The organism is Streptomyces sp. NPDC045968 (assembly GCF_056430475.1).
On record NZ_JBWKLF010000001.1, the window covers coordinates 1 to 44,775 of the forward strand.

Annotated in this window: 29 protein-coding genes and 2 rRNA genes; 20 read left to right on the forward strand and 11 right to left on the reverse strand. The window is 70.7% G+C overall.

The features are described 5' to 3' along the window. Together AC07FA_RS00005 and rrf are read left to right on the forward strand one after the other, a co-directional pair. Window positions 1-73: ribosomal RNA gene (locus AC07FA_RS00005) — 23S ribosomal RNA — on the forward strand; the annotation flags it as partial. Between the two features lie 76 nt (window positions 74-149). Further along, window positions 150-266, forward strand: a 5S ribosomal RNA gene (rrf, locus tag AC07FA_RS00010). Between the two features lie 124 nt (window positions 267-390). Here the strand turns inward: rrf and AC07FA_RS00015 are convergent. The 5 genes from AC07FA_RS00015 to AC07FA_RS00035 are packed head-to-tail and all read right to left on the reverse strand — an operon-like array spanning window position 391 to window position 5,868. Further along, window positions 391-1,704 carry a DUF58 domain-containing protein gene (locus tag AC07FA_RS00015; RefSeq protein WP_479072388.1) on the reverse strand — a complete coding sequence of 438 codons (1,314 nt, stop codon included), beginning with the start codon at window positions 1,702-1,704 and terminating at the stop codon, window positions 391-393. Window positions 1,705-1,714: 10 nt separating this feature from the next. Further along, window positions 1,715-2,743 carry an AAA family ATPase gene (locus AC07FA_RS00020; protein ID WP_479072389.1) on the reverse strand — a complete coding sequence of 343 codons (1,029 nt, stop codon included), beginning with the start codon at window positions 2,741-2,743 and terminating at the stop codon, window positions 1,715-1,717. Continuing rightward, complete coding sequence (locus tag AC07FA_RS00025) at window positions 2,740-3,975, reverse strand: DUF4350 domain-containing protein (RefSeq protein WP_479072390.1); 1,236 nt, start codon at window positions 3,973-3,975, stop codon at window positions 2,740-2,742. Before AC07FA_RS00025 ends, AC07FA_RS00020 begins: the two co-directional genes overlap by 4 nt. Next, window positions 3,972-4,658, reverse strand: a complete 687-nt coding sequence (locus AC07FA_RS00030; protein ID WP_479072391.1) for a DUF4129 domain-containing protein — start codon at window positions 4,656-4,658, stop codon at window positions 3,972-3,974. The genes AC07FA_RS00025 and AC07FA_RS00030 overlap by 4 nt, the downstream gene beginning before the upstream one ends. 4 nt (window positions 4,659-4,662) lie before the next feature. Then, window positions 4,663-5,868 (reverse strand): DUF7847 domain-containing protein, encoded by a 1,206-nt coding sequence (locus AC07FA_RS00035; protein ID WP_479072392.1) that lies wholly within the window; start codon window positions 5,866-5,868, stop codon window positions 4,663-4,665. A 140-nt stretch (window positions 5,869-6,008) separates the two neighbouring features. On the opposite strand from AC07FA_RS00035, the gene mtnA reads away from it, so the two are divergent. The 7 genes from mtnA (at window position 6,009) to AC07FA_RS00070 (ending at window position 14,488) form a co-directional block, all read left to right on the forward strand. Then, window positions 6,009-7,154, forward strand: coding sequence for an S-methyl-5-thioribose-1-phosphate isomerase (gene mtnA / locus AC07FA_RS00040; protein ID WP_479072393.1), 1,146 nt, complete (start codon window positions 6,009-6,011; stop codon window positions 7,152-7,154). Between the two features lie 4 nt (window positions 7,155-7,158). Further along, window positions 7,159-7,848, forward strand: a complete 690-nt coding sequence (gene mtrA, locus AC07FA_RS00045) for a two-component system response regulator MtrA (protein WP_187281934.1) — start codon at window positions 7,159-7,161, stop codon at window positions 7,846-7,848. Between the two features lies 1 nt (window position 7,849). Next, the gene (gene mtrB, locus AC07FA_RS00050; protein WP_479072394.1) at window positions 7,850-9,859 is read left to right on the forward strand and encodes an MtrAB system histidine kinase MtrB; all 2,010 of its coding nucleotides are present in this window, start codon (window positions 7,850-7,852) and stop codon (window positions 9,857-9,859) included. A gap of 34 nt (window positions 9,860-9,893) precedes the next feature. Then, window positions 9,894-11,717, forward strand: coding sequence for an LpqB family beta-propeller domain-containing protein (locus tag AC07FA_RS00055; protein ID WP_479073399.1), 1,824 nt, complete (start codon window positions 9,894-9,896; stop codon window positions 11,715-11,717). A 60-nt stretch (window positions 11,718-11,777) separates the two neighbouring features. After that, a complete protein-coding gene (locus tag AC07FA_RS00060) occupies window positions 11,778-12,518 on the forward strand; it encodes a ComF family protein (protein WP_479072395.1) in 741 nt (246 codons plus the stop codon). Between the two features lie 330 nt (window positions 12,519-12,848). Next, the gene (gene hpf / locus AC07FA_RS00065) at window positions 12,849-13,541 is read left to right on the forward strand and encodes a ribosome hibernation-promoting factor, HPF/YfiA family (protein ID WP_479072396.1); all 693 of its coding nucleotides are present in this window, start codon (window positions 12,849-12,851) and stop codon (window positions 13,539-13,541) included. Between the two features lie 188 nt (window positions 13,542-13,729). Further along, entirely contained in the window at window positions 13,730-14,488 is a 759-nt protein-coding gene (locus AC07FA_RS00070; RefSeq protein ID WP_479072397.1) for a response regulator, read from the forward strand. A gap of 25 nt (window positions 14,489-14,513) precedes the next feature. Here AC07FA_RS00070 and AC07FA_RS00075 read toward each other — a convergent pair whose 3' ends face one another. Both AC07FA_RS00075 and AC07FA_RS00080 read right to left on the reverse strand, forming a co-directional pair. Next, the gene (locus tag AC07FA_RS00075; RefSeq protein ID WP_479072398.1) at window positions 14,514-15,689 is read right to left on the reverse strand and encodes a winged helix-turn-helix domain-containing protein; all 1,176 of its coding nucleotides are present in this window, start codon (window positions 15,687-15,689) and stop codon (window positions 14,514-14,516) included. Between the two features lie 94 nt (window positions 15,690-15,783). Next, window positions 15,784-16,359, reverse strand: a complete 576-nt coding sequence (locus AC07FA_RS00080; RefSeq protein ID WP_479072399.1) for a GNAT family N-acetyltransferase — start codon at window positions 16,357-16,359, stop codon at window positions 15,784-15,786. Between the two features lie 240 nt (window positions 16,360-16,599). On the opposite strand from AC07FA_RS00080, the gene secA reads away from it, so the two are divergent. Continuing rightward, window positions 16,600-19,434 (forward strand): preprotein translocase subunit SecA, encoded by a 2,835-nt coding sequence (gene secA / locus AC07FA_RS00085; RefSeq protein ID WP_479072400.1) that lies wholly within the window; start codon window positions 16,600-16,602, stop codon window positions 19,432-19,434. Window positions 19,435-19,646: 212 nt separating this feature from the next. On the opposite strand, the gene AC07FA_RS00090 is transcribed toward secA, so the two are convergent. Further along, window positions 19,647-20,093 (reverse strand): Rv3235 family protein, encoded by a 447-nt coding sequence (locus tag AC07FA_RS00090; protein WP_479072401.1) that lies wholly within the window; start codon window positions 20,091-20,093, stop codon window positions 19,647-19,649. Window positions 20,094-20,369: 276 nt separating this feature from the next. Between AC07FA_RS00090 and AC07FA_RS00095 the strand changes: the two genes are divergently transcribed. From AC07FA_RS00095 to AC07FA_RS00105, 3 genes are all read left to right on the forward strand, one after another. After that, the gene (locus AC07FA_RS00095; RefSeq protein ID WP_479072402.1) at window positions 20,370-20,876 is read left to right on the forward strand and encodes a DUF6912 family protein; all 507 of its coding nucleotides are present in this window, start codon (window positions 20,370-20,372) and stop codon (window positions 20,874-20,876) included. A 29-nt stretch (window positions 20,877-20,905) separates the two neighbouring features. Then, window positions 20,906-21,577: an HAD family hydrolase gene (locus AC07FA_RS00100; protein ID WP_479072403.1), complete on the forward strand. Its 672-nt coding sequence runs from the start codon at window positions 20,906-20,908 to the stop codon at window positions 21,575-21,577. A gap of 357 nt (window positions 21,578-21,934) precedes the next feature. Next, window positions 21,935-26,956 (forward strand): NAD-glutamate dehydrogenase, encoded by a 5,022-nt coding sequence (locus AC07FA_RS00105; protein ID WP_479072404.1) that lies wholly within the window; start codon window positions 21,935-21,937, stop codon window positions 26,954-26,956. Between the two features lie 190 nt (window positions 26,957-27,146). Here AC07FA_RS00105 and AC07FA_RS00110 read toward each other — a convergent pair whose 3' ends face one another. Both AC07FA_RS00110 and AC07FA_RS00115 read right to left on the reverse strand, forming a co-directional pair. Beyond that, window positions 27,147-27,935 carry an ABC transporter ATP-binding protein gene (locus AC07FA_RS00110; protein WP_479072405.1) on the reverse strand — a complete coding sequence of 263 codons (789 nt, stop codon included), beginning with the start codon at window positions 27,933-27,935 and terminating at the stop codon, window positions 27,147-27,149. Beyond that, window positions 27,928-28,869, reverse strand: a complete 942-nt coding sequence (locus AC07FA_RS00115) for an ABC transporter permease (RefSeq protein ID WP_479072406.1) — start codon at window positions 28,867-28,869, stop codon at window positions 27,928-27,930. Before AC07FA_RS00115 ends, AC07FA_RS00110 begins: the two co-directional genes overlap by 8 nt. 127 nt (window positions 28,870-28,996) lie before the next feature. Here AC07FA_RS00115 and AC07FA_RS00120 point away from each other — a divergent pair, with 127 nt between their 5' ends. Continuing rightward, window positions 28,997-29,605, forward strand: a complete 609-nt coding sequence (locus AC07FA_RS00120) for a TetR/AcrR family transcriptional regulator (protein ID WP_479072407.1) — start codon at window positions 28,997-28,999, stop codon at window positions 29,603-29,605. Window positions 29,606-29,621: 16 nt separating this feature from the next. On the opposite strand, the gene AC07FA_RS00125 is transcribed toward AC07FA_RS00120, so the two are convergent. Next, window positions 29,622-33,014, reverse strand: coding sequence for a bifunctional glycosyltransferase/CDP-glycerol:glycerophosphate glycerophosphotransferase (locus AC07FA_RS00125; protein WP_479072408.1), 3,393 nt, complete (start codon window positions 33,012-33,014; stop codon window positions 29,622-29,624). A gap of 102 nt (window positions 33,015-33,116) precedes the next feature. Between AC07FA_RS00125 and AC07FA_RS00130 the strand changes: the two genes are divergently transcribed. The 6 genes from AC07FA_RS00130 (at window position 33,117) to AC07FA_RS00155 (ending at window position 44,645) form a co-directional block, all read left to right on the forward strand. Beyond that, entirely contained in the window at window positions 33,117-35,201 is a 2,085-nt protein-coding gene (locus tag AC07FA_RS00130; RefSeq protein WP_479072409.1) for a bifunctional glycosyltransferase/CDP-glycerol:glycerophosphate glycerophosphotransferase, read from the forward strand. Window positions 35,202-35,309: 108 nt separating this feature from the next. Beyond that, a complete protein-coding gene (locus tag AC07FA_RS00135) occupies window positions 35,310-36,032 on the forward strand; it encodes a methyltransferase domain-containing protein (protein WP_479072410.1) in 723 nt (240 codons plus the stop codon). A gap of 49 nt (window positions 36,033-36,081) precedes the next feature. Beyond that, window positions 36,082-36,951, forward strand: coding sequence for a TylF/MycF/NovP-related O-methyltransferase (locus AC07FA_RS00140; RefSeq protein WP_479072411.1), 870 nt, complete (start codon window positions 36,082-36,084; stop codon window positions 36,949-36,951). 211 nt (window positions 36,952-37,162) lie between these two features. After that, a complete protein-coding gene (locus tag AC07FA_RS00145) occupies window positions 37,163-40,633 on the forward strand; it encodes a bifunctional glycosyltransferase/CDP-glycerol:glycerophosphate glycerophosphotransferase (protein WP_479072412.1) in 3,471 nt (1,156 codons plus the stop codon). Further along, window positions 40,630-43,500 (forward strand): bifunctional glycosyltransferase/CDP-glycerol:glycerophosphate glycerophosphotransferase, encoded by a 2,871-nt coding sequence (locus AC07FA_RS00150; RefSeq protein ID WP_479072413.1) that lies wholly within the window; start codon window positions 40,630-40,632, stop codon window positions 43,498-43,500. The genes AC07FA_RS00145 and AC07FA_RS00150 overlap by 4 nt, the downstream gene beginning before the upstream one ends. Then, window positions 43,497-44,645 (forward strand): glycosyltransferase, encoded by a 1,149-nt coding sequence (locus AC07FA_RS00155; RefSeq protein WP_479072414.1) that lies wholly within the window; start codon window positions 43,497-43,499, stop codon window positions 44,643-44,645. The genes AC07FA_RS00150 and AC07FA_RS00155 overlap by 4 nt, the downstream gene beginning before the upstream one ends. Window positions 44,646-44,775 lie beyond the last annotated feature (130 nt).

The following is a 44,775-nucleotide window of genomic DNA, read 5'->3' on the forward strand; positions in this document are numbered from 1 at the left end:
GTTGATAGGCCAGATGTGGAAGCCCGGTAACGGGTGGAGCTGACTGGTACTAATAGGCCGAGGGCTTGTCCTCAGTTGCTCGCGTCCACTGTGTTAGTTCTGAAATAACGAACAGCTGTGTTTATGCCAGCGTTCAAATTTCATAGTGTTTCGGTGGTCATTGCGTTAGGGAAACGCCCGGTTACATTCCGAACCCGGAAGCTAAGCCTTTCAGCGCCGATGGTACTGCAGGGGGGACCCTGTGGGAGAGTAGGACGCCGCCGAACAATTATTCCGGGAAAGCCCCGTACCGCAAGGTACGGGGCTTTTCTGCGTTTACCCCGCCTTTTGGCAGGCGGTTCCTTTCTACTTGCTCGCTCGCTTGCTGCTGAGATACGCCATGCGTCGGATTTAGAGCCGGCCCGCAGCCTTGAGAGCCAAGTAGGCATCGGCCAGCGCGGGCGCGAGCTTCTCGGGGGTGGCATCGACGACCACCACACCGTGGCGCTTGAGTTGATCCGCTGTGCGGCGCCGCTGGGACTGGGCTTGAGTGCCGGCCGCTGCCTCGTAGATCGCGTCCACTGTGCCCCGTGACCGAGTCATCGTCTCGATCCGGGGGTCGGCCACCGAGGCCAGCAGCACTGTGTGGCGCTTGGTGAGCTGAGGCAGGACCGGGAGCAGACCGTCTTCGATGGGGGCTGCGTCCAGACTGGTGAGAAGGACGATCAAGGAGCGGCGGGGCGCGCTCGCTAGTACGGCCGTGCTCAGACCACGTGCGTCCGTCTCGACGAGCTCGGCTTCCAGCGGAGCCATGGCTTGGACGATGGTCGACAGGATGTCGCTCGCTGACGTGCTGCCCTGGACCTGGGCGCGAACTCGACGGTCGTAGGCGAGGAAGTTGACGCGGTCACCGGCACGCGTCGCCAGGGCGGTGAGGAGCAGGGTGGCGTCCATCGCCGAGTCGAGACGAGGAACATCACCTACTCGGCCCGCCGATGTACGGCCGGTGTCCAGCACGATCAGAATGTGACGGTCACGCTCGGGGCGCCAGGTGCGCACAGCAACGGCGGACTGCCGGGCGGTGGCCCGCCAGTCGATGGAGCGGGTGTCATCACCGGGCACGTAGGCACGAAGGCTGTCGAACTCGGTGCCCTCCCCACGCGTGAGCACGCTGGTTCGTCCGTCGAGCTCGCGCAGCCTTGCCAGTCGGGAAGGCAGATGCTTGCGGCTGGTGAACGGCGGGAGGACCCGGACCGTCCACGGGACCTGATGGTTTCCCTGCCGGGCCGCCAGGCCGAGGGGGCCGTAGGAACGGACAGTCACCCGCTCGGCTTGGCGGTCTCCTCGCCGGGTCGGGCGGAGGAATGTGGTGAGGCGTCGCCGTTCGCCGGCCGGCACCGTCAGTTCGTGCCGGGACGCGGTGTGGTCGGCCCCGGTGGGCCAGCTGCTGGGTGGCCAGGCGTCGCGCAGGTGGGCCCGGAGGCGACGACGCGAGGGGTTGATTACGGTCAGTTGCACTTCTGCCGCGTCACCCAGTCGAACAGACGTGTCGCCGGATCGGGTGAACTGGAGCGTTCGCACTGGCGCGGCCAGGGCGTAGTCGCACAGAATTGCTAGAGAAAGCGGGGCGTTGACCGCGAGCATGCCTGTCCAGCTCGGGGCCAGGATGCCTACGGGGAGTGACCCCAGCGCAGCCAGTAGCGCCGTTCGTCCGGTGAGGGCCATGGTCACCTCCTCATCGGGGCACGGGGACGTGAGCGAGCACCGCGGTGATGACGGAGTCGGGGGTGACTCCTTCCATCTCCGCTTCGGGCCGCAGTTGGATGCGATGACGGAGTGTGGGAAGCGCCAAAGCCTTTACGTCGTCCGGTATGACGTAGTCCCGGCCGGTGAGCCAGGCCCAGGCGCGTGCGGTGGAAAGCAGAGCTGTGGCGCCTCGGGGAGAGGCGCCGAGGGCGAGTGAGGGGGACTCACGGGTGGCGCGACAGATATCCACGACGTAGCCGGCGATCTCCGGGGAGACCTTGGTCCTGGAGACGGCCGAGCGGGCGGCCTCCAGGTCGGCGGGTGTGGCCACGGGGCGGATACCCGCTGCCTTCAAGTCACGGGGGTTGAAGCCGTCGGCATGACGGGTCAGGACGCTGATCTCGTCCTCGCGCGACGGAAGGGGAACCGTCAGTTTGAGGAGGAAGCGGTCCAGTTGGGCTTCCGGGAGGGGGTAGGTGCCCTCGTATTCGACCGGGTTCTGGGTCGCGGCCACCAGGAACGGGTCGGGCAACGGGCGGGGGGTTCCGTCCACCGTGACTTGGCGTTCCTCCATGGCTTCCAGGAGGGATGACTGTGTCTTGGGAGGCGTGCGGTTGATCTCATCGGCGAGCAGGAGATTCGTGAATACCGGGCCGGGCTGGAAGGAGAACTCCGCCGTGCGGGCGTCGTAGACGAGAGAGCCTGTGACGTCGCTCGGCATGAGGTCCGGGGTGAACTGGACACGCTTGGTGTCGAGTTCCAATGAGGCGGCGAGGGCTCGGACCAGGAGGGTCTTGGCCACGCCAGGGACTCCTTCGAGCAGGACGTGACCCCGGCAGAGCAGCGCGACGACGAGTCCGGTGACGGCCGGGTCCTGACCGACCACGGCCTTGGCGATCTCGGAGCGCAGGGCTTCCAAGGATGCTCGGGCGCTGTCGGAGTCCGCGGAGTCCGAGTGGACCGCGGGGGCCCAGGCGGCCTCCTTTGGCTCCGTGGACTCGGGGGTCGGGGCGCTCATGAAGTGCGTACCTCTCTTTCGAGGGCGTCGAGTTGGTCGGTCAGGAGGACAAGAGCAGCGTCGTCGGCGGGCACCGGACCGAAGAGCAGGGCGTGGAGACCGCCGCCGCTGTCGGTGACGCGGGCCGAGATCGCGGGGAGGAGGACTTCGGGTGAATGCGCATCGCGGGGGGAGACCCCGGCGAGCGGCGCGATGCGCGCCCGGGCGGCGGAGCGCAGGGAGGTGGCGGCTCGGTCGCGGGCATTGGCCTTGCGGTACAGGCGGGCGCGGCCCTCTGTGGTTTCGGAGGCCTGGATGACGACGGGAAGCCGTTCGGTGACGAGTGGGCCGAGGCGCCGTGCGCGCCAGATGGCGGCGAGTACGGCGGCGGCGGCGAGTTGCAGGGTGCCCCACAGCCAGCCGGAGGGGATCAGGTCGATGAAGCTCGCCGAGTCGCTTTCGGCGCTGTCGTCGTCGGTGGCCCGGTCTCCGCGCTCCTTGTCGGCTGCGGTGGCGGAGGGATCAGCGAGTGAAGGGAGGTACCAGACGAGATGCGGGCGGGAACCGAGGAGTTGCAGGGCCAGGGAGGCGTTGCCCTGCTGGTCGAGCCGGTTGTTGTGGAGCAGGTGGGACGAGCCGAGCAGGACGGTGTCACCTGCTCGCTCTTCCGGGACGACAAGGACAGTGGGGAGGCCGTCGCTCAGGTAACAGGAGGCGGTGGTGAGGGCGTGCGCCGTGTAGCGGATACCGCCTGTCTCGGCCGTGCCCGCGTTGCGGGCGGCGGGGAGTTCGCAGCGGGGGGCCCTCGGCTTCACGGGGCTGGAGGACTCGGCTCGTACACCCGGGACCAGGTGGGGCAGGGACAGAGGGCCGGGAGCGAGCAGGACGGTGCGGCCGGTGGAGTCGGCTGTCGCCGTGTGGAGCCGGCGTTGCTGGTACGTCGTGAGCAGGTTGGGCGCGGTGACGAGGAGGGTGGTGTCGGGGCCCGTCGCGGTGGTGGCCTCGTCGAGTGTGGTGACGACGTCGACGGAGACGCCGCTCCTCTTGAGGAGTTCCGCGACGGCGCGGCTGCCCTGCGGGTCGGCGGAGCGGGGATCGAGGCGGCCGTGGTGGTCGCCGGAGCGCATGGCCGCGAGGGTGATGCCCGCCACGACCAGGATGAGCAGGGCGAGCATCAGTCCGCGGGTGCGGTTCCAGACCTGGCGTGCGGTGGGGGACGCCGAGGTGGGGGAGGCGGTGAGGGTCTCGGTCATGCGTCGGCTCCCTGGACCGTGCTGGTCAGCAAGGGCTTGGCGTCCATGAGATCGAGGTCGAGGGCGCGCAGCGTGATGTACGCCTGCTCGTCCGCGGTGCGGCCGCCGTACGTGACGTCGTCGAAGACCCGGGCGGCGGCGCGGAGTCGGTCGGCGTGCCGGGGGAGCGGCCGGCCCGCTTCGGCGGCGGCCTCGTCCGCGGTGCGGCCGGGGCGCGGGTCGAGCAGGGCCCGTTCCTCAAGGGTGCGGACCACGGCGCGCATGCGTTCCTGGACCGCTTCGGTCCAGCGGCCGGCGGCGGCATGCGTCTCGGCCGCGGTGCGGTACGCGTCCGCGTTGCGGGTGCTGCTGCCGAACAGGGCGTCGGCTGCTCGGACAGTGCGTTGGGGGGTGCCCAGCCGCCACCAGAGGGCGGCGGCCAGGCCCACGACGATCAGTACGACCAGGATGATTCCGAGCGGTCCGCCCGGTGCGCCGCCTGCGACGGTGTCGAAGAGGCTGCCGAGCCAGTCCCAGAAGCTGTTGAGGCCGCGTTGGAGGAGGTTCGGATCATTCTCGTGGTACATCGGCTTGGACAGTTCGTCCTCGGCCGCCTCGCGGGCGGGGACGCGTGGGATGTCCACGGGTATGTCGTCCGCCCTGATGAATCGCCGTATCGATGTCGTGACCCCCGCCCCCGACACTGCATCAGCTCCTGGGGGTGTCGTAGCCCGGCACGTTCGCGGCCCGGGCCAGGTCGAGGTCGAGGGCTTCTCGGCGGATTCGCTGATCGACGTAGAGCAGCGCCATCACTCCTGCGGTGAAGGGGTAGGTCAGCGTCGAGACGATCACCTCGCCGATGCCCGAGACGATGAGGAACGGCCAGCCGAACTCGGCGGCGTTGCCGTTCATCAGGTCGCTGAGTCCGCCGCTGTCGACGGCGATGCCGATGACGGCGAAGGGGATGCCGATGATCAGCGCGACGACGATGACCAGAAGGTAGGTGAGCGCGAGGATGCCGAATGTGCGCCACCACGCGCCCCGGACCAGCTTGGCGGACCGGCGCATCGAGGTCAGGATCGACTGTCGTTCCAGCATCAGCGCCGGAGCGGCGAGTGTGAAGCGGACCATCAGCCAGAGGACGACGACAAGGGCGGCGCCAAAGCCGAACACGGCCAGGAGGACCCCGGCGGTGGAGCCCAGCAGCATGCCGGGGAGCAGACCGGCCGTCATGATCGCGGCGCTCATCAGGCTGAGCAGAAGCGTGAGTCCGAGCAGCTGAGGGAGCCTGGGACGGGCCTCGGTCCAGGCGTCGGAGAGCGTCGCGTTACGGCCCAGCACCGACCGGCTGATCACTACCGTGAGCACCGCTGTGGTGATCAGTGTGGCGATCATCGAGATGAGTGTGGACGGGGCGGTGGTGATCAGAGTCGACTGCATGGAGTCCGCGGCCTGGCGCAGGGCCTCGGCGCCGACGGCGTTCGGGTCGACCGATACCGGGTCCGGCAACAGATAGCGCTGGATGAGAATGATCGCGATCTGCGCGATCACGGCGACGGTGAGGCTGACACCCAGCACCGTGCGCCAGTGGGCGCGCATGGTGGACACCGCGCCGTCGAGGATCTCCCCGATGCTCAGCGGGCGGAGCGGGATGACACCGGGCTTCGCCGCCATGGGCGCTCGGCCCCATCCGGGTCCCTGGGGAGCGCCGCCCCAGCCGGGGGCGGGTGGGGGCACTCCGGGGCCGGTGCCGGACGTGTTCGGTGGGGACCACTGCCCGGGGGGCGGCTGCGCGGGAGACCACTGGGGTGCAGGGCTGCCTGCGTCCGCGGGCTGGGAGGGCCGGGGGATTCCCGTCTCCTGGCTGTCGGAGGGGGCAGATCCGGGCGAGGCCCAGCCCGGAGAGTCGTTCATTCTCGCTCCTTCACGATCCCGTCCGCTCATCGGGGCGGCAGGTTGGCAGCCATCGTGCCACGCGACGCTGCGGTGCGGGCCGGGCGCTCTATCTCCTTTGAGCCTTCATTTGTGGGCGCTTCACCGGGCAGACTGGGCGGATGGCTGATCAGGATGCGCAATCGGCGGCGGGCATCGAGCCCCCCGCGCTCTCCGTACTCCGCTGGGACGAGCTTCCGGAAGGTCCCGTGCTGGTCCTCCTCGACCAGACGCGACTGCCGGTCGAGGAAGTCGAACTGGTCTGTACCGACGTACCCGCGCTGGTGCGCGCCATCCAGACCCTCGCGGTCCGGGGGGCTCCGCTGCTGGGAATCGCCGGGGGCTACGGGGTGGCGCTCGCCGCGGCCCGTGGATATGACGTGGCCGAGGCGACGGGCCTGCTGGAGCAGGCGCGGCCCACCGCGGTGAATCTCGGGTACGGGGTCCGGCGGGTGGCCCGGGTGTACTGGGCTGCCGTCGAGAAGGGCCTGGACGCGGAGCAGGCGGCCGGGGCGGTGCTCGCCGAGGCGCGGGCTCTGCACCGGGAGGACGCGGCGGCCAGCGGGCGTATGGCACGGTTCGGTCTGACGCTCCTGGAGGAGCTTCTGCCCGGTGGGGGGCATCAGCTCCTGACCCACTGCAACACGGGGGCCCTCGTGTCGGGGGGTGAGGGCACGGCGTTCGCGGTGGTTCTCCAGGCGCACCGGGCCGGCCGGCTCAGGCGGCTGTGGGTGGACGAGACGCGTCCGCTGCTCCAGGGAGCCCGGCTCACCGCCTATGAAGCGGCGCGGAACGGGATGGCGTACAGCTTGCTCACGGACAACGCGGCGGGTTCGCTGTTTGCCGCGGGCGAGGTTGATGCCGTACTTATCGGGGCGGACCGTATCGCTGCGGACGGCTCGGTGGCGAACAAGGTGGGGAGCTATCCGTTGGCGGTGCTCGCCAAGTACCACCATGTTCCGTTCATCGTCGTCGCGCCGGTCTCGACCGTCGATCTGGACACGGCGGACGGGCAAGCGATCATTGTGGAGCAGCGGTCCGGTCGAGAAGTGACGGAGCTCACATCTCCGCACATGGTGTCACCCGACGGGGAAGCGGGCGGATTGCACGTGGCACCGCTGGGGACACCGGCGTACAACCCCGCATTCGACGTCACGCCGCCGGAGCTGGTCACGGCGATCGTCACGGAGGAGGGCGTAATTTCCCCGGTCACGGGGGTCGGACTGGCAGAGCTGTGTGCCAGGTCATCGCAGGTAACGATTAGCTAATGGGATGATGTCGTTTATGAAGGGACGCGTCCTTGTCGTCGACGACGACACCGCACTGGCCGAGATGCTCGGCATTGTGCTGCGTGGAGAAGGTTTCGAGCCGTCGTTCGTAGCGGACGGTGACAAGGCACTTGCTGCATTTCGTGAGGCGAAGCCGGACCTGGTTCTGCTCGATCTCATGCTGCCCGGTCGGGACGGCATCGAGGTCTGCAGGCTGATCAGGGCCGAGTCCGGTGTGCCGATCGTCATGCTCACTGCCAAGAGCGACACGGTCGATGTGGTGGTGGGCCTGGAATCCGGGGCCGACGACTACATCGTCAAGCCGTTCAAACCGAAGGAGTTGGTTGCCCGCATCAGGGCGCGTTTGCGGAGGTCCGAAGAGCCTGCGCCGGAGCAGCTGGCCATCGGTGACCTGGTCATCGACGTGGCCGGTCACTCGGTGAAGCGGGAGGGGCAGTCCATCGCGCTGACCCCGCTGGAGTTCGACCTGCTGGTCGCGCTCGCCCGTAAGCCGTGGCAGGTCTTCACCCGTGAGGTGCTGCTCGAGCAGGTGTGGGGCTACCGCCACGCCGCCGACACCCGTCTGGTGAACGTCCATGTCCAGCGGCTCCGCTCCAAGGTCGAGAAGGACCCGGAGCGGCCGGAGATCGTGGTGACCGTCCGAGGCGTCGGTTACAAGGCCGGACCGAGCTGACATGACCCTGGGCAGCGCTGCTCCGAAGCCCGGGGAGCCGGGAGTCCGTACGGAGCGGGCTGCCGGTCCGGGACAGAAGTCCTCTCGGCTGGGCCGTGTACTGCAGGGCGGCCCCGTGCCCCGTCTGCTGGTGCGCTGGGTGCGACGTCCGCTGTTGCCGGCTGTGCGGCTGTGGCGGCGCAATCTTCAGCTGCGCGTCGTCGCCGGCACCCTGCTGATGTCGATCGGCGTGGTGCTGCTGCTGGGCTTCGTCGTGATCGGGCAGGTCCGCAACGGCCTGCTCGAGGCGAAGGGCAAGGCTGCCCAGACCCAGGCCGCCGGCGGTTTCGCGGCTGCCCAGGAGAAGGCGAACGAACCGCTCGTCCCGGGTGGCAGGGGCCAGGACGGCGCGGACGGCGTCACAGCCAACACCTCCTGGCGTACGGAGCTCGTCGACCAGCTCGCCAGCGGCGGCAAGAACGCCTTCAACGTGGTCGCGCTCAGCGCCGACTCCGTCGACGGGGGCGCGACGAGCCGTGCGCCGCGTGGTTCGGGCAGTGTGGACGCCTCCAGCGTCCCGCAGAGCCTGCGGGACGACGTGGACAAGGGGCCCGGGGCCTTCCAGACCTACTCCCTGATCCGGTACTCGTACGGGAAGGAGTCGCAGCCCGGGCTGGTCGTGGGCAAGCGGCTCTACGACATCGACCACAATCCGTACGAGCTGTACTACCTCTTCCCGCTGACGCAGGAGGAGAAGTCCCTGAGCCTGGTCATGACGACCCTGGCGACGGCCGGGCTGTTCGTCGTGGTGCTGCTCGGGGCGATCGCCTGGTTCGTGGTGCGGCAGGTCGTCACGCCCGTACGGATGGCGGCCGGCATCGCCGAGCGGCTCTCCGCGGGCAGACTCCAGGAGCGTATGAAGGTCACCGGCGAGGACGACATCGCCAGGCTCGGTGAAGCCTTCAACAAGATGGCGCAGAACCTTCAGCTGAAGATCCAGCAGCTGGAGGAGCTCTCCCGTATGCAGCGGCGTTTCGTCTCGGACGTCTCGCACGAACTGCGGACCCCGCTGACCACCGTGCGGATGGCCGCCGATGTCATCCATGAGGCGCGCGCCGACTTCGACCCCGTGACGGCTCGCTCCGCCGAACTCCTCGGGGACCAGCTGGACCGTTTCGAGTCGCTGCTCTCCGATCTGCTGGAGATCAGCCGGTTCGACGCGGGCGCCGCGGCGCTGGAGGCCGAGCCGATAGATCTGCGTGCGGTCGTACGCCGGGTGATCGGCGGTGCCGAGCCGCTGGCCGAGCGCAAGGGCACCCGGATCCGGGTGGTCGGCGACGAGCAGCCGGTGATCGCGGAAGCCGACGCCCGCCGTGTCGAGCGAGTGCTGCGCAACCTCGTGGTCAACGCCGTCGAGCACGGTGAGGGCCGGGACGTCGTCGTGCGGCTCGGCGTGGCCCAGGGCGCGGTGGCCGTGGCGGTCCGTGACTACGGGGTCGGGCTCAAGCCCGGCGAGGCGACCCGGGTCTTCAACCGCTTCTGGCGGGCCGACCCCGCCCGGGCCCGTACGACCGGCGGTACCGGTCTCGGGCTCTCGATCGCCGTCGAGGACGCCCGGCTGCACGGTGGCTGGCTCCAGGCGTGGGGCGAGCCCGGGGGCGGTTCGCAGTTCCGGCTCACCCTGCCGCGTACGGCGGACGAACCGCTGCGCGGCTCACCGATACCGCTGGAGCCGGAGGACTCGCGGCGCAACCGGGAGAACCGGGAGCGCGCCGAGGCCGGTCCGGCGACCGTGAGTGATCACCGGCTGATGGCCGTGCCCAGCCAGGCCGGTTCAACGGAGCACGCGCAGTCGGCCGTGCCCGCACGCGCCCCCGTGGCGCCGCGCACGGCACCGGCATCCGTCCATCCGGCCGCGCTGCCGGGCAATGGTGCACGTGTGGTGGCGCGTCAGGCCGGGGACCGGCCGGGCGGCGGCGCCGGCCACGAAGCGCAGGACCCGGACCGGGAGGACACGACTCGTGGACACTGACCGTCTGCAGGGCGGCCATGGACGCGCGGTGCGGATGTCCGCGCTGCTCTGCTGCGGCGTCGTGGTGCTCGCCGGGTGTGCCTCCATGCCCGTCACCGGGGACGTGAAGCCGGTCGACGCCTCGCAGCCCGGTGACTCCCAGGTGCAGGTGTACGCGGTGGCGCCCCGGGAAGGCGCCACGCCCACCGAGGTGGTCGACGGCTTCCTGGAGTCGATGACCAGTGACGACCCCAAGTTCATGACGACCCGCAAGTACCTGACCGAGGAAGCGGCTCGCACCTGGAAGCCGAGTGCGGGCACCACGGTGCTGGCCAAGGCACCCAACAGGCAGGGCCCCTCGCTGCACGACAAGGACCGCAAGCGAACGGAGGGCGCCTACACGCTGACCGGTGAGCAGGTCGCCGCGGTGGACGCCCAGAGTTCCTACCAGCCGCTGGCGCCCACGGACTACTCCCAGACCCTTCATCTGGTGCAGGAGAAGGGGGCCGACGGCAAGCAGGAGTGGCGCATCGACATCGTGCCGGACGGCCTGGTGCTCGGGCAGTCCGACTTCAGGCGGCTCTACCGCTCCGTCAACAAGTACTACTTCGCCACGGGGCGCACCAACGGCCGTTCCGCCTTGGTGGCCGACCCCGTCTACGTACGGAACCGGACGGACCCGGTCACGCGGATGGACACCGCCACGCAGACGGTCCGGGCCCTTCTCGGTGGACCGACGAACTGGCTGCGGCCCGTGGCCGACTCCCGTTTCCCCACCGGTACGGCGCTGAAGAAGGGCGTCACCTCCCTGGCGCCCGACGATCAGAACGTGCTGAAGGTGCCGCTCAACAGGAACGCGGACAACGTCGGCCGGACGGCCTGCCGGATGATGGCCGCCCAGGTCTTCTTCACCCTGCGGGACCTGACCTCGGCGCGCGTCGAACAGGTGGAGCTGCGGAGCGACCGGGGCCGGCTCTGTTCGCTGGGGTCGGAAGAGGCGGTGGAATTCGCCCCCGACAACGGTTCCGGTGCGCCGGACAGCCAGTACTTCGTCGATGCCAAGGGGCATGTGGAACGGATACCGGGGAGCACCAAGGGCACCGGCGACCCCGAGGCCGTGACCGGCCCGCTCGGCAGCGGGGCCGTGCCGATGAGCACGGTCGGGGTGGCCCGCGACGAGCAGCTGGCGGCGGGTGTCTCCGCCGACCATCAGGACCTGTACGTCTCCTCCCTGGTCGCGGACGGCGAACTCGCCGAGCCGGTGGTGACCAGTGGGGCCAGGGAGCCCGAGGACCGGCTTTCGGCTCCGAGCTGGGACGGCCTGGGCGACCTGTGGGTGGCCGACCGGGACCCGGCGGGGCCCAGGCTGCTGCGCCTGGTGGGCGGCAAGGGCACGCCTCAGGAGGTGACCGTGCCGAGCCTGAACGGCGGACGGATCGAGGCCCTGCGGATGTCGGCCGACGGGGTGCGGATCGCGCTGCTGCTCCTGTCGAAGGACGGGCGCACGACGCTGAAGATCGGGCGGGTGGAGCGCCGGGGCTCCGAGGAGCAGCCGCAGGTCTCCGTCGAGGATCTGCGCCAGGCCGCGCCGCAGCTCACGGACGTGTCAGCGATTTCCTGGTCGGGCCGCAGCCGCCTCGTCGTGGTCGGCAAGGAGGAGGGCGGCGTGCAGCAGGTGCGGTACGTGCAGGCGGACGGCTCGACATCGCCCTCCGGTGTGCTGCCCGGGGTGAACCAGGTGACGGCGGTCGCGGCGGCGGACGACGAGCAGCTTCCCCTGATGGCGGAGACCGAGGGCGACGGAATCGTGAAGCTGTCCCCGGGGGACAACTGGCAGACGGTCCTCAAGGCGGGCTCGTCCCTGGTCTACCCGGGCTGAGGCGGTCCGGAGTTTTCCACAGGGGTGGCCGGTTGACGGCCACCCCTGCACAGTGTGGGGATGCGGGGATGGTGGCGGGAATTCACCGGACTGGTCCTGCCGGTGGCCTGTGGTGGCTGCGGCAGACCGCGTACTGAGCTCTGCGAGGAGTGCCGGGCCGCGCTGCTCGGTGCGACGCCGCGCCGGGTGAGACCCGCACCCGAGCCGGCCGGGCTGCCGGTGGTGCGTGCCGCGGCTCCGTACGAGAACGCCGTACGAGCGGTGCTCCTGGCCCATAAGGAGCGGGGCGCACTAGGACTGGCCGGGGCTCTCGGAAGCGCCCTGGCGGGCGCCGTGCGGGCCGGGGCGGGGCATACGGGTGCTGCGGGGCCGACGCTGCTCGTGCCCGTACCCTCGGCGCGGATTTCCACCGCCGCGCGGGGGCATGATCCGGCGCGGCGGATCGCCCTGGCCGCCGCGGCGGAACTGCGGCGCACGGGCACACCTGCCCGGGTCCTCGGGGCGCTGCGGCAGCGGCGGGCCGTGGCTGACCAGGCGGGGCTGAAGGCCGGACAGCGGCGGGCGAATCTGGCCGGGGCGCTCGAACTGGTGGGCGGGGCCGGGCGGCTTCTCGCGGGCGGCCACGTGGTGTTGGTCGACGACCTCATGACGACGGGCGCCTCGTTGGCGGAGGCGGCGCGTGCCGTGCGGGCAGGCGCCCCGGCGGATGCCGGTGCACGCTGGAAGAACAGCGGGGAGCACCCCCTGCGAGCTGCGGTTGTGACAGCCTCTCCGTCCGCCTTCGAAATAAACCGGAACTGACGGAGAACTTGCGTCGTTGCAGGTAGTGAGTAGGCAAATGAACCTGAACGGAGGTACGCGCGAGTAGCGGGTGCCGACACCCTGCCGAGCAGGCTATGTTCGGTTGTGAGGAATGGTGAATCCCAGACCTCGACGAATGCACCACCAGGTTTCGGGCAGGTAGCTCATCGGCAGTCCAGAAACGCTGGAAGCCGGTGGGGTGGAGACCTTGCCGGAGGTGGAGGAGGGGGTGAAAGCCACCGAGTCCGAGGCTCCGGCCATCACCGGAGCTTGGTGCAAAAGGGAAATGCTCCGCCGCTGAAGCGGAGCGATCCGGGAACGGAGTTCTGCGTGGACATCGTCGTCAAGGGCCGCAAGACCGAGGTGCCCGAGCGGTTCCGCAAGCACGTGGCCGAGAAGTTGAAGCTGGACAAGATCCAGAATTTCGACGGCAAGGTGATCAGCCTTGACGTCGAGGTGTCCAAGGAGCCGAATCCCCGTCAGGCCGACCGTTCCGACCGGGTGGAGATCACGCTTCGCTCCCGCGGGCCGGTCATCCGGGCGGAAGCGGCAGCGGCAGACCCGTACGCAGCGCTGGACCTGGCCACGGGCAAGCTGGAGGCGCGGCTGCGCAAGCAGCACGACAAGCGCTACAGCCGCCGGGGCTCCGGTCGGCTGTCTGCTGCCGAGGTCGGAGAGATCGTGCCGGGCGCGGCCTCGTTCAACGGGAACGGCGAGTTGGTCGCCGATGAGACGTCGACAGGCAGTGTGCCCACCACCAAGATCGGTTCGCTCGAGGTACAGGGCGAAGGACCGCTGGTGATGCGCGAGAAGACACATGTCGCGGCACCGATGGCGCTCGACCAGGCGCTCTACGAAATGGAGCTGGTCGGGCACGACTTCTACTTGTTCGTCGACTCGGAGAGCAAGGAGCCCAGTGTCGTCTACCGACGGCACGCCTACGACTACGGTGTCATCCGACTGGTGACGGACCCGCTCGCCGCTGATGAAGCAGGCGGCGCGGGCGGTGCGCTGGGCGGCTGACGCCACACCAATTCGTGGTGCCCCTGGAGCGCCTGTGCGCCCCCAGGGGCACCCGCGTGCGACGACTGGATCACCGCCTCCGGCGTCCAGGCATGAAAGCATGGCGTCCCAGGCCAATCGGGGCTCCATGAGCTGCCGTTGGCGGACAGCTTGTGGACGACAGGCCGTGGCCTTCAGGGGGAGGAACGATGGCGAACACCTTCGGGCCCGTACGCGATGCGCATGCCGACGATGCCGCCGGTTCGGTTACCGGCGTGGACGTGGACAACAACAGCGGCTCCCGCAAGGAACCCATTCGGGTTCTCGTGGTCGATGACCACGCGCTCTTCCGCAGGGGTCTGGAGATCGTCCTCGCGCAGGAGGAGGACATCCAGGTCGTCGGCGAGGCCGGCGACGGGGCGGAAGCCGTGGACAAGGCGGCCGACCTGCTGCCCGACATCGTGCTGATGGACGTACGGATGCCCAAGCGCGGCGGCATCGAGGCGTGCACCTCCATCAAGGAGGTGGCCCCCAGCGCGAAGATCATCATGCTGACGATCAGCGACGAGGAAGCCGACCTCTACGAGGCGATCAAGGCCGGCGCCACCGGATATCTCCTCAAGGAGATCTCCACCGACGAGGTGGCCACGGCGATTCGCGCGGTCGCCGACGGGCAGTCCCAGATCAGTCCGTCGATGGCGTCGAAACTGCTGACCGAGTTCAAGTCGATGATCCAGCGCACCGATGAGCGCAGGCTCGTCCCGGCGCCGCGGCTCACGGAGCGTGAGCTGGAGGTCCTCAAACTCGTTGCTACGGGCATGAACAATCGCGATATCGCGAAGGAGCTGTTCATTTCCGAGAACACGGTCAAGAACCACGTCCGCAATATTCTGGAGAAGCTGCAGCTCCACTCCCGGATGGAAGCCGTGGTCTATGCCATGCGGGAGAAGATCCTCGAGATCCGGTGAGACCGGATGATCCCGAAGAATCCGCTCAGGTGAGAGCGCGGGCGATTTCCGCCATGAGCGGCTCGCGCAGTTCGGGGGCGTCGACACGGTCCAGCCGGACGTTCGTGCAGCCGACCCAGGACGCCGCTTCCACCAGGGCCTCGGCCATCGGTGTCACGGCCTTCCGGCCCAGAAGGGACACCTGCCGGGCGACCAGCGTGGTGCCCTCACGGGCGGGGTCGACCCGGCCCTGAAGCCTGCCGCCGGCCAGCAGCGGCATGGCGAAGTACCCATGGACCCGCTTCGGCTTGGGCACGTACGCCTCCAGGCGGTGCGTGAAGCCGAAGATCCGCTCGGTGCGTGCCCGCTCCCAGATCAGCGAGTCGAAGGGCGAGAGCAGCGTCGTGCGGTGCCGTCCGCGCGGCTCCGAGGCCAGGGCCTCCGGGTCGGCCCAGGCGGGCTTGGCCCAGCCCTCCACGGACACCGGCACCAGACCCGAGTCCGCCACCACGGCGTCGAACTGCTCGCCCTTGAGGCGGTGATAGTCCGCGATGTCGGCCCGGGTGCCGACCCCCAGCGACCTGCCCGCCAGGGCCACCAGCCTGCGGTGGCACTCAGAGTCGTCGAGGTCGTCGTGGAGGACGGCGTCCGGGATGGCGCGCTCGGCGAGGTCGTAGACGCGCTTCCAGCCGCGCCGCTCCGTACAGACCACCTCGCCGTACATCAGCGCCCGCTCGACGGCCACCTTCGAGGCCGACCAGTCCCACCACTCGCCGCCGTTCTTCGCGCCGCCGAGTTCCGTGGCGGTCAGCGGGCCTTCGGCGCGCAGTTGTCTGATCACCGTCTCGTAGGCCCCGTCGGGCAGGTCGTGGTGCCACTGCGGACGGGCGCGGTAGGCGCGGCGGCGGAACGCGAAGTGCGGCCACTCCTCGACCGGCAGGATGCAGGCGGCATGCGACCAGTACTCGAACGAGCGCCCGCCCGACCAGTACGCGTCCTCGACCGTGCGGCGGGCGACGGCACCGAGACGTGCGTACGGAACGAGCTCGTGCGACCTGGCCAGCACCGAGATGGTGTCGAGCTGTACGGCTCCGAGATGACGGAGCACGCCCGGCACCCCCGCCCGGCGGTCCGGGGCGCCGAGGAAGCCCTGTGCGCGCAGGGCGATCCGGCGGGCCTGGTCGGCGGAGAGTTCCACGGCGGGGAGCGGTACGGGCGTCATGCACCGAACCCTAGAGCGGGGCACTGACAGTCGGGTGCGAGTCGGGGAACAAGAGTCCGCGCGGATGGTGCGTACCGATGGCGCCCCTCGCTGGTCAGCGGCTCGCGGGCACGTACGGGTCGTTGCCGGGCAGGCCCAGGTCCGACGGCAGCAGCGCGCCGACCCAGACGTCGCGGCGCACTCCCTTGTTGAGCAGTGCCGACCGTTGCTCGCCCTCCATCCGGAAACCGGCCCGCTGGGCGACCGACCGCGACGGGGTGTTGCCGACCTCGGCCCGCCACTCCAGCCGGTCCGCGCCGAGCGAGGTGAACGTCCAGTGGGCGGATGCCAGCACCGCCTCCGTCATGTAACCGCGGCCGCGGTGCTCCTTGCCGGTCCAGAACCCCACTTCGTACGTCCCCGGCAGGACACGGTGGTTGATGCCGAGCGCGCCGACGAGCAGACCGTTGTCCCGCAGTGCCACCGCGAAGTTGTACATCGAGTCGTCCTGCCAGCCCCTGGGCGACAGCGCGGCCGTGAAGATCTCCGCGTCGGCTCTCGCGTACGGGGAGGGGACCACCGTCCAGCGCTGGATGTCCTGGTCCTGACAGGCCGCGTACACACCGTCGGCGTCGTCCGGTGCGAAGGGGCGCAGGATGAGGCGTTCGGTGGTGAGAGTGATCGGCTCCATGGGGAGATTGTGGTGACGCGAGGCCCGTCGCGCGAGCACTTTTGCCGCTTCCCGGCACCTTCGGGCCCTTCCGTCCGTTGTCCTGGAAGGGTGCGGCGAGGTCCACGCGGCAGCAGCCCTCCCGACGCGGTGGGGTCCTCGCTTACGATGGCCGTTGCGGTGGGGCCCACCTGCCGTGCCCGCGCCAGAGTCCATTACACGACCCAGTGCCAGGCCCGACCGGCAAGGAGACCAGCCTCAGTGTCCGTCTTCAACAAGCTCATGCGTGCAGGCGAAGGCAAGATCCTGCGCAAACTGCACCGCATCGCGGACCAGGTCAGCTCCATCGAAGAGGACTTCGTCAACCTCTCCGACGCCGAGCTGCGGGCGCTCACCGACGAGTACAAGGAACGGTACGCGGACGGCGAGAGCCTGGACGACCTGCTTCCCGAAGCGTTCGCGACCGTCCGTGAGGCGGCCAAGCGCGTCCTCGGACAGCGCCACTACGACGTCCAGATGATGGGCGGCGCCGCGCTGCACCTCGGTTATGTCGCCGAGATGAAGACCGGTGAGGGCAAGACCCTCGTCGGTACCCTGCCCGCGTACCTCAACGCGCTGTCCGGCAAGGGCGTTCACCTGATCACGGTGAACGACTACCTGGCCGAGCGTGACTCCGAGATGATGGGCCGGGTCCACAAGTTCCTGGGCCTGTCCGTCGGCTGCATCGTCGCCAACATGACTCCGGCCCAGCGCCGTGAGCAGTACGCGTGCGACATCACGTACGGCACCAACAACGAGTTCGGTTTCGACTACCTCCGCGACAACATGGCGTGGTCCAAGGACGAGCTCGTCCAGCGCGGCCACAACTTCGCCATCGTCGACGAGGTCGACTCGATCCTGGTGGACGAGGCCCGTACGCCGCTGATCATCTCCGGCCCGGCCGACCAGGCCACCAAGTGGTACGGCGACTTCGCCAAGCTGGTGACGCGGCTCACCAGGGGTGAGGCCGGAAACCCGCTGAAGGGCATCGAGGAGACCGGCGACTACGAGGTCGACGAGAAGAAGCGGACCGTGGCCATCCATGAGCCCGGTGTCGCGAAGGTCGAGGACTGGCTCGGGATCGACAACCTCTACGAGTCGGTGAACACGCCGCTCGTCGGGTACCTCAACAACGCGATCAAGGCCAAGGAACTCTTCAAGAAGGACAAGGACTACGTCGTCGTCGACGGCGAAGTCATGATCGTCGACGAGCACACCGGCCGTATGCTCGCCGGCCGCCGTTACAACGAGGGCATGCACCAGGCCATCGAGGCGAAGGAAGGGGTGGACATCAAGGACGAGAACCAGACGCTCGCCACGATCACCCTCCAGAACTTCTTCCGCCTCTACGGCAAGCTCTCCGGCATGACCGGTACGGCGATGACCGAGGCCGCCGAGTTCCACCAGATCTACAAGCTGGGCGTCGTGCCGATCCCGACGAACCGGCCGATGGTCCGGGCGGACCAGTCGGACCTGATCTACCGCACGGAGGTCGCGAAGTTCGCCGCGGTCGTCGACGACATCGCCGAGAAGCACGAGAAGGGCCAGCCGATCCTGGTCGGCACCACCTCGGTCGAGAAGTCTGAGTACCTCTCGCAGCAGCTCTCCAAGCGCGGTGTCCAGCACGAGGTGCTCAACGCCAAGCAGCACGACCGGGAGGCGACGATCGTCGCCCAGGCCGGGCGCAAGGGCGCGGTCACGGTCGCCACGAACATGGCCGGCCGAGGCACGGACATCAAGCTGGGCGGCAACCCGGACGACCTCGCCGAGGCGGAGCTGCGCCAGCGCGGACTCGACCCGGTCGAGCACGTCGAGGAGTGGGCGGCGGCGCTGCCCGCCGCGCTGGAGAAGGCCGAGCTCGCGGTGAAGGCCGAGTTCGAAGAGGTCAAGGACCTCGGTGGGCTGTACGTGCTCGGTACGGAGCGGCACGAGTCGCGGCGTATCGACAACCAGCTGCGCGGTCGTTCCGGCCGTCAGGGCGACCCGGGCGAGTCCCGCTTCTACCTGTCGCTGGGCGATGACCTGATGCGGCTGTTCAAGGCCCAGATGGTCGAGCGCGTGATGTCGATGGCCAACGTGCCGGACGACGTGCCGATCGAGAACAAGATGGTGACGCGGGCGATCGCGTCGGCCCAGTCGCAGGTCGAGCAGCAGAACTTCGAGACGCGTAAGAACGTCCTGAAGTACGACGAGGTGCTCAACCGTCAGCGTGAGGTCATCTACGGCGAGCGCCGCCGCGTTCTGGAGGGCGAGGATCTGCAGGACCAGATCCGCCACTTCATGGACGACACGATCGACGACTACATCCGGCAGGAGACCGCCGAGGGCTTCGCCGAGGAGTGGGACCTGGACCGGCTGTGGGGCGCGTTCAAGCAGCTCTACCCGGTGAAGGTCACCGTCGCGGAGCTGGAGGAGGCCGCCGGGGATCTGGCCGGGGTCACCGCTGAGTTCATCGCCGAGTCGGTCAAGGACGACATCCACGAGCAGTACGAGGAGCGGGAGAAGACGCTCGGCTCGGACATCATGCGTGAGCTGGAGCGTCGCGTGGTGCTGTCCGTCCTGGACCGCAAGTGGCGTGAGCACCTCTACGAGATGGACTATCTCCAGGAGGGCATCGGCCTGCGGGCCATGGCGCAGAAGGACCCGCTGGTCGAGTACCAGCGCGAGGGCTTCGACATGTTCAACGCCATGATGGAGGGCATCAAGGAGGAGTCCGTCGGCTACCTGTTCAACCTGGAGGTCCAGGTCGAGCAGCAGGTCGAGGAGGTCCCGGTGCAGGACGCGGCCGAGCGCACCTCGCTCTCCAAGGACGACGCGCCCGTCGCGGCGGCCTCCCGTCCGGAGATCCGGGCCAAGGGCCTGGACGCGCCGCAGCGGCCCGACCGGCTGCACTTCTCCGCCCCCACGGTGGACGGGGAGGGCGGCGTCGTCGAAGGCGACTTCACCAACGGCGACGGTGCTCGCTCGGAGGCGGACGGCATGACGCGCGCGGAGCGCCGCAAGGCGCAGAAGGGCGGCAGCACCGGTGGTGGTGGCGGCCGCCGTCGCAAGAAGTAGCGCGTGGCGTTGAGGACGGGGCGGTACTGAGCTACCACCTGCGTCCGCGGGACGGCTGGGGCCGGACACCTTCTGGGTGCCCGGCCCCAGCCTTTTTGCGTGGGCCTGGGGGCAGAGGCCCGGCCCACGCGCTGTGGCGCCGTTGCGGCGGGGCTGGCGGGGTTCTGGCCGTCCCGTGGTCCCCGCCGCCCCTGGCAGGCTGCGGATACGCCTCAGCCGCCGTAGGGGGAGGGCCTGGTGTCCGGGACGCGTTCGCCGCCCAGTTCCACCGCGGCGCAGCGCCAGCGGAGGTCGGTGCCCCGTTCCAGGCGGAAGGCCATCGCGCGGACCCGGTCGCCCGCCGCGATGCTCGCGAACGCCTCGACGACCCCGGTGGCCGGCTGGGCGCCGTGGCAGTGGCGGAGGACCGGCTGCACGCCCTCCGCGCCGAACGGGCTGCTGGGCGCGAGTTCGGCGAGCTGGTCGTACGCCTCGCCGATGGTGTGCCCGAGCATCCAGTGGACCGGGCGCCGGCCGCTGAGCACGGCGAGCAGGCGTTCCGCGAACCACTGGTGCGGGCGGGGTTGCCGCGCGGTCCGTTGCCGGACCTGTTGCGGGGGTACGGTGCGGGGCCTTTGCTGGTCGCGTCGTGCGGCGGGCCTGGTCTTGTCCATGCTCATGCTCATCGCCCCCGTGCTGCTCCGAGCCCGGCGGAATACCGGGCGGTAACTTCTGCTGCGGATCTTCTACGGGGGAGGCGGGCGGCGCCGCAAGCCGGGAAAAGGCCCGGTGGGGACGCACGGAGATCACCTATCCGGGTGGCGGCGCCTGTGCCGCAAGGGCGCGGCGAGGGTGAGGGGGCGCCGCGGGGTGGACGAACGGGGACCGCTCAAGGACCCCAACGAGGGACCTCCCACGTATCCTGAGGACGTTTCCGACTACGAAAGCGGCCAGCCATGCGCGTGTACGTCCCCCTGACCCTCTCCGGTCTCGCAGCGGCGCACAGGGCGGGCGAAGTCGGACCCGGGCCGCTGACCGCCTATGCCGTGACGCCCGCGCTGCGTGAGTGGTACGTCTCCGACGACATCGAGGAGCTGGAGTACGCGGCGCTCAACCGGGCCGCCTCCGCCTCGCTGCGGATGATCGCCGGGAACCCGGACGAACCCCGGCGCAGGGTCGTCGTCGCCGTCGACGTACCGGACGGGGCGGCGGTCGCCGACCCCGATCACAGCCTGGAGGGGTCGTCGCTCGGCGAGGTGCGGATCGAAGCCGCCGTGGCGCTGGCGAAGGCCGCCGCCGTCCACGTGGACGCCGATGACGCGGAGAAGGACGTGGCGGCCGCCGCGGCGGTCCTGGGGGCCGCGGACCTCGGTGACGACGACGCGCAGTTCACGGTGGACGGCGCCGAGGACCACGAACTGCTCTGGTTCGGCATCCAGGAGATCCCGAACCTGATCGGCTGACTGTCGGACCCGGCGGGTACGTTCTTCGCATGGGGACGTCAGGGAATCACCGAGCGCATCTGGTCTGGGACTGGAACGGCACACTGCTCGACGACATCGAGGCCGTCATCGGCGCGACGAACGCCGCGTTCGCCGAGATCGACCTCGCGCCGATCACGCTGGAGCAGTACCGCGAGATGTACTGCGTCCCGATCCCCCGCTTCTACGAGCGGCTGCTCGGCCGGCTGCCCACCGAAGCGGAGTGGGAGCGGATGGACGGCATCTTCCATCGCCACTACACCGAGCGGCGGGCCGCCTGCGGGCTCACCGAGGGGGTCGTGGAGCTGCTCTCGCAGTGGCAGCTGGCAGGACACAGCCAGTCCCTGCTGAGCATGTACGGACACGAGGAGCTGGTGCCCGTGGTCCGGGGGTACGGCATCGAGCGGCACTTCGTGCGGGTCGACGGCCGTACCGGCCCTTCCGGGGGCAGCAAGGCGCTGCACATGGAACGGCACTTCGCGGCGCTGGACGGGATATCCCCGCAGCGGTCGGTGGTCATCGGTGACGCGGTGGACGACGCGGTGGCCGCCGCGCACGTCGGGGCGCGAGCGGTGCTCTACACCGGCGGGTCGCACAGCAGGGCCAGCCTGGAGGGCGCCGGGGTGCCCGTGGTGGACACCCTGGCCGAGGCGGTCTCCCTGGCCAGGCTCATGGCGGGCTGAGCGGCGGGCCGCTCGGGAGCTCCTGTCCGCGCACTGTCCAAAGTGTCAAAGTTGGGACCCATCTTTTGTACACATACAGCTCATGACGGTGACGGGGTCAAGAGAGATAGCCTGGTGCCGTGATCAGCGCGATACGCCTCGGGGGCAGCGAAGCCCCCGGCCTGCGCCCGGAGTGCCACAGTGCCCGGGCGATCCGCGCTCTCCGTATCCCGGACCGCCTGCCAGAAATGGCCAATATGGTCCCGGGTATCTCTCATAGCGGCATAGCGTCGACCCAGACCGGATACCCCGTGTCGTGGCGGTACGTCGCCTTTTTCACCTACGTCACGCAACGGCGCGCGACAGGAGCCAGAGGACATGCAGACCAAGCTGGACGAAGCCAAGGCCGAGCTGCTCGCACGGGCCGCCGAGGTAGCTGACAACAGCCCGGGCGGTGGTGTCGGTGGCCCGGGGCAGACCCCTCGGGTACACGTCGCCGGGACGGGTGCCGGGACCGGACAGGGGGCCCGTCCGGGCGAGGGCACCCTGCTCGCCTATCTCCAGCGCTACTACCTGCACACCGCCCCGGAGGACATCAGCGGCCGGGACCCGGTCGACGTCTACGGCGCGGCTTCTTCGCACTACCGGCTCGCCGAGAACCGGCCCCAGGGCACGGCGAACGTCCGGGTGCACACCCCGACCGTCGAGGAGAACGGCTGGACGTCCAGCCACTCCGTGGTCGAGGTCGTCACGGACGACATGCCGTTCCTGGTCGACTCCGTCACCAACGAGCTGTCCCGGCAGGGGCGCGGCATCCATGTCGTGATCCACCCGCAGATCCTCGTGCGCCGCGATGTCACCGGAAAGCTCATCGAGGTCCTCACCGACGTCAACGGCACCGGCCCGGCCCCGAAGGGCCGTAAGAACGCCAAGGGCGCCAAGGAGGACAAGGCCGAGCTGCCGCACGACGCGCTCGTCGAGTCCTGGATCCACGTCGAGATCGACCGCGAGACCGACCGCGCCGACCTGAAGCAGATCACCGCCGATCTGCTGCGTGTCCTGTCCGACGTACGGGAGACCGTCGAGGACTGGGAGAAGATGCGCGACGCCGCTCTGCGCATCGCCGACGACCTTCCCAGTGAGCCGCTGGACGACCTCGCCGACGATGAGGTCGACGAGGCCCGCGAGCTGCTGCGCTGGCTCGCCGCCGATCACTTCACCTTCCTCGGCTACCGCGAGTACGAGCTGAAGGACAGCGACGCGCTCACCGCCGTCCCCGGCACCGGCCTCGGCATTCTGCGCTCCGACCCGCAGCACACCGGCGAGGAGGCGCACCCCGTCTCCCCGTCCTTCGACCGGCTGCCCGCCGACGCCCGAGCGAAGGCCCGCGAGCACAAGCTGCTCATCCTGACGAAGGCCAACAGCCGGGCGACCGTGCACCGCCCCAGCTACCTCGACTACGTCGGCGTGAAGAAGTTCGACGCCGACGGCAACGTCACGGGCGAGCGCCGCTTCCTCGGACTGTTCTCCTCCGCCGCCTACACCGAGTCCGTGCGCCGGGTGCCCGTCGTCCGCCGCAAGGTCGCCGAGGTGCTCGAAGGCGCGGGCTTCTCGTACAACAGCCACGACGGCCGCGACCTGCTCCAGATCCTGGAGACGTACCCGCGCGACGAGCTGTTCCAGACGCCGCCCGACCAGCTGCGCTCCATCGTCACCTCCGTGCTCTACCTCCAGGAGCGCCGCCGGCTGCGGCTGTACCTGCGCCAGGACGAGTACGGGCGTTACTACTCCGCGATCGTCTACCTGCCGCGCGACCGCTACACCACCGGTGTGCGCCTGCGGCTCATCGACATCCTCAAGGAGGAACTGGGCGGTACCAGCGTCGACTTCACGGCCTGGAACACCGAGTCGATCCTCTCCCGGCTGCACTTCGTCATCCGGGTCCCCCCGGGCACGGAGCTGCCGCACCTCACCGACGCCGACACCGACCGCATCGAGGCCCGGCTCGTCGAGGCCGCCCGCTCCTGGGCCGACGGCTTCCAGGAGGCGCTGAACGCCGAGTGCGGTGAGGAGCGCGCCGCCGAACTGCTGCGCCGCTACGGGCACTCCTTCCCCGAGGGCTACAAGGCCGACCACTCGCCGCGCGCGGCCGTGGCCGACCTCGTCCACCTCGAAGCGCTCCAGCGGGGCGAGAAGGACTTCGCGCTCAGCCTGTACGAGCCCGTCGGCGCCGTCGCCCGCGAGCGCCGCTTCAAGATCTACCGGACCGGCGAGCAGGTCTCCCTCTCGGCCGTCCTCCCGGTGCTCCAGCGGCTCGGCGTCGAGGTCGTCGACGAGCGTCCGTACGAGCTGCGCTGCGTGGACCGTACGAGCGCCTGGATCTACGACTTCGGTCTGCGCATGCCGCAGACCGACGGCAGTGGCGACTACCTCGCCGACGACGCCCGCGACCGTTTCCAGGAAGCCTTCGCGGCCACCTGGACGGGCGAGGCGGAGAACGACAACTTCAACTCCCTCGTGCTGCGCGCCGGTCTCAACTGGCGTCAGGCCATGGTGCTGCGCGCCTACGCGAAGTACCTGCGCCAGGCGGGCTCGACCTTCAGCCAGGACTACATGGAGGACACCCTCCGTAACAACGTCCACACCACCCGGCTGCTGGTCTCCCTCTTCGAGGCGCGGATGTCGCCGGAGCGGCAGCGGGCCGGCACGGAGCTGACCGACGGGCTCCTGGAGGAGCTCGACGGTGCGCTCGACCAGGTCGCCTCGCTCGACGAGGACCGCATCCTGCGGTCCTTCCTCACGGTCATCAAGGCCACGCTGCGCACCAACTTCTTCCAGAAGGCGGAGAACGGCCAGCCGCACGGCTACGTGTCGATGAAGTTCGACCCGCAGGCCATCCCGGACCTCCCGGCGCCGCGCCCGGCGTTCGAGATCTGGGTGTACTCGCCGCGCGTCGAGGGCGTCCACCTGCGCTTCGGCAAGGTCGCCCGCGGTGGTCTGCGCTGGTCGGACCGGCGGGAGGACTTCCGTACGGAGATCCTCGGCCTGGTCAAGGCGCAGATGGTGAAGAACACCGTCATCGTGCCGGTCGGCGCCAAGGGCGGCTTCGTCGCCAAGCAGCTCCCGGACCCGGCCGTCGACCGTGACGCCTGGCTGGCCGAGGGCATCGCCTCGTACCGGATGTTCATCTCGGCCCTGCTCGACATCACCGACAACATGGTGGCCGGCGAAGTCGTGCCGCCCGCCGACGTCGTGCGCCACGACGAGGACGACACCTACCTCGTCGTCGCCGCGGACAAGGGCACGGCGAGCTTCTCCGACATCGCCAACGAGGTCGCCGTCGCGTACGGCTTCTGGCTCGGTGACGCCTTCGCCTCCGGCGGCTCCGCCGGTTACGACCACAAGGGCATGGGCATCACCGCCCGCGGCGCCTGGGAGTCCGTCAAGCGGCACTTCCGCGAGCTCGGCCACGACACCCAGACCGAGGACTTCACCGTCGTCGGCGTCGGCGACATGTCGGGTGACGTCTTCGGCAACGGCATGCTGCTCTCCGAGCACATCCGGCTGGTCGCGGCCTTCGACCACCGGCACATCTTCATCGACCCGAAGCCGGACGCCGCCACCTCGTACGCCGAGCGGCGCCGGCTCTTCGACCTGCCGCGCAGCTCCTGGGCCGACTACAACAAGGAACTGCTCTCCACGGGTGGTGGCATCCACCCCCGCAGCGCCAAGTCGATCCCGATCAACGCGCACGTCCGTGAGGCGCTCGGCATCGAGTCGGGGGTCACCAAGATGACGCCCGCCGAGCTGATGCAGAACATCCTCAAGGCCGATGTCGACCTCCTGTGGAACGGCGGCATCGGTACGTACGTCAAGTCGTCCCACGAGTCGAACGCGGACGTCGGCGACAAGGCCAACGACGCGATCCGGGTCGACGGCGAGGAGCTGCGGGCCAAGGTCGTGGGGGAGGGCGGCAACCTCGGCGCGACCCAGCTCGGCCGCATCGAGTTCGCCCGTAACGGCGGCCGGATCAACACCGACGCGATCGACAACAGCGCCGGTGTGGACACCTCCGACCACGAGGTGAACATCAAGATCCTGCTCAACGGGCTCGTCCGTGACGGCGACATGACCGTCAAGCAGCGCAACAAGCTGCTCGCCGAGATGACCGACGAGGTCGGCCGGCTGGTGCTGCGCAACAACTACGCGCAGAACACCGCGCTCGCCAACGCCTGCGCCCAGGCGCCGTCCCTGCTCCACGCCCACCAGCGCTTCATGCGCCGGCTGGGCCGCGACGGGCACCTGGACCGGGCGCTGGAGTTCCTGCCCAACGACCGGCAGATCCGCGAACTGCTGAACACCGGCAAGGGGCTCAGCCAGCCCGAGCTGGCCGTGCTGCTCGCGTACACCAAGATCACGGCTGCCGACGAGCTGATCTCCACCAGCCTGCCGGACGACCCGCATCTGCAGAAGCTGGTGCACGCCTACTTCCCGCAGCAGTTGCGGGAGCGTTTCCCGGAGGCCGTCGACGGTCACGCGCTGCGTCGCGAGATCATCACGACCGTGCTGGTCAACGACACGGTGAACACCGGTGGTTCGACCTTCCTGCACCGGCTGCGGGAAGAGACCGGGGCCTCGATCGAGGAGATCGTGCGGGCGCAGGCAGCGGCCCGCGAGATCTTCGGTCTGGCCCAGGTGTGGGACGCCGTCGAGGCGCTCGACAACCAGGTGGACGCGGATGTCCTCACCCGCATCCGGCTGCACTCGCGCCGGCTCGTCGAGCGTGGTTCGCGCTGGCTGCTGGGCAACCGGCCGCAGCCGGTCCAGATCGCCGAGACGATCGAGTTCTTCCGGGACGGGGTCGAGCAGGTCTGGGCTCAGCTGCCCAAGATGCTCATGGGCGCGGACCAGGAGTGGTACCAGTCGATCCGGGACGAGCTCACCTCGGTGGGGGTCCCGGACGAGCTGGCGACGCGGGTCGCCGGATTCTCCTCCGCCTTCCCGGCGCTGGACATCGTGGCGATCGCGGAGCGCACCGGCCAGGACCCGCTGTCCGTCGCCGAGGTCTACTACGACCTCGCGGACCGGCTGCGGATCACGCAGCTGATGGACCGGATCATCGAGCTGCCGCGGGCCGACCGCTGGCAGTCCATGGCTCGCGCGTCCATCCGCGAGGACCTGTACGCGGCGCACGCGGCGCTCACCGCGGATGTGCTGGCCGTGGGCAACGGGTCCTCGACGCCGGAGGAGCGGTTCAAGGCGTGGGAGGAGAAGAACGCGGCGATTCTGACCCGGTCGCGGTCCACGCTGGAGGAGATCCAGAGCTCGGACGCGTTTGATCTGGCGAATCTGTCGGTGGCCATGCGGACGATGCGGACGTTGTTGCGGACGCACGCGTAGTACCGGGGCGCCGGTGGGCGCCCATGTCCTCAAGCGCCGGACGGGCTGGTTGTGCCGTCCGGCGCTTGAGGGTGCGGGCTACTGCTTGTCCTCAAGCGCCGGACGGGCTTGAGGTGGCCGGACGGGCTGGTTCGTGCCGTCCGGCGCTTGAGGGTGCGGGCTACCGCTTGTCCGGCGCTTGGGGGCGCGGTCAGCGTTTTGGGCGTGGTTTCGTGAATTTCTCGTAGGCGGCTACCACGTCCTTCGCCGGGCCGTCCATGCGGAGTGTGCCTGATTCCAGCCAGAGTGCGCGGTCGCAGGTCTCGATGATCGACTTGTTGCTGTGGCTGACCAGGAAGACCGTGCCCGCCTCCTGGCGGAGTTCCTTGATCCGGTCCTTGCTGCGCCGCTGGAATCTGGCGTCCCCCGTGGACAGCGCCTCGTCGATCAGCAGAACGTCGTGGCTCTTCGCGGCGGCGATGGAGAACCGCAGCCGGGCCCCCATACCGGAGGAGTACGTCCGCATCGGCAGGGTGATGAAGTCGCCCTTCTCGTTGATGCCGGAGAAGTCGACGATGTCCTGGTAGCGCTCGCGGATCTGCCGCCGCGTCATGCCCATCGCCAGTCCGCCCAGGACGACATTGCGCTCGCCGGTCAGATCGCTCATCAGCGCGGCGTTCACCCCGAGCAGCGAGGGCTGTCCCTGGGTGTGGACCCGGCCCCGCGTCGGTGGCAGCAGGCCCGCGACGGCCTTGAGGAGGGTCGACTTCCCCGAGCCGTTGGAGCCGATCAGGCCGATGGCCTCGCCCCTGTACGCGGCGAAGCTGACGCCCTTCACGGCGTGCACCTCCCGCGCTCCCGGGCTCTTTCCGCGGGACACGAGCCGGCTCAGGGCCGAGGTGGCGCTGCCCCTGCCGGTACGGGCACCGTGCACGGTGTACGTGATGTGGACGTCGTCCACGACGACGGTGGGAACACGCGTATCAGGAGTCTCAGCCACGTCCGTACCGCTCCTCGGCCTTCCAGAAGTACACGAAACCGCCGATCGCGCAGACGAGCGCCCAGCCCGTCGCGATGGCCCACACATGGTCGGGCAGCTGCTCGCCGGTGAAGCTGTCGATGAGGGCGAACCGCATCAGGTCGATGTAGACGGCGGCGGGGTTGCAGTCCAGGGCCACCACCACCGCGTGCGGCACCCGGTCGCTCGACAGGTGCGTGTCCAGGCTCCACATCACGCCCGACGCGTACATCCACGTGCGCAGGATGAACGGCATCAGCTGGGCGATGTCCGGGGTCTGGGCGGCGAGCCGGGCCACGACCATCGAGACGCCCGTGTTGAACAGGGCCTGGAGCGCCAGGGCGGGGATCGCCAGCAGCCAGGACGGCTGGGGGAACTGGCCGAACGCGAGCAGGATGAGCAGCAGGACCACCAGCGAGTACAGGAGCTGCTGGAGCTGTTGCAGGGCGAGCGCGATCGGCAGCGAGGCCCGGGGGAAGTGCAGGGCCCGTACGAGCCCGGTGTTGCCGCTGATCGCCCGGGTGCCCGCGGTGATCGTGCTGCTGGTGAAGGTCCAGATGAAGACGCCGGTGACCAGGAACGGGACGAAGTCGGCGACCCCGTTTTTGGTGTTCATCAGGACACCGAAGATGAAGTAGTAGACCGTCGCGTTCAGCAGCGGCGTCATGATCTGCCAGATCTGGCCGAGCTTCGCCTGGCTGTACTGGGCGCTGAGCTTGGCGCCGGCGAACGCCGTGATGAAGTGCCTGCGCCCCCACAGCTGCCCGATGTACGACGTGAGCGAGGGCCGGGCCCCGCTGACGGTCAGCCCGTGCCGGGCGGCGAGTGCGGCCAGCTCGCCCGGTGCGTGGACCGGGACGGGAGCGGGGGCGGCTGATTCCACGGGCGCCGGAGGCGCTGCTGTCTGGCTCACCACGATCGCTTTCGATGAGGGGCTGTGACGGGCTGGCGACGGGACGGAACCGTATCGTCGCAACGCTGAGAGTAGGACGCTTCCACGACGCAACGCAACCGTTTCGTCGTTACGGACTATCATTCCGCCCATGGCCACCGACCCAGGAACCCGACGCCGCACCCCGGCGGGCGCAGCCGTGCTGCGCGAGGACGTGACCGATGCGATCCGTGCCGCGGTCTTCGAGGAACTGGCCTCGGTGGGATTCGCCCGGATGTCGATCGAGGGCATCGCGCGGCGCGCGGGCGTCGGCAAGACGGCGGTCTACCGCCGCTGGAAGTCCAAGCTCTCGCTCGTCCTCGACCTGGTCTCGGCCGTCGCCTCCCAGGGCATGCCCGCACCGGCCACCGGTTCGCTGTATGGGGACGTCCGCGCCGTACTCGAACTGGCCTCGTACGCCCTGCGCCACCCGGTCGCCTCGCAGGTCATCCCCGACCTGCTCGTCGAGGCGGCACGCAACCCGGAGATCTCCGACGCGATCAAGGCCGCCCTGCTCGACCAGCAGCAGGGCGTGGCCGCCGTCGTCGTGCGCGAGGCCGTGGCCCGGGGCGAACTGCCCGAGGGCAGCGATCCCGACCGGGCCCTGGACCTGATCGTCGGCCCGCTGTACTGGCGCCTGGCCGTCGTCCGCGGGGACCTGCCCAAGGGCTACCTGGACGATCTCGCGGCGTCGGCCGTCGCGGCGCTGCGGCGGAGCTGAGCCGCCTGCGGAGGCTTCACGCCCCGTCCGCCAGCAGCCGGTCCGCGACCCGGCCCGCCGCACCCCCGTCGTCCAGGTCGCAGTAGTCCCTGCGGAAGCTCTCGTACGCGTCCGCGTGCCGCGCCGCCAGCACGCCCGTGGTGCGCAGCGCCTGGGCCACCTCGTCCGTGGTGACGAGCAGCGGCCCCGGCGCCCGGGTCTCGAAGTCCAGGCAGAAGCCGCGCACGGTGTCCCGGTAGTGCTCCAGGTCGTAGCTGTGGAAGAGCATCGGGCGGCCGGTGTGCGCGTAGTCGAACACCAGGCCCGCGTAGTCCGTGACCAGCACGTCCGCGATCAGGAGCAGCTCGGCGGTGTCCGGGTGCCCGGACACGTCGAGCACGCCGGGACCGGCCTGCGCGCTGCCCGTCACCCGGGGATGCCTGCGCACCAGTACCGTGTGGCCGGCGCCGAGCGACCGCGCCAGGGCGGCCGTGTCGAGCGCCGGGTCCCAGCGGTACGGGCCGGGCCGGTGGCCGGACGAAGCCGTGGGGTCGTGGGCCAGGTGGTCGCGGTACGTCGGTGCGTACAGCACCACCCGGTGGCCGTCCGGGATGCCCGTCCGGCGCCTGACCCGCTCGGCCGTCTTCTCCCGGTCGGCCGCGAACAGCAGGTCGGCGGCGGGCGAGCCCGCTTCCAGCACCTCACCCCCGTACGCCAGCGCGCGGCGCAGATGCGGGGTGGCGAAACGGCTCGGGGAGACGAGCACCGACCACTGGGCCGCGCGGTGCGGAAGGGAGGCGAGGGCCTGGTGGTCGGCGTAGAGGCTGCCGTCGAGGTCCGTGCCGAAACGGCCGAGCGGGGTGCCGTGCCAGGTCTGGACGACCGTCTGGCCGGGGCGGCGCTCGAACCACCCGGGCAGCTGGTCGTCGGTCACGATGCGGCGGGCCCGCGCCAGTGCCTCGTACCAGGAGGCGCTGTACTCGACGACCGGGACCGCCGTGTCCGGGACGTGCGCCGCCCTTCCCGCCCGCCCGGAGGTGACCCAGAGGTGCTCGACGTCGGTGCCGCGCCGCACCAGTTCGGCGTGGACGGCGCGCGGGGAGTCGCCGCCCGCGTAGAGGACGGCGTCGCGCAGGGGCAGGGCGCGCCGCTCCGGGTAGTGCGTGGTGCGCAGCAGCCGTTGTCGGTACGCGCCCCGCTCGTTGGCGGCCAGGGCCGGGCCCGCGTGCAGGGTCAGCCGGTCGCCGTGACGCCGTTCGAGGGTCAGCTCGCCCTCGCCGCCCGGCCGGTGGAGCGGAAGGCGGGCGGCCAACGACGCCGTGGTGCGTACGGGGAATCCGCCCAGGCGCAGGTCCCAGCGGCCCTCCTGGAGTGCGGCCGCGACGAGCGCGGGTGTTACGGACGCGGTGAAGCGGCCGTCCTGCCGTGTCACCGGGACGGTCGCCGTCTCACGCAGGGCCTCGTGGCGCAGGATGAGCTCGTCCCCCGCCCCCGTTCCCTCGACCAGCAGTCCGCCGTCGGCCGTCCACCGCGCCCCGTCCACGACCGGCTGCCCGGTCACGTCCACCACCAGCTCGCCCGCCGGGCCGGCGGTGGCCGGCGGAGGCAGGTCGGGCGCGGCGGCGAGCGGGGCCCTGGTGCCGTCGGCGAGCAGCAGCAGGGCCCGCCACCGGGCCCCGCCCTCCGGTTCGACCTCGCGGGGAGCGCGGTGCGGCGGCGGGGGGACGGCGGCGAGTTCCGCGAGGGGAACGCGTACGGCGAAACGCCCCGCGTCCCCGCACTCCACCGGGCAGGTCCGTTCCTCCGTGGTGCCGTCCAGGGTGAGCAGCAGCGCTTCCGGCCGCGCTCCGCCGTACAACTGGCCCGTCAGCTCCAGGGTCCCGGTCCCGCCGTCGTGCGCCTGCGCGAGGGCGGGCAGCTGCGACACGGCCAGTTCGAGCCGGCCGTCCCGGTATCCCAGCACCGCCCGCCGGCCGCCGCCCAGGTCGTGGGCGAGCGGCTGGGCCGATGCGGCGTCCACGGCCCGTACGGCGGCGCGCCGCACCACGCCGTGACCGGACACCACCACGCCCACCAACCAGCTGCCGGGCCGCAGTGTGCGCGGATCGACGACCATCTCGAAGCCCGCGCGGTCGTAACTGTGCAGTTCCTGACCCGAGTTCACGGTCGCGACCGGAGCCGCGACGGTCCGCACGGGTACCGTCCGCATCCGCCTGCCCTCCACCGACCGCAGCACGCCCCACTTCAGCGCATGGCGGGCCGTGTCCGCCGGGAGGTTGCGGACGTACGCGTACCCGCGCAGCCGTAGTCGCCCGTCCGCGCCCCACGAGCCACTCAGCAGCCGTGCCACCGCGGGGAGATCGGACCGTCCGAGGCGGGAGTCGCCGTGGGAGACACCGGGGTGGGCGGCCCGGCGCCGGCCGGGCAGGCCCTCGACTGCGAACGTGCCCGCCCCGTTGGTCCGTTCGAAGGCGAGGACGGCCAGCAGATCGTCGACCCTGCGCTCACGCACCAGCCGCCACTTGACGCGCAGCTCCACCGGCAGTCCGTCGAGGGCCGCGCTCCCCGCCCGGTCCAGGAAGGCGCCCGCGTCGGCCATGAACGCGGTGCGGTAGGCGGCACTCCCGAGCGTCATCCCCTCCAGGAAGTACAGGAAGTCGTCGCGCAGGCACGACACGTCGTAGCGCCGCCGCTGCGCCGCGTCCCGGCCGGCCAGGAACGCGCTGACCTGCTCACACGCGGCGATCCTGTCCCGTACGCCCGTCACGTCCGTACGCCGCCGGGTGATCGAGCCCTCCCGCACCCGCCAGTGGTAGACGTGCTCGTGCAGCACATCCACCGAGCCTGCGAGGCAGTGCGCCGGGATCATCACCGGGGTGTCCTCGTAGAGCTTCCCCTCCGGGAACGCGAAGGCGTGGCGGTCCCAGAAGGAGCGGCGGAACACCTTGTTCCAGGCGACCCGGTCCGCGAGGAGGCGGGCGTCGCGGGTGATGTGGGTACGGGAGCGGGTCGCCGTCAGCCAGCGGTACTGCCACGCCTGCTGCCTGCCCCGCTCGGTCAGCCGCCAGACGTTGCCGGTCACCAGGTCGGAGCCCGTGGACTCCAGGGACGCCAGCATCCGTTCGTACGCGTCATGGACGACCACGTCGTCGCTGTCGGCGAACGCCAGGTAGGGGACGCCGGGAGTGGTGTGGCGCACCCCCGTGTTACGGGCCGCGCTCAGCCCCGCGTTGGGCTGGTGGACGCACCGGAAACGGCTGTCCCGCGCGGCGAACTCCTCCGCGATCCGACGGCTGCCGTCCGTGGAGCCGTCGTCGACGAGCACCACCTCGATCGCTTCGAGGGACTGCCCGGCCAGGGACCGCAGGCACTCCAGGAGCCATTCCTCGACGTTGTGGACGGGGACGACGACGCTGAGGAGAGGCTTCATGGTCATGCTCAACCGGGGCGGGCGCCCCGAGTCACCGGCACTGACCCGAACGGGTGAAGGAAAGGGCCGGATCACGTGCCGGCCCGATTACGCTCGGCTGCCATGCTCCTCAGTGTTGTCATGGCCGTCCCTCGTGGACCGGGACATCTGCGCGCCGCCGTGGACTCCGTACTCGACCAGTCGGTACGGGAGTTGGAGCTGATCCTGGTCGCGGGGGGAGCGCCGGACGCCTTCGCCGCCATCGCGGCCGAGTACCAGGAGCGCGACACGCGGGTGAGGGTGCGGGCCCCGGCGGGACACCTCACGGTGGGCGGAGCCCGTAACGCAGGGGCCGCCGAGGCGCGCGGCGACTACCTCCTCTTCCTCGACGGCGACGACCTGCTCCTTCCCAGCGCGCTGGAACGGGCCGCCGGCCTGCTCCTTCCGGGCGCACTGGAACGGGCCGCCGGCCTGCTCCTTCCGGGCGTCCCGCAACGGGCCGACGGCCTCCTGGCGGACGGCCGCCCGGACGTGCTGTGCCTGGGCCACGACCGAGTCGACCGCTGGGGCGAGGTCCGGCCGGGCGCGCCCGACGCCGTCCCCGCCGCACGCAACCAGCTCTTCCGGCGCGCCTTCTGGACCACCCACGGGCTCCGCTTCACCGACGGCCCGTACGCGGACGTCCTCCCCGTCCAGCGCGCGCGCCTGCTGGCGTCCGACGCGGGCACGCTCGCCACCCTCGACCAGCTCTGCGTCCGCCACCGCCTCCCCGCCGCACAGCCGCAGCGGGACCACAGCCCTCTCGCGCTCCTCGGCCTGTACGGACGGCTCCGCACCGAGACCGGCGGCGACCCACGGGCCGGGGCCGCACGCACGGCCCACCTCCGCGCCCTCCTCGACGAGCCCGGAGGCGCCCCGGAAGCCGTCCCCGCCCGGGACCGCGCCGCGCTCTTCCGCGCCTCCGGACTCCCCGGCCCGTACGCCGTCCATCGCGCGCGGACCGCCGCCCGCACCGCCCGCGCCCGCGTCCCCGCCGCCCTTCTCCGGCGCCGGAAGAGGCTCCGCACCGTTGTTTTGCGCGCGGCCTACCGCGCCGACCTGCTGCGGCCGCTGGACCCCCGCCTCGCGGTGTACGGGGCGTACTGGAACCGGGGGGTCGCCTGCAATCCGGCCGCCATCCACGCCAAGGCACTCGAACTCGCCCCGCACATCCGGGGCGTCTGGGTGGTCTCCTCACGCCATCGTGACCGGGTGCCGCCCGGTGTCCCGTACGTGATCGAGGGCTCGCGCGCGTACTGGCGGACCATGGCCACCGCCACGTACCTCGTCAACAACTCCAGCTTCCCCGGCGGATTCACCAAGCGCCCCGGGCAGATCTACCTCCAGACCCACCACGGGACCCCGCTGAAGACCATGGGCCTCGACCAGCGCGCCTATCCCGCCCTCACCAACGGGATCAGCTTCGAGAAGATCGTCGCCCACACCGACCAGTGGGACTACAGCCTCTCCGCCAACCCCCACAGCACGGAGATCTGGGACCGCGTCTACCCGTCCTCGTACGAGCACCTGGAGCTGGGCTACCCGCGCAACGACGTCTTCTTCACCGCCACGGCCGAACGGACCGCGACGATCCGCGCCGGACTCGGCATCACCGCCGGCCAGAAGGCACTGCTGTACGCGCCGACCCACCGCGACTACCGCAAGGGCTTCCTGCCCCGCCTCGACCCGGAACTCCTCGCCCGTGCACTGGGTCCCGGCCACGTCGTGCTGGTGCGCGCCCACTACTTCTACGGACGCACCGCCGGCCTCCCCGCCGGGCGCCACGGCCGCGTCATCGACGTCACCGGGCACCCCTCCGTCGAGGAACTCTGCCTGGCGGCCGACGGGTTGATCACGGACTACTCCTCGCTGATGTTCGACTACGCCTGCCTGGACCGCCCGATCATCGGCTACGCACCCGACTGGGACGCCTACCGGGCCTCGCGCGGCACGTACTTCGACCTGCTCTCGGGCCGCCCCGGAGAGACCCCCGGGGCGATCGCCACCACCCAGGACGAGCTGCTGGACCTGCTGCGGAGCGGCGCGTGGGACTCCGAGCGGACGACGGTGCTGCGCAAGGCGTTCCGCGAGCGGTTCTGTCCGTACGACGACGGGCGTGCCGCTGAGCGTGTGGTGCGACGGCTGTTCCTCGGCGAGGCCCCGGACTGAGGCGCGCCACCACTCGAACGGCGGATCGCGCCCGCAGGGTGCGACCCCTCCGCATCCTCCCGTCGTTGTGCTCAACAGCTGACGCACACGGCAAGGTTGGGAGACCTCATGCACCAGTCCGCCTATGAGCAGATGGAACTCTGCATCGAGGAATATCTGCCCAAGACGCGCAGGCACCGCGTCGTCGACCTCGGCTCGCGGATCTCCGGCAAGCAGACCCGCACGCACAGGGGACTGCTGGCGGGCCACGACATCGACTACTTCGGGGTCGACGTCCTCGACGGACCCAACGTCGACGCCGTGATGACCCGGCCGTACCGCATCCCCGCCAAGTCCCGCAGCGCCGACGTCGTCCTGTCCGGGCAGGCGTTCGAGCACATCCCGTTCTTCTGGGCGTCCATGCTGGAGATCGCCCGTGTCCTCAAGCCCGGCGGCTACGCCTTCATCACCGCCCCCTCGCGCGGCCATGCGCACGACGCCCAGGACTGCTGGCGCTACTACCCCGACGGCTTCCGTGCGATGGCGGCCCACTCGGGGCTCGAACTCTGCGAGGCGTACACCGACTTCCCGCCCACGAAGGGCATCTGGCACGACTACCGGGGCATCGACAAGGGCGCCTACTGGGGTGACTCCGTCGGGGTCTTCCGCAGGCCGCAGCGCTACCCCCGGCTGACGATGTTCGCCGTACGCGCGCTGACCGTGTGGTGGGCCAACCGCGTCGGCGGGGTGGACGCGGTCCCGCTGCCTCGCCCGCTGGACGGCCGGCAGGGGTGCGGCCGGCCGGTGGCGCCCCCGGCCGACGCCCCCGCGTCCGCCGGGACCGGCTCCTGACCCCACGGCCCAACAAGGGCAAATCAATGACAGGTTGACGAAAGATGACATGAGCCGCAATGCGCGCGTACTGTCCCGGGGCATGGCTTGGCGCAACGCCGTCAACGGCGTCCTTCAGCAACTCACCGGGTACCAGCTCAGGCGCGTGTCCGTGCCCGCTCCCCGCACCGTCGCGGCGGCCCCGGCAGCCGCCGCGAGCCCCCCGGCCGCCGCGAAGCCCACGCCGAAGGCCAAGGCCGGTCCGCAGTTCCCGGCGGACTACGACGACGAGGCGAAGGACATCATCCGTGCGGTCAAGCCGTACTCGATGACCTCGCCGGAGCGGCTCAACGCCTTCATCCTCGCCACCCGCCACATCGCCCGCCACAACATCCCCGGCGACATCGTCGAGTGCGGTGTGTGGCGCGGCGGTTCCATGCAGGCGTGCGCGAAGACGCTGCTCTCGCTCGGGGAGACCGAGCGCGACCTGTACCTCTTCGACACGTACGAGGGCATGACCCCGCCCACCGAGGAGGACCTGCGCCTCGACGGCAGGTCGGCGCGGGAACTGCTCGACGCGCAGGGCAAGGACCGGCCGATCTGGGCGGTGGCCTCCCTGGAGGACGTCCAGGCCGGATTCGAGAACGTGCCCTACCCCAAGGAACGCGTCCACTACGTGCGGGGCAGGGTCGAGGACACCGTCCCGGACCGGGCCCCGGAGCAGATCTCCATCCTCCGCCTGGACACCGACTGGTACGCCTCCACCAAGCACGAGCTGGAGCACCTCTACTCGCGTCTGGTGAGCGGCGGTGTGCTGCTGATCGACGACTACGGCTACTGGCAGGGCTCGCGGCAGGCCGTCGACGAGTTCCTGGAGAAGACGGGCGAGCGGCTGCTGCTGCTGCGCATGGACGAAGGCCGCATCGCCGTCAAGCCCTGAGCTCCCTCAAGGAACCCACGAGCCCCGTGCCACACCGGTACGGGGCTCGGTCGTTTCAGCGACTCCCGGCCACCGGCCGTCACCCGAACGACTGCCCTCGGGTGACCGGCGCCCGGCCGGGGTGGTTAGCCCACGGGGTGTGTCCGGCCCTGATCCGCCGGACCCGCCCCAGACCCCCAGGTTGTCCGTCCGGAAGGATCGTGCACAGCGCATGGCACCCCGCCTCACCGTCGTCGTCCCCCTTTACAACGTCGAGGAATACCTCGGTGCCTGCCTGGACTCACTGGCCGGACAGACGATGCCCGACCTCGAGGTCGTCATGGTCGACGACGGCTCCACGGACGGAAGCGGGCGCGTCGCCCGGGAGTTCGCCGCGCGGGACCCGCGCTTCCGGCTGATCACCCAGGAGAACGCCGGACTCGGTGTCGCCCGCAACGCCGGGGTCCTGGAGGCCGACCGGGACGGGGAGTTCCTGACGTTCGTCGACAGCGACGACGTCGTGCCGCCCGGTGCGTACGAGCGGATGCTCGCCGAACTGAGCCGTTCGGGCTCCGACTTCGTCACCGGCAATGTGCACCGGCTCCGCGCCAACGGCGTACTCGAACAGTCCCCGATGTTCCGCAAGCCGATGGAGAAGCCGCGCTCCGCCACCCACATCACCCGGGACTGGGTGCTGCTCGGCGACCGCATCGCCTGCAACAAGGTCTTCCGCAGATCCTTCTGGGACCGTCACGCCTTCGCGTTCCCGGCCGGTGTCCTGTACGAGGACATCGCCGTGGTGCTCCCCGCCCACTTCTTGGCCCGGTCCGTCGACGTCGTCGAGGAACCCGTGTACCACTGGCGGGACCGCGCCGGTTCGATCACGACGCGGCGCGCGGTGCCCCGCGGCATCCGCGACCGGGTCGCCGCCGTCTCCACCGTCAGCGGATTCCTCGCCGCGCGCGGCATGACCGAGGCCAAGCGCCGGTACGACGGGCACGCGCTCTCCGGGGACCTCTGGCTGTTCATCGACGCGCTCCCGGAGGGCGACGCGGCCTTCCACGAGGCGTTCCTCGACCACGCCAACGCGTTCGCCGCGACCGTCGATCCGGCCGTCGTCGACGCACTGCCCCTGCACCTGCGGGTCAAGTGGCAGCTCATCCGGGAGCGCCGGATGCCGGAACTGCTGGACCTCCTCGCGTACGAGAAGTCCGACCGCGACACCTTCCACGTCCGCGGCCTGCTCCGGCCCCGCGCCCAGTACCCGGTCGTCGAAGGACCGCTGCCGCGCCGCGCCACCGCCCTGGGCGGCGCCGACCTCCCCGTACACGCCCACCTCACCCAGGCCGTCTGGCGTGAGGGGCTCCTGCACCTCACGGGGTACGCCTACGTCCGCAACGCGCCCGGCCCGGCCGGCGCCGGCTGGCTGAGGTCGGGCCGCCGCGTCCTCCCGCTGCGTCTGCGCACCTTCGCCACGGACGAGGCCGCAGCCCGGTCCGGCCGCACCCTGCACCGCTACGAACGTTCCGGCTTCGAGGCCGTCGTCGACCCTCGCAGACTCGCCGCCAGGGGCGCGGGGAAGAGCGGCCGCACGACCTGGAAGCTGGAGTCCGTCGTCCTCGGCGGCGGCCGGCCGCGCCGCGGTCCGATGCGGCTCCTCGGCAACCCGGCGGCGCCCGCCGTCGTGTACGCCGGTGAGCGCACCCGGATCGTCCCCCTCCTGTCGGGCAACAAGCTGGAGCTGCGCACCGACCGGATCGACGCCGTCCTCCTCTCGCACACGGCGACCCCGGAAGGCGTACGGATCGAGGTACGGGTCCTCGACGGCAGCGAGCCGACCGCCCTGCGCGTCCAGGAATGGCACACCAAGGAGACCCGGGAGTTCCCCCTCGGGCTCAGCGGTCCTGAGGGCGCGGCGCCCGGCACGGTCGTCGCCGAGGTGCCGCTCACCGCCTTCCGCGGCTCCGACGGGGTGTGGGGGGTCCAACTCGTGGGCGGCAAGCGGCGGGTGACGGTGGCCGCCCGTCCGGAGACCGGGTCCGCGCGGTATCCGCTTCCCGGTGGCCGTGAGATCTACGCGGCCGCCAACCCCTCCGGCGACCTGGTCCTCACCGACCGGAGCGTGCAGCCCGTCGTCGAACGGTTCTCCTGGGCGGACACCGGAGAGCTCGTCCTCGAAGGCGGCCTGCCCGGCCGGTACGCCCGCGGCATCGAGCTCGTCCTGCGGCACAGCGGGCACCAGGAGGAGGCCACCTTCGCGGCACAGACCGTGGCGGACGGCCCGGCGGCCGGATTCCGGGCCGGACTGGACCCGGGGGCCGTCGAAGGGCTCGGCGGAACCCTCCCGCTCTCCGAGGGCCGCTGGTACCTCTTCCTGCGCGAACGCGGCGAGACCGACCCGGACGCCTACCTTCCGCTGCGGGCCGCGACCCCGCTCCACGCCGCCCTGCCGCTCCACCGCGAACCGGACGGCGGCCGGCTCTTCACCCTGGAGCGGCGCTTCCACGACCGGCTCGTCCTGGAGTCGGGCAGCGCACTGCCCGTGGCGGAGCGGGGAGCGTACGCGCAGCGCCGGCTGCGCGAGCGGTACGCGGCCCTGCGCGGCGGGGGCGGGGAACTGCGTCCGGCCGTTCTCTACAGCAGCTTCGACGGACGTCAGTTCTCCGATTCGCCGCGCGCGATCCACGAGGAACTGATCCGCCGCGACACCACGCTCGACCACCTCTGGGTGGTGCGTGACGAGCAGGTCCGCGTCCCGGCCGGGGTGCGCGCGGTCGCCCTGCACAGCGCCGAGTGGCACGAGGCGCTGGCCCGCAGCCGCTGGATCGTCTCCAACACGCATCTGCCCGAGTGGTTCGAGCGGGCCGACGGGCAGTTCGTCGTCCAGACCTGGCACGGCACCCCGCTCAAGCGCATCGGCCGCGACCTAGCCGGCACCCCCACCGCGGACGCCGCCTACATGGCGTCGATGCCGCGGCGGGCCGCCCAGTGGAGCGTCCTCGTCTCGCCGAACACCTTCTCCACCCCGGTCATGCGCCGGGCCTTCGGCCACACCGGCGCCGTCGTCGAATGCGGCTATCCGCGCAACGACCTCCTGTACGCCCCCGACCGGGAGAAGGTGGCCGACGCCGTACGGGAGAGGCTCGGCATCCCCGACGGCAGGCGCGTGATCCTCTACGCGCCCACCTGGCGCGAGGACCGGCCCAAGCAGGGCGGCCGCTACGGACTCGACCTCCAGCTCGACCTGGACGAGGCCGAGAAGGAGCTCGGCGAGGACAGTGTCCTGCTCGTGCGCCGTCACTACCTGGTGGGCGGCAGCATCCCGCAGAGCGCGTTCGTCCGCGATGTGTCGCGCTACCCGGACGTCGCCGAGCTGATCCTGATCAGCGACGTCCTGGTCACCGACTACTCCTCCCTGATGTTCGACTTCGCGGGGACCGGCCGCCCGATGCTGTTCCACACGTACGACCTGGAGCACTACCGCGACACCCTGCGCGGCTTCTGCTTCGACTTCGCCACGCAGGCGCCCGGCCCGCTGATCCCCACATCGGCGGGGGTCGTGGAGGCCCTGCGGGACCTCACACCCGTCACCGAGACCCATCGCGAGGCCTATGCCAGGTTCCGTGAGTCGTTCTGCGACCTCGACGACGGCACCGCGGCGGCCCGGGTCGTCGATCTGATGCTCAAGGGGGAGCAGGTATGAGCACACCGGACTTCAGCTGTGTGGTCACCGGCGGGGGAGGGGCCGCCGCGCTGCGGGCGTCCGTCGACTCCGTGACCGGGCAGAGCCTGCGGGCCACCGAGGCGCTCGTCGTCCTCGGCGCCGACTGCGACCAGGACACCCGGGCGGCAGCCGCAGCGCTCGCCGCGGGCCGCCCCGACCGGGTCCGCCTCCTCGACGCGGACGCGCCCGCGGTCACCACGGCGGCCCTGCGCAACGCCGGAATCGACGCGGCCCGCGGCCGGTACGTCCTCGTGCTCGGCGAGGGCGAACGTCTCCAGCTCCACGCCTGCCGCAACCTCCTGGAGGCTGCCCGGCGCACCGGCGCCGACCTCGTGGCAGGCCGCTGGAGCCGGCTCACCGGGGAGGGCGCGAAGGAGCAGGAGCCCCCCTGGCAGCATCAGTTGTTCGCCCGCTCCCGGACACTCGACCGCTTCACCGACGCACCCGAACTGACCGTCAGGGACGCGCTGGTGACCGGGTTCTGTCTCCGCCGCGAAGCCGTGGAACGGCACGGCCTGCGGTACGCGGAGGACCTCACCCACAGCGAGATCCTGTTCGGCCCCCTGGCGGCCGCCGCGGTCGGCCGGATCACGCTCGTACGCAGACTGACCGTGACCGGGCGGGCGGTGAACGGGCAGGACATCGCCGGACTGATCCAGGCGCACCGGAGGGTGTGCAACACCCTGGTCGCCCAGGGGCTGCACGACCTGCGCGACCAGCGCGAACGTGCCTTCGCCCTCGACCGGCTGGTGCCGCTCGCCCGGACGTTTCCCCGGCTGCCCGCGGCCGACCGGGCCCGGGTCACCGCGTCCACCGCCCGCGGACTGGCCGACAGCGTCCCCGGCCCCGTCCGGGAGACGCTGCCGCCCCTCGAACGGGTCGCCGTCCACCTCCTCGCCCAGGGCGACGCGGACGGCGTACTCGCGGCGGCGTACGCGCTGAACCGGCCGGGGACGGTGGCCGCCCCCCTCGTCACCGGCGACGACGGACGCGTCCACTGGCCCGCCACGGACCCCGGCCGCACGTCCGGCACCGACACCGGGCAGGCACCCGCCGCAGGCCTCGACGTCACCGAACTCGGCCACCAGTACCGCACGTTCGGTGAACTGCGGCTGATGAACCGGCTCACCCGGTGCACTGCCGACGACGGCCGTCTGCTCCTCGAAGGGCACCTGGTCCTGCCCGCCCACGCGGCCCCGGACGCCGGCCTGCCGCTCACCGCGGAGCTGGAGTTCCGCGTGCGGGACGGCTCCCGCGCCTTCCGTTTCCCGGTCGGCGAGCTGCACCGTGAGGCCACCGGCATCCGCTGGCGGACCCACGCCGACCTCACCCGCGTCCTGCGCCCGCTCGGCGCGCGCGACACGCTCTGGGACGCCCGCCTGTTCGTCGAGGCCGGCGGCACCCGGTCCGTCAGCGACCTCTTCGCCCCCCACGACCTGCTGGACCGGCCGGACCGTTTCGCCGCCCGGCCCCGGCTCGGACGGCTCGCCGGGGACACCTGGGAGCCCTACGTCACGCTCAAGGACCACCTGGCGCTCCGGCTCGTGCCCCGCAACCGCCCGGCCCGCGCCCTGCGCCGCCTCGTCCACTACGCCACCCACTTCCGCCCCGCCCGCAAGGCCCAACTCCTGCTGCGGGCCCTGCGCAAGAGGCGCGACCGGTGGCGCTCGCGCGGCTTCAAGGCTCCCGTCTACAACACCTGGCTCTGCCGGCTGCCCGTACGCAAGGGCTCCGTCGTCTTCGAGAGCCACATGGGCAAGTGTTACGGCGACAGCCCCCGCGCGATCCACGAGGAAGTGCGCGGCCAGGGCCTCCGGCTGCACTGCGTCTGGTCGTACGAGAGCTCTCCCAAGGGCTTCCCCGCCGACGCCCGGCTCGTACGCCGCTGGTCGTGGCGGTATCTGTGGGCCCTGGCCCGGGCCGAGTACTGGGTCGACAACCAGGGTTTCCCGCAGAATCTGCGCAAGCGCCCCGGCACCACGTACCTCCAGACCTGGCACGGCTCGGCGTACAAACGCATGGGCTTCGACGAGACCCGCGTACGGATGCAGAACGCCCCGCAGCGCCACCGCCTCCAGGAGGCCGTGCACCGCTTCGACCACTTCCTCGTCCGCTCCGAGCACGATGTGAACACCCTCGCCCGCGCCTACCGGCTCCCCGCCGAGCGGCTGCTGGCCACCGGCTACCCCCGTAACGACGCCCTGCTCGCCGCGCGGGCCAGGGACGAGGCCGAGGGGCGGTTGCCGCGCCCCCCGCTCGCGGACGCGCTCGGCATCCCCGACCACAAGAAGACCGTGCTGTACGCGCCGACGTTCCGCGGGGGCCCCGGGAAGCGCAAGCGGCGCCGGCTCCCGCTGGACGTCGCGCGCTTCGCGGAACGCTTCGGCGACGAGTACACCCTGCTGGTACGGGCCCACTACCTGGAGGCCGCACGGCTGCCCGTGTGCCCGCCCGGCACGGTGCTGGACGTCTCCGCCCACCATGACGTCACCGAACTCCTCACGCTCGCCGACGTGCTGATCACCGACTACTCGTCGATCATGTTCGACTACACGCTGCTTGACCGGCCCGTCGTCCTGTTCGCGCCCGACCTCGACGCGTACGCCACCGCCCGGGGCAGCTACTTCGACCTGCGGGAGAAGGCGCCGGGGCCGGTGGTGGAGACGGAGGACGAACTGTTCGCGGTGATGGGCCGTCTGAAGGCCACCGACACGGCGTACCAGGAGGCGCGCGCCGCGTTCGCCGAGGAGTTCGGCGGCTACGACAAGGGCGACGCGGCGCGGACCGTCGTCGCCACCGTCTTCGCCCGTCACCTCTCACGTACCCCCAGGGAGGCCGGCCGATGAGCCGCAGCCGTGACGTGTTCATCGTCTCCAACAGCACGGACGAACTCGGCGGAGTCACCGGCTGGACGCACCGGACGGCCCGGCTGTTCCAGCAGCGCGGGCACCGGGTGCAGGTGATCGGCATCCACGCCTCGGAGCTGAAGATGGCGCTCCCCGACCCTCCCGGCTACCCCGTCACCGCCCTGTACCCGGCCCACCCGCCGACGCCGTGGGCGCCGAAGGGCCTGCGGGACCGCTTCCGGGTCCCCGCGCGCCGCCGCGAGGCGGCCAGGGCCGAGGAGAAGCGGCGCGCGGTCCGGCGGCTCTCCGAGATCTTCCGCACGGCGAGCCCCGGGGCCGTCGTCCTCGTCACCCAGGTGTGGGCCATGGAGTGGGTCGGCGAGGCCGACACCGGCGGCCACCGGGTCATCGGGATGAGCCACGAGTCGTACGACTACTCCCGCGCGAGCCACCGCTACCGGTGGATCAAGAACCACTACAGCGCCCTGGACCGCTGGCTCGTCCTCACCGAGGAGGACGCCGACATCTGGGCGGGCGACGGGATGAACAACGTCGGATTCATGCCGAACGCCCTGGCCGGTCTGCCCGAAGTGCCCTCCCCGCGCACCGCGAAGCGCGTGGCGAGCATCGGCAGGCTCAGCGACCAGAAGGGCATCGACATGCTCCTGGACACCTGGGCGCTGGTGGCCCCGCGGCGGCCGGAATGGAGGCTCGGGGTGTACGGGGCGGGCGAGGACGAGGCGGAACTGAGGGAGCAGTGCACCCGGCTGGGCCTCGACGGGTCGGTCGACTGGATGGGCCGCACCGACGACGTGCCGGGAGCCCTCGCGGACGCCTCGGTCTTCGTCCAGTCCTCGCGCGGCGAAGGCTTCCCGCTGGCGCTGATGGAGGCGATGGCGAGCGGGGTGCCGTGCGCCGCCTTCGACTGCGCGCCGGGCGTACGGGAGATCGTGCGCGACGGCGAGGACGGCCTGCTCGCCGCGGCCGGGGACATCGGCGCCCTGGCCGACCGGCTGCTGCGGCTGACCGGAAACCCCCGGATGCGGGACTCGATGGGGGAGCGGGCGCGGATCAATGTGCAGCGCTTCTCCGAGGCGGAGACCGTGCGGCGCTGGGAAGAGCTCTTCGCCTTCCTGGAGCGCTGAGGGCGGTGGGGGGGGGGGGGGGGGGAGCAGACCCGGACCCCCCATGCGGTCCTCTCCACCCACGGGCGGGGTTGCCAACACCGCCCCAGGGGGAAACCAGCCTACTCCCCCCCCCATCCTACGGGGCAAA

Bases quoted from the DNA above. Each gene is read 5' to 3' on its own strand.
- AC07FA_RS00015 (WP_479072388.1), bottom strand. From the start codon at position 1,704: ATGGCCCTCACCGGACGAACGGCGCTACTGGCTGCGCTGGGGTCACTC.
- AC07FA_RS00020 (WP_479072389.1), bottom strand. From the start codon at position 2,743: ATGAGCGCCCCGACCCCCGAGTCCACGGAGCCAAAGGAGGCCGCCTGG.
- AC07FA_RS00025 (WP_479072390.1), bottom strand. From the start codon at position 3,975: ATGACCGAGACCCTCACCGCCTCCCCCACCTCGGCGTCCCCCACCGCA.
- AC07FA_RS00035 (WP_479072392.1), bottom strand. From the start codon at position 5,868: ATGAACGACTCTCCGGGCTGGGCCTCGCCCGGATCTGCCCCCTCCGAC.
- mtnA (WP_479072393.1), top strand. From the start codon at position 6,009: ATGGCTGATCAGGATGCGCAATCGGCGGCGGGCATCGAGCCCCCCGCG.
- mtrA (WP_187281934.1), top strand. From the start codon at position 7,159: ATGATGTCGTTTATGAAGGGACGCGTCCTTGTCGTCGACGACGACACC.
- mtrB (WP_479072394.1), top strand. From the start codon at position 7,850: ATGACCCTGGGCAGCGCTGCTCCGAAGCCCGGGGAGCCGGGAGTCCGT.
- AC07FA_RS00055 (WP_479073399.1), top strand. From the start codon at position 9,894: ATGTCCGCGCTGCTCTGCTGCGGCGTCGTGGTGCTCGCCGGGTGTGCC.
- AC07FA_RS00060 (WP_479072395.1), top strand. From the start codon at position 11,778: ATGCGGGGATGGTGGCGGGAATTCACCGGACTGGTCCTGCCGGTGGCC.
- AC07FA_RS00070 (WP_479072397.1), top strand. From the start codon at position 13,730: ATGGCGAACACCTTCGGGCCCGTACGCGATGCGCATGCCGACGATGCC.
- AC07FA_RS00075 (WP_479072398.1), bottom strand. From the start codon at position 15,689: ATGACGCCCGTACCGCTCCCCGCCGTGGAACTCTCCGCCGACCAGGCC.
- AC07FA_RS00080 (WP_479072399.1), bottom strand. From the start codon at position 16,359: ATGGAGCCGATCACTCTCACCACCGAACGCCTCATCCTGCGCCCCTTC.
- AC07FA_RS00090 (WP_479072401.1), bottom strand. From the start codon at position 20,093: ATGAGCATGGACAAGACCAGGCCCGCCGCACGACGCGACCAGCAAAGG.
- AC07FA_RS00095 (WP_479072402.1), top strand. From the start codon at position 20,370: ATGCGCGTGTACGTCCCCCTGACCCTCTCCGGTCTCGCAGCGGCGCAC.
- AC07FA_RS00100 (WP_479072403.1), top strand. From the start codon at position 20,906: ATGGGGACGTCAGGGAATCACCGAGCGCATCTGGTCTGGGACTGGAAC.
- AC07FA_RS00105 (WP_479072404.1), top strand. From the start codon at position 21,935: ATGCAGACCAAGCTGGACGAAGCCAAGGCCGAGCTGCTCGCACGGGCC.
- AC07FA_RS00120 (WP_479072407.1), top strand. From the start codon at position 28,997: ATGGCCACCGACCCAGGAACCCGACGCCGCACCCCGGCGGGCGCAGCC.
- AC07FA_RS00125 (WP_479072408.1), bottom strand. From the start codon at position 33,014: ATGAAGCCTCTCCTCAGCGTCGTCGTCCCCGTCCACAACGTCGAGGAA.
- AC07FA_RS00130 (WP_479072409.1), top strand. From the start codon at position 33,117: ATGCTCCTCAGTGTTGTCATGGCCGTCCCTCGTGGACCGGGACATCTG.
- AC07FA_RS00135 (WP_479072410.1), top strand. From the start codon at position 35,310: ATGCACCAGTCCGCCTATGAGCAGATGGAACTCTGCATCGAGGAATAT.
- AC07FA_RS00140 (WP_479072411.1), top strand. From the start codon at position 36,082: ATGAGCCGCAATGCGCGCGTACTGTCCCGGGGCATGGCTTGGCGCAAC.
- AC07FA_RS00145 (WP_479072412.1), top strand. From the start codon at position 37,163: ATGGCACCCCGCCTCACCGTCGTCGTCCCCCTTTACAACGTCGAGGAA.
- AC07FA_RS00150 (WP_479072413.1), top strand. From the start codon at position 40,630: ATGAGCACACCGGACTTCAGCTGTGTGGTCACCGGCGGGGGAGGGGCC.
- AC07FA_RS00155 (WP_479072414.1), top strand. From the start codon at position 43,497: ATGAGCCGCAGCCGTGACGTGTTCATCGTCTCCAACAGCACGGACGAA.